A 56,797-nucleotide genomic window follows, 5' to 3' on the forward strand; every position below is an offset into this window, starting at 1 on the left:
TACACCGCTTTCGACCGAGTGGATCGAATCATTAATAGGGCCAAACAACACGACCTTATCAACTCCTTCTGGGCCTCGATGAACTGAAGCAACTCGCTGCCGAAAACTGCGTAACTCTTTGTTTACCAAGGAGTTTTCCGTTTCGACTGCGCCGGAAGTGGGGCGAATTATAGACTTCCAGGATCTGCCGTCAAGGACTAATTACACCTTTGTTGCAGAAGATGTCTTTTTAGCTGTTAACCGGGGGATTCGGCCCATGACAGGCGGGATACGCAACACTAATAGCAGCGCGCCTATAGAAGCATAGATCGCCCACTCCTTCAGATCCGCCCGAACGATCCAAAGCATATGCAACAGACCAAGACCCAGAATCACATAAGCCAGGCGATGCAACTTCTTCCAGCCAGCACCGAGGCGTCGCTGACTGTAACGATTGGACGTGACCGACAATGCCAGCAAACCCAGGAACCCAAGACTGCCGACTATGATGTAAGGCCGCTTGCGCAACTCGACCCCCAGCTGCGACCAATCAAGCCCCAGGATAAACACCAGGTAGGCCGCCAGATGCATGACCACATAAGCAAAGCACCACAGACCCAACTGTCGGCGCACGACAATCCACCCTGCCCAACCGGTAAGCCTTTGTAGAGGCGTCATGCTCAGAGTGATCAACAACAGGGTCAGCGTACCCAATCCCAGGAGATCAACCAGCACCTTCCCCGGATCCGGCCCCAGGGTGAAGACCCAGGCTTGATACAACCAGAGCAGCGGCCACACCGCCGCCACTATAAAGACGCCAATGCGCCACAACGGATAGCGCATCAATAGTTCTTCCGCAGATCCAGGCCGCTATATAAGGAAGCCACCTCATCGGAGTAGCCGTTGAACATCTGCGTCTCACGCACATTGGGACTGAACAGCCCGCTCGGCAGGCGCCGCTCGCGGGCCTGAGTCCAGCGTGGGTGATCTACCTCAGGATTGACGTTGGCGTAGAAGCCATACTCATCCGCCGCAATGCTCTGCCAGGTGGTTTTCGGCTGCTCGCTGACCAGGCTGATGCGCACGATGGATTTGACGCTCTTGAAGCCGTATTTCCACGGTACCACCAGACGCAACGGCGCACCGTTCTGATTAGGCAGCTCGCGGCCGTACATACCCACGGCGAGAATTGCCAAAGGGTTCATCGCCTCATCCAGACGCAACCCTTCTACATAAGGCCAGTCAATCAGGGCAAAACCGGAACGCTGACCCGGCATGCTCTGGGGATCGAGAAGGGTTTCGAATCGGATGAATCTGGCCCTGGAGGTCGGCTCGACCTGCTTGAGCAACGCCGAGACGGGAAAGCCGATCCAGGGGATCACCATCGACCAGGCCTCGACGCAGCGCAGACGGTAGATCCGCTCCTCCAGCTGATAAGGCTTCATGAAGTCTTCGAGGGCATAACGCCCGGGCTTGCCGACCTCACCATCTACCACCACGCTCCACGGCTCGGTTTTCAGGGTACCGGCGTTTTGTGCCGGGTCACCTTTATCCGTGCCGAACTCATAGAAGTTGTTGTAGTGGGTCGCGTCCTTGAATGGGGTGATCGCCTCATCCTTGACCGTGACAGCCTGCCATCGGGTTGTCGGCAGTTTCTCGGTGAACCAGGCCGGCGCCTTGCCCGGTTCGACATCGGCATAACGTGCGGCAGTATCGGCATTTGCCCAGCGCGGCAGACCGCTGACCGCCAGCGCAGTCATCGCGCCGCCCAGCACACTGCGACGAGAATAGTAGAGGGATTGCGGGGTGACATCCGACTCCAGGCAGTCGGACGACTTGGGCAACTTGATTAACATGACAACTCCGCAGCATTGGAGGACAGATGCACCCATAGACTGCGGAGTATGAGGGAAATCAGGCGTTCTTGTGCCGACGAAGTCGTAACAGATATTGCACCGGACCGGAGGCTGCATAGGCGAGGAAAACCAGCAGCAGAATGCGCGGTGGATCACTGAATACGACGGCAAACACCAGGACCACGGCGAGGATCGCCACGAAAGGCACACGCCCCTTCAGGTCAAGCTCCTTGAAGCTGTTGTACTTGATGTTGCTGACCATCAGCATGCCGGCAGCAGCCACCATCAGCGCCACCAGGAAGGACATCTTGGAACCCTGGATGCCGTAGTCGCTGAACGCCCAGACAATCCCGGCCACTACACCTGCCGCGGCCGGACTGGCCAGACCGATGAAATAACGCTTGTCTGCGGTCCCCACCTGAGTATTGAAACGCGCCAGACGCAACGCCGCGCCCGCCACATAGATGAAAGCCACCATCCAGCCTACTTTGCCCATATCCCCCAAGGCCCAGCCAAATGCCAGTAACGCGGGTGCGACCCCAAAGGCGACCATATCGGACAACGAGTCATATTCAGCGCCGAAGGCGCTCTGGGTGTTGGTCATCCGGGCAACGCGACCATCCAGCCCGTCAAGCACCATGGCGACAAAGATCGCGATCGCAGCAAAAGCAAAATACTTGCTCGCGCTGACCGCGTCACCGGCACTCAAGGCACTTTGAGCGCTCATGGAGCTGATGATGGAGTAGAACCCTGCGAACAGGTTCGCGGTGGTAAACAGATTCGGCAGAAGATAGATACCACGATGCCGGACTTTACGGCCTTCAGCGTCATGTCCTTCTTCGACATGCTCATCGATCGGTAGCAGGCTTTCGGCGTCAGAGGCCTTGTTTGGCTCTTCGGGACGTTCGCTCATGGACATTACCTTGCAACGGTGTGGAGAGTTTCGACAGGGGTCTGCGACGAGGGTTCGCGCGGAAACGATCCAGCTTTATACCAGAACCTGTCTGCCCAAACGAAAAAACGCGGCCTAAGCCGCGTTTTCTCTTCAAGGCCGGAACTTAGTTCTTGGCTTTGTCGACGATTTTGTTGGCACCGATCCACGGCATCATCGAGCGCAGTTGCTCGCCGATGATTTCGATACCGTGAGCGGCGTTGTTACGACGCTTGGCGGTCATCGATGGGTAGCCGGTAGCACCTTCGCTGATGAACATCTTGGCGTACTCACCGTCCTGAATGCGTTTCAGGGCGTTGCGCATGGCCTGACGGGATTCGGCGTTGATCACTTCCGGGCCCGTCACGTACTCGCCGTATTCAGCGTTGTTGGAGATCGAGTAGTTCATGTTGGCGATACCGCCTTCGTACATGAGGTCAACGATCAGTTTCAGTTCGTGCAGGCATTCGAAGTAGGCCATTTCTGGCGCGTAGCCAGCTTCAACCAGGGTTTCGAAACCGGCTTTGACCAGTTCAACGGTACCGCCGCACAGAACGGCTTGTTCGCCGAACAGGTCGGTTTCGGTCTCGTCCTTGAAGGTGGTTTCGATGATGCCGGTACGACCGCCACCAACGCCGGCAGCGTAGGACAGCGCAACGTTTTTGGCGTTGCCGGAAGCATCCTGGTAGATAGCGATCAGGTCAGGGATACCGCCGCCTTTGACGAACTCGGAACGCACGGTGTGACCTGGAGCTTTCGGCGCGATCATGATCACGTCGAGGTCAGCGCGCGGCACTACCTGGTTGTAGTGGATCGCGAAGCCATGGGAGAAGGCCAGGGTTGCGCCCTTCTTGATGTTCGGCTCGATTTCGTCTTTGTACAGCGCGGACTGGAACTCGTCCGGGGTCAGGATCATGACCAGGTCGGCAGCGGCAACAGCGCTGGCAACGTCGGTCACTTTCAGGCCGTGAGCTTCGGCCTTGGCAACGGTTGCCGAGCCTTTGCGCAGGCCGACAGTGACGTCAACGCCGGAATCTTTCAGGTTGCAAGCTTGTGCGTGACCTTGGGAGCCATAACCGATGATGGCTACTTTCTTGCCCTGGATGATCGACAGGTCGCAGTCTTTTTCGTAATAAACTTTCATGAAATTTCCCCTATATATCCAGGCCGTTCAGGCCATTCGCTAATTTGGTTTAGATGCTCAGCACTTTGTCGCCACGGGCAATCCCGGTGACGCCACTGCGTACGGTTTCCAGTATCGCGGCCGTGCCGATAGACTGAATGAAGCTGTCGAGTTTGTCGCTGGTACCGGTCAGTTGAACGGTATATACGCTGGCGCTGACATCGACGATCTGCCCACGATAAATATCGGTAGTGCGCTTGATCTCGGCGCGCTGGGCGCCGGTGGCCTTGACCTTGACCAGCATCAGTTCGCGCTCGATATGAGCACTTTCCGACAGGTCGACCAGCTTGACCACTTCGATCAGCTTGTTCAGGTTCTTGGTGATCTGTTCGATCACTTCATCGTGCCCCACGGTGGTCAGCGTCAGACGCGACAGGGTCGGGTCTTCGGTCGGCGCCACGGTCAGGCTTTCGATGTTGTAGTTACGCTGCGAAAACAGGCCAACAACGCGAGACAAGGCGCCCGGTTCGTTTTCCAGAAGCAAGGAGATAATGTGCCGCATGATTAAGTACGCTCCGTCTTGCTCAGCCACATATCGCGCATCGAGCCGTCTTTGATCTGCATCGGGTAGACGTGCTCGCTGGTGTCGACCGAAATATCGAGCACCACCAGGCGATCCTTCAGGGCAAACGCCTCCTCCATCTTCGACTTCAAGTCTTTCGAGTCGGTGATGCGCACGCCGACGTGACCATAGGCCTCTGCCAGCTTGACGAAGTCAGGCAGCGACTCCATGTAGGAGTGCGAGTGACGGCTGCCGTAACTCATGTCTTGCCACTGGCGAACCATACCCAGAACACCGTTGTTCAGGATGACGATTTTTACCGGCAAACCATATTGCAGACAGGTGGACAGTTCCTGAATGTTCATCTGGATACTGCCCTCGCCCGTCACGCAGACGACGTCGGCATCCGGGAAGCTCAACTTGATGCCCATGGCCGCCGGGAAACCGAAGCCCATCGTGCCCAGGCCACCGGAGTTGATCCAGCGGTTAGGCTTGTCGAACCGGTAGTACTGCGCCGCGAACATCTGGTGCTGACCCACGTCGGACGTGATGTAGGCATCGCCCTTGGTCACTTCGCTGAGGGTTTCGATCACGGTCTGCGGCTTGATGATGCTGCCGTCGCCCTTATCGTAAGGGAACAGGCCACGATCACCGCGCCACTCCTCGACCTGCTTCCACCAGCTGGCAACGGACTCCTTGTTCGGGGTCTCGCCGATTTCCTTGAGGGTCGCGACCATTTCGGTCAGGACACTCTCGACCGGACCCACGATAGGCACATCTGCCTTGATGGTCTTGGAGATCGAAGCGGGGTCGATGTCGATGTGAATGATCTTGGCATTCGGACAGAACTTGGCCGGGCCGTTGATCACCCGATCATCGAAACGCGCACCGACCGCCAGGATCACGTCGGCATGGTGCATGGCGAGGTTGGCGGTGTAGCTCCCGTGCATGCCGAGCATGCCGATGAACTGCCGATCAGTGCCAGGGTATGCACCCAGGCCCATCAACGTATTGGTCACTGGCAGGTTGAGCATTTGCGCCAATTCGGTCAGCGGTGCGGAACCGCCGCCCAGAATCACCCCACCGCCCGCATAAAGCACCGGACGCTTGGCCGCCAGCAGCATTTCTGCGGCTTTGCGGATTTGCCCGGAGTGCCCGCGAACGGCCGGGCTGTAGGAACGCAGCTTGGCTTTTTTCGGGAAGATGTATTCGAACTTCTCGGCCGGGTTGGTCATGTCTTTCGGGATATCGACCACGACCGGACCAGGACGACCGGATTGCGCCAGGTAGAACGCTTTCTTCATGACTTCCGGGATTTCCGACGCATGCTTGATCATGAAGCTGTGTTTCACGATCGGCCGGGAGATACCGATCATGTCGGTTTCCTGGAATGCATCGGTGCCCACCATGGTGCTAGGCACCTGGCCGGAAATGATCACCATCGGAATGGAGTCCATGTAGGCCGTGGCAATACCGGTGATGGCGTTGGTCGCGCCCGGGCCGGAGGTCACCAGTACCACACCGGCTTTACCGGTGGCACGAGCGTAGCCGTCAGCCATATGGGTCGCGGCCTGTTCGTGACGAACCAGGATGTGGGTCACTTCCGGTTCTTTGAACAGCGCATCGTAAACATGAAGAAGAGCACCACCCGGGTACCCGTAGATATATTTGACGCCTTCGTCACGCAAAAAGCGGACGAGCATCTCACCGCCAGATAAAAGCTCCACGTTGTTCACCTCTAAAACGCCAGAATACCGTCCACTGAAAAGGGAACGGGTCTTAATAGGTTTACTGCTTGGCAGAGCATGAGCGACGGTGGTCGCCGACTACGTCAGCACTGACTGAGCAAGTATTGGGAGCTCCCCAAGTGTTGCGGGGGTTTCCCACCCAGCGCGAGGTAACGCGTTGCGGGTGTAACAGGTCGGCGCGGATGTGCACCTCATGATCTACTGAGCGGGTCTGCTTCTGGCAGTCCCTCTACAGCGGACTTTGGATTCTTCTGTTTCGCCCCCTCCAAGTCAAGTCGTCAAATGCTTTATTCGAACTAAGCGCATGAGAAAGCAAGAAAAAACCTCTAAACAGCATCTGTGTTAGCTTCAATTGCGCAACCCATGACAAGGAAATGGCATGCGAACGTTTTTCTTCACTGCGAGCCTGCTGATTGGCCTGAGCCCTTTGTGCATGGCCGCTCAGATCTACAAATGGGTCGACGCTCAAGGCGTTACCCACTTTGATGCACAACCGCCCCAAGGCCAGGAAGCCACCACAGTGACGCCTTCCCCGCCCCCCGGCAAACCGACCGCAGCGCCGCGCAGCAGCGCCATCGGCGATCAACAAGCCATCGACAACAAAGTGAAAAAGCAGGTTGCCGAGCAGGAAGCCCGGTTAAAGGCGTTCTGTGAGCAGGCCCGAACCAATCTGGCTCAACTGCAGAACAATCCACGACTACGGGAGGAGGTCGACGGTGGGATGCGCCGCCTGACCGACGAACAACGTCAGGATCGCCTCACCGAGGCACAGAAACAGATTGCGGATAACTGCCAGTAGGTACCTGTAGGAGCCGAGCTTGCTCGCGATGACGGCCTGACATTCAAAAGATATGTTGAACGTTACACCGCTATCGCGAGCAAGCTCGGCTCCTACCAGGGTTCGGGGGTCAGCGGGAGGCGGTGATCAGCAGATCGAATTCCTTGAGCAGGATCTGCAACTGCCGATCCTTGCCCTGGACATTTCGGGCCGCGAAGACCATTTCGGCCATCTCCTGAATACCCGAAACGTTGGGCAGCGGTAGATCGTTTTGCAGAATCGCTTTCATCCGCGGCAGAAAGATCCATTGCAGCCATTGCTCGAAGTCCAGGGTATCGATCGAGAAGGGTTCGACGCTGTTTAGAGCTTCTGCCGATGGCGAGACTTCGTCCCACCAACCCTGCACCCGCAGTTCACGCTCGATCAACAGCAGCTGCTCGGCGATCTTCGGAAAGCGTGCATCCATCAGAGACTTACCTTGGCCTTCTGCCGGGCCAGAGCGGCACCCGCCGAATCACCCTGCTTCTCCCGCGCCTGAGCGATCAAGCCCCACAGGCTTGCCTGAAGGGCCGGGCGACCGTTGGCGAAGCTCAACCCGCGACGAGCGAACTGCTCGGCTTGCGCTGCATCGCCCTGGGCCATGCGCACCTGCGCCAAACGGTAGAGCACTTGGGGTTCGCGCGGGGCGACACGCTGGGCACGCTCCAGGCTGGAGGAAGCGCCGTTCAGGTCGCCGCTCGCCTGTTGTTGCTGCGCAGTGGTCAGCAAGGCCAGTACCGGACCGTCCAGTTGTTCGTCGGCCGACAGACCGCCGGAGCTCGCGGAAGGAATCCCGCTCGGTGTCGACGGCATGTTGTAGGTGCCCTGATTGATCGGCGCCGACTGAACCGGCGCAGTATTCATCGGCCCGGAAGTGATCGGCCCAGGGGTAATGGGTGCAGTGCTGATCGGTGCCGAAGCGGCTGCAGCGCCACCCGGAATCATCACCGTCACGCCTTCGCCTTGCGGGATGGCTTGAGTCTGGGCTTGTGTCGGACGCTGTACGGTCGTCTGACGGGAGCCACCATTGGCCTGGATCCGCTCACTGTTGGAAACGGCACTGCCGGAGTCCACCACCGGGATCGAACCGCGCTGCACGCTGGCGCAACCATTGAGCAAAGCCAGAGCTGTAATAGCTGGTATCCACCACTTGTTCACTTCAAAACCTCTTCGCTTAATTCATCCAGCCTTTGACCCAATCCATCACCGCATCGGCGGGTGCAGGGCTTTCGCCTGCACACGCGGCACCGGGAGGTGGTTCGCTGCCGCGAATATACGGCATCTGCACCGCGCCTGGACAACTCGCTTCAGAACCCTGGCCGGTACGGGAATCAACCCAGGCCTGCACCACATTATCCGGCTGCGGCATATCCAGTGGCAACGGATCTGCCTTGCGCATAAAGCTGGTCCAGACCTGCAGGGCGCCCGAGGCACCGGTGAACGGCGTCTTGCCATTGTCGTCGCGACCCATCCAGACCACTGCCAGCAGATCCTGGCTGAAACCGGCGAACCAACTGTCCCGCGAATCGTTACTGGTGCCGGTCTTGCCCGCCAGTGCCAGGGTTTTCGGCAGGGAGTTGTAGACCGAACTACCGGTGCCTTCACGCATCACCCGTTGCATCGCGCTCTGGATCAGGAAGATCGAACCCGGATCGAAACGCTGCTGGATCTGGAAGGGATAACGCTTGAGCGGTTCGCCTTCGGCGGTCAGCACGCTACGAATCCCGCGCATCGGCGTATTGAATCCACCGTTGGCCAGCGTCTGGTACATGGTCGCCACTTCCATCGGGCTCAAGCCGCCAGCTCCCAGCAACATCGACGGGAAGGCCGGGAATTCACGGTCAACGCCCAGCCGCGCGAGTGTCTTGAGGACATTCGGCACACCGACTGCCAGGCCAAGCCGGGCGGTCGACAGGTTGTAGGAGTGCGCCAACCCTTGATACAGGAACACGGTGCCGTGGGAGCGACGATCATAGTTTTGCGGTTTCCAGACCTGCCCATCGGCACCTTTCACCGAAAAAGACTCATCGGAGAGCCAGCTGGTCAAGGTGTACTGGCTCGGTTTCTCAAGCGCAGTCAGGTAAACCGCCGGCTTGATCAGGGAGCCGATCGGACGTACTGCATCCAGCGCCCGGTTGAAACCGGCAAAACCAGCCTGACGACTGCCAATCATGGCCTGGACTTCTCCGGTTTCCGGATTGGTCACCACCATCGCGGCTTCGACTTCATCCGAGCCCTTGCGCCCGGCCAGACGCTTGAAGGTATCGTTGACCGAGGCCTCGGCCTTCATCTGCAGGATCGGATCGAAACTGGTGAAAATCCGCAGCCCCTCTTCGGTCAAGTCTTCGTCGCGGTAATCTTCGCGCAGCTGGCGTTTGACCAGGTCAATGAAACCCGGGTACGAAGTGTCGGCCAGACTGCCGCGCTTGGTCACGCCCAGTGGCATTTTCTTGGCCGCCGCCACCTGCTCGGCGGTCGCGACACCCTGCTCTTGCAACACATCGAGCACCAGGTTACGCCGCTCGAGCGCGCGCTCCGGGTTACGCCGCGGGTTGTAGGAAGACGGCCCCTTGACCATGCCCACCAACAACGCCACCTGATGCAGCTTGAGTTCGGACAGCGGCTGGCTGAAGAAGAACTGGCTGGCCAAGCCGAAACCGTGCACCGCACGCTGACCGTCCTGACCGACGAAAACTTCGTTGAGGTAGGCCTCGAGGATCTCAGGCTTGTCGTAATGCAGTTCGAGCAGCAAGGCCATCATCGCCTCGGTCAACTTGCGGCTCAGGCTGCGTTCGTTGGTCAGGTAGAAGTTCTTGACCAACTGCTGGGTCAAGGTACTGCCGCCCTGGCGCATGTGTCCCGACGAGGTGTTGATCCATACGGCCCGGGCAATCGACTTGGGCGAAACGCCAAAGTGATGATAGAAATCCCGGTCTTCCACCGCGACCAGCGTCTCGAGCAAGTACGGCGGCACCTGATCGATCTTGATCAGGATGCGATCCTCGAGGTTTTTCGGGTAAAGACCGCCGATCAACAGCGGTTCGAGCCGCACCACCGCAACTTTCGAACCGTTGGCCCCCGAGAGCCCGGCCACGTAATCACCGGAGAAACGCACGCGCACCGGCTGAGCCTGCTCCATCCCTTCATAGAACTGGAAGCCGCGGGTGTTCAAGTCGACCGTATTGCCACTGACCGCGGCTGCACCAGGACCATTGGCGACACTTTCGCGCCGGTAACCGAGCGCATCGAGCTCGATAAGGAAATCTTCCTTGCTGAGCTTTTGTCCGACGAACAGCTCCAGCGGTCGGGCATAAACCTTGGCCGGAATGGTCCAGCGCTTGCCGGAGAACTTCTCCTGGACCACTGCGTCGAGATAAACCGCAAAGCCTGCGAGCACCACCAGGGCGACCAGACTGAGCTTCAGAGCCCAGCCTAACCACGGGCGCAGGCCGGCAGACGGGGGTTTGGAACGGGAACGGGGGGATCGGGTACGAGTCATGGCGGCGGATTATACGCACTTTATTCATACTCAACAGACGCTCTGCGAGGTTTGCACGACAGCCGCATGCGGCCATAATGACGCCCTTGAAATTTCCCGACTCTAAAGGATCGCCTGTGAGCCAGTCCCTGATCGCCGCCCTGCAAAACCCGGCCCTCTACCCCCATCCCGTAGACGGTTTCCAGGTCATCGAGACGCATATCTCCTGGGTGCTGCTGACTGGCCCCTACGCCTATAAAGTGAAGAAACCGGTCAATTTCGGCTTCCTCGACTTCACTGGCCTGGAGGCTCGCGAACACTTCTGCGGCGAAGAACTGCGCCTGAACCAACGCCTGACCCATGATCTGTATCTGGAAGTATTGCCGATCACCGGCAGCGCCGATGCACCGCAATTGGCTGGCAGTGGTCCGGTCATCGACTACGCGCTGAAAATGCGCCAGTTCCCGCAAAGCCAGCTGCTCAGCACCTTGCAAGCCAATGGCGAACTGACCACCGCGCACATCGACCAGATGGCCAGGCAGATCGCCCGTTTCCACCTCAGTGCGCCAGTGGTCCCGGCAGCCCACGAAGCCGGCACCCCGGACAGCGTCATGGCGCCGGTACGGCAGAACTTCGAACAAATCCGCCCGTTCCTCAGCGACAAGGCCGACCTGCTGCAACTCGAGGCTCTGCAAGCCTGGGCTGAAAGCAGCTTCGAGCGTCTCAAACCACTGTTTGCCCAGCGCAAGGCCGAGGGGTTTATCCGCGAGTGTCACGGTGACATCCACTTGGGCAATGCCACGGTGATCGACGGTGAAGTGGTGATCTTCGACTGCATCGAGTTCAACGAACCCTTCCGTTTCACTGACGTTTACGCCGATACCGGGTTCCTCGCGATGGACCTGGAAGATCGCGGCCTTAAAAGCCTGGCCCGACGCTTCATCAGTCAGTACCTGGAGCTGACCGGCGATTACCGCGGGCTTGAGCTGCTGAACTTCTACAAAGCCTATCGCGCGCTGGTTCGCGCCAAGGTCAGCCTGTTCAGCATGCCCGCCGATGCCGATCCGGTACTGCGTGCGACCACCCTGCGCCAGTACCGCAACTACGCGAATCTGGCAGAAAGCTACAGCACCATCCCATCGCGCTTTCTGGCGATCACCCACGGTGTTTCGGCCGTCGGCAAGAGTTATGTGGCCACGCGCCTGGTGGAGGCACTGGGTGCGATCCGCCTGCGCTCCGATGTCGAACGCAAACGCCTGTTCGGTGAGCAGCAGGTGCCGAATGATCCGCAAGTCGGGATCTACAGCGCCGAGTCGAGCGTTGCCACCTACGCCCACCTGCATGAGATTGCCGCTGTCATTCTGCGCGCCGGTTTCCCGGTGGTGATCGACGCCACCTACCTCAAGCGCGAACAGCGCGATGGCGCCGCGAAAATCGCCGAAGCCACCGGCGCGCCGTTCCTGATCCTCGACTGCAACGCACCGCAAGCGGTGATCGAGAGCTGGCTGGCGCGACGCCAGGCGGACAAGAACGATCCGTCCGACGCGACCATAGCGGTTATCGAAGCTCAGCAAGCCACTCGTGAGGCGCTGACGCCAGCAGAAATCCTCTGCAGCAAACGCGTCCAGACCAATGAAAGCGGCACCCTTGATACCGTAGTTGCACAAATTCGCCAGCGCATGCCCGGCCTGTAAGCAACTATTGAGGTCGTGGAGCCTTCAACGGTTTCGCGGCCTCAGGATAGTGGCACTATACTGGCGTCATAAATCCAACAGGTGACGTCCCATGAGCCAGCCAAGATTTCTGGACACCCCGCTTTTCGCGCTGCTGCACAAAGATGACGTTGTCGGCTTCAATAAGGAAAGGCCAATAGACGCGCCTGTCGATATGCGCGGCGGTGATTTCCGCAGCCTCGATCTGCGTGAACTGAATGCCGAAGGCATCGACTTCACGGATGCCTACTTCCGCTCGGCTGACCTGCGCGGCCTGGACTTGCGTAATACCTGCATGGAAGGCGCCAGCCTGGCACATGCGCAGATTTCGGGAGCGTACTTCCCGCCAGAACTGACGGCAGATGAAATTCTGATGTCGGTCAATTTCGGTACACGCTTGCGCTACCGTACAAAGTAGCAGCCTCGCGGGCCCTGAACCCCGGCGCCGCCACTGCGCGCCGGGCTGGGCGTCGTGTGCCTTGCAGTCTTCCAGCCCGCTTGCTGACTATCCTCCTCCTACCGCGCTTACAGCGCTTTCCAGAGCTCTCTGGGCTCACGGCTTAGAAGCTTTTTCGACGAAACCGACCAAACAATCACGCTTTTCCTACTGACCGCTACACTCCTTGAAACTCGCCCACGCTTGTTCGGCCGTCGCAAGGAGGCTTGATGAATGATGAACTGCAACACCTGAAAAACCTTGGCAAGACGTCGGCGCAATGGCTGCATGCCGTGGGCATCCATAGCGCCTCGGACTTGCGGCGCCTGGGGGCGGTGGATGCGTATCGCGCGGTGCGAACCAGAGGTTTTCGCGCATCGAAAGTGTTGTTATATGCCATTGAAGGGGCGCTGATGGACGTGCATTGGAACGACATACCGGCAGAGCGCAAAGATGCCTTGAACAAACAATTGGAAGCCATATCGTCACGCCATAAAACTGAGCGAATGTGATTGTCATGCATCGATTCGGGCCCGGAACCCCTGCTTACCGGGCGAGATCCGAAAGAATATCCAGCTCGATTCAGCAAAATAAGCAATCAGCTGTTGACTTAGAAATGAGAATCGTTATGATTAGCACATCTGATCGCGAGATCAGTCGATAACCTGGAAGACCAGTGGTTCGGACTCTCAGATTATCTCCTCATCAGGCTAATCACGGTTATTTGACCCGGCTCTTTGCCGGGTCTTTTTTTGCCTGTCGAAAAGTCGCTGAGCCTGTGCCAAGCGCCGGATCGACGCTATCAGGCAGGTCGTTGCCCCAGGCAGGCGAGCAATTCATCCAGCAAGCCCGAGGCACCTATGCGCATATGCCTGGCACTTACCCAGTCAGCCCCCATGCGCTGCCGGGCAAGCCCGATATACAGGCGGGCATCCGCCAGCGTACGAATCCCCCCGGAAACCTTGAGACCGACCTCGGCTCCCTGCTCGGCAATAGCCTCCAGCATAATTCGCGCGGATTGCTCTGTGGCATTGATCGCCACCTTGCCGGTGCTGGTCTTGATGAAATCCGCGCCTGCGGCAATTGCGTCCAGGCTGGCCCGGCGAATCAGCTGCGGATCGCGCAGTTCACCGGTTTCCAGAATTGCTTTGAGTAGCACCGGTCCTGAACAGACTTTCCGGCAGGCGGCCAGCAACTCCCGGCCGATGTCGAAATTCCCTGCCAGCACCTCATGAAAGGGGTAGACCACATCCACCTCATCCGCTCCCGCAGTTATCGCCTGCGCAACCTGGGTGACGGTTGAAGCGATGTTGCTACCGCCGTAAGGGAAGTTGGCAACGGTTGCCACCCGGACCGCCGCCCCTCCCAGGCTGTTCAGGGTGTTGCGTGCCAGGCCGACAAACCGCGGATAGACGCAGACCGCCGCCACCGGACCACAAGGAGTCAGCGCGCGCAGGCAAAGACTGACGATAGCCGCGTCATCATCATCGGCATTCAGCGAGGTCAGATCGAGCAAGCTGATTGCCAGCCGAGCCAGCTGTTTACCCGGTTGATCCATGGATTCACCTTCAATGGTCGGCACAATGGATAAACAATAAAGCAGTCAGTCGAACGAGTGCCTGACTTTGGACCCGTCAAGACGCTAACTACGCGATTATCAGAAGCTTCCGATGCAGGAGGTATGCCTTTGATCAATTCCTGCAGTTCCTTCGCCCCATCTGCACGCAGACAGGACGGCGAATGCCTCAACCGAGGTTTATGGACCAAGGACGGGCGTGAACGCAACGTGCCTGACTGTGAAAGCCCCTCGTTGGCGGGCCTGCCGCCACCCGGCAAGCCCAGGTATCTACACATTTTTTGATGCTTGACAGGGCGTAGCAGCTGTCGAGTAGAACGAGGCAGCGTCCGGCTGCGAAGCAGCCGTAAGACCCTGCACCTCGGTGTTGCCGATAAACCGCGAGCACAGCTTTTACGGGCGTTCTAGCTGTTAGAGATGTGTAGATACCTATGCCCAGCAAGCCCTGGACAAAACTGCCCGCCAGATCATCAGCCGCGAGCTGGGCCATGAGAAAGCCCAGATTACGCCGTGCACCCTGGGGCGACAGCACCGACATATCTGACAGCCCAATACCCCAAGCGTAGTAGGACGCCTCTCGATTGCCACGCCTCTATTGAGGCGTGAAATGACGTCTGCCTAGAGTGCGATACAAGTTGGCTGATTGACTGACGCCAACCCCCTGGCAAGGAGCGCTCATGCCCCGTCAAAGCGACTTACATTTCACCTTCGAACCCTTGCACGGGGACGCCTTCGAAGTGGTCTCGTTCACGCTCGAAGAAGGCCTGTCCCAGCCCTTCAAGCTGACCCTGGAATTGGCCAGCCACGATGCGGCCATCGACTTCAATCGAGTACTCGACCTGGCCGCGCTGTTCACCCTCTGGCGCGGCGAAACCCCGGTGCGCTATGTCCACGGCCTGGTCAGCCTGTTCAGCCAGGGCGACAGCGGATTTCGCCGCACCCGCTACAGCGCCGTGGTCGAACCGACCCTGGCCCGTGCTGGCCTGCGCTCCAACTGGCGGATTTTCCAGGGAAAGACCGTGCCCGAGATCATCACCAGCGTGCTCGAAGGCCAGCAGCTGACCGACGTCCAAACCTATCTCTGCTTCGACCACCAGCCCCGGGAATACTGCGTCCAGGCCGGGGAAACCGATCTGGACTTCATCGCCCGCCTGGCCGCCGAAGAGGGTCTGCTCTACACCTTCGAACACCGCGCCGACGGTCACACCCTGTTCCTCACCGACCGCGTCGGCGGCCTGGGCACCATCGGCACCCATGAGCACTGCCCGGTGCTGTACCAGCCCATGGGCGGCGGTGATTCCCCGGAACCTGCATTACACCGTTTCCACTACACCGAACAGGTCCGCACCGCCCGCCAGGTGCAGCGCGACTACACCTTCACCCACCCGCGCTACCACCAACAGCACAGCGCCGATGGCGGCCTGGACCTGAAGAACCAGCACAAGGACTATGAACGCTACGACTACCCCGGTCGCTACAAACGCGATGCCGCCGGCAAGCCCTTCACCAAGACCCGCCTGGCCGCCCTGCGCAGCGACGCGCGCATGGCCCACCTCGAAGGCGACGACGCGCGCCTGCAACCGGGCCTGGCCTTCGACCTGAGCGAGCACCCGCGCGAAGACTTCAACGACCGCTGGCGCACCATCGCCCTCCAGCACGAAGGCCAACAGCACAGCAGCTTGCTGGAAGAGGCCGTCGGCAGCGACAGCGGCACCTCCTATCATTTGGAAGCCAGCGCCATCCGCTGGGACGCCGAATGGAAAGCGCCGCTGCAGGACAAACCGCGCATCGACGGCCCGCAGATCGCCACCGTGGTGGGGCCGCCCGGAGAAGAGATCTATTGCGATAAATGGGGCCGGGTCAAAGTCAGCTTCCCTTGGGATCGCTCCGACCGAAAGGACGACCACCGCTCCTGCTGGATCCGCGTCGCCCAGGGCTGGGCCGGTGCGACCTGGGGCGCCATGGCCATCCCGCGTGTCGGCCAGGAACTGATCATCAGCTACCTCGACGGTGACCCCGACCAACCCATCGCCACCGGCCGCGCCTACCGCGAAACCAATCTGCCGCCCTATGAGCTGCCGAAACACAAGACGCGGATGACCCTCAAGAGCCGAACCCACAAGGGAGAGGGCTTCAATGAGCTGCGCTTTGAGGATGAGCTGGGGCAAGAGGAGGTTTATATCCATGCCGAGAAAGACAAGAACGTCCACATCAAGCACAACAACACCATCTTCGTCGGCAATGACCGTAGCGAGAAGGTCGAGCGCGACGAGCAGATCGAAATCGGCCATGACCGCAGCGAGCGGGTGGGCAACGATGAGCGGATTGCCGTGGTCCAGGATCAGCATCTGGAGGTGGGTCGCGATCGCATCCAGACAGTAGGCCGCAATCATCAAATCAGTGTCGGCAGGGATCGTACCGAGGAAGTTGCTAACAATCGGTACGACAAAATCGCCGCTGATCATGACATCCAGATCGGTGGGAATTTTCAACACTCGGTGAGGGGCCACTATTGGCTGTCCGCTCGACAGGGCATTGAGCAAAAAACCACCCTGTTCGAGGTTGCGGCGGGCCAGCGAATCGTTCTGAAAGCGCCTGGCGGCAGCATCACCATTGATGGCGATGGCATCACCCTTGATGGACTGACGATTCAGATCAAAGGGCAGGTCACCGCAGACACGATCGGAACGGGCAATCCGTTTGCAGATCCGCAGCCCGCCCCAGCACCGCTTGGCGCATTCCTCGGGCGCTATACGTTGCTGAAGAACGATCAGCGTGCCTTCGCTGGCTATCGGTATCGCATCACCGATGGTGCTGCCGTGCTTGCCGAAGGTCTGACCCGTTCTTCTGGCGAAACGGACTGGGCCAGCACCGAGGCGACTCAATCGGTGCGAGCTCATAAAGCAATCATGCGTGACGATCAGCGCATCACCGAGGCCTGGCAATCCCATGTAGCAGCCACCGGCGACCAGGTCTTGATCTGCACTTCTGACGAGCTTTTTCAGGATGACTTTCTCGATCAACACACCGGAGACCTTGACTGATGCCAGCCCCTGCCGCCGCACCACTTCTTGCGGGCGCGTACCGCGCCTATCGCGTGTATCAGGCTCACGAAGCCACCATGACCGCCGCCGATATGGCTCAGCTCGCACGGGAAATTGCCGAGCGCCAAAACCAGATCAGGCAAGTGCTGCGCGAGACCATCGAAGCGCTGACCCGTGAAATCGATATCAAGAGTTCGACCTTTGCCGTAGTGGATCGGGGCGGCAACAGCACCGTCGCCCGACGCGGCAATGAGAACGTGACCTTCAAGGAATACATCGAACGCAAAGTGCCGTTTCGCCCAGCCATCAGCCAGGTGTGCAACGTCGCCTTGCAGATGCCGATCAAGGTGCCAAGGCGCATCCGCAAGAAAATCGCCGGCGATATCGTGGAAACCACCATTGAGATCGCCCTCAAGCAAACCACCGCCTCGTTGCTGTTTGAAGCCGTGGACGAGGTGCTGGACTGGCGCAGCCCGCTCAAGGCCGAACCCAATTACAACGGCAACAGCAAAAAAGCGTTGCTGGGTGACCCTGAGACTCGTCCCAAGCGATTTGGCAAGGTATTCCCGTTTTGGCCGCGCCCCAGAGAAAGCCTGGCGCCGGATCTGGTGGTCGTCGAGTACCGGCAGGAGCCCTTTGAAACCGAGAACGTGTTTGCCGCGATCGAGATCAAGTTTCCGCGGGATTGGGTAAGGGATGAACAAATGAAAAATTACGTGAAGCTTATGAAGCCAAAAACAGGCGTCAACCCGGAGAAAATTGGCAAGGAGAAAGTGGCGCTGTTGCGGGTGCCTGAGGATTGCACCGGTTTTGCAACGGATGAAAAGAAATCAACGCCAAACGACCAGACAAGGAAGAAGAAATAATCATGAGTACCACTCATCAGATGTTTACCTCCGAAGAACGAGACCTATTTGTCAGGAGTGGCCTAACTCAGAATCAGGCACTGAGGAAGCCTCACACAGCGTCAGCCCGTTTATCAGTTTCTACTTCCCGGCGGGCCCAGAAAATCACCTCGAATCATCGCTGCTGCTGGTGGATATTCACGAAGCCTTCGAACAACTGGCTGGAAATCCTTACACCATTGCTATGCACCCAGCCGCCGCACGTCCCCATCGTTATCCCGCACGCTGGCCAGATCTCCGCGAGCAGGCCAGGAAAACCTCCCAATACAAGTACTTTGTTTTCTCTTTCACTGATGAAAAAAACCACGCCTCGTCACCCACGACGGCGGGCTATTTTTGGCGCAGTTGGATTGAAGATACAGGGTCGAAAACGGCCTATTCCTCGGTCGTGTTTTATTACCGCTGGCAGTGGTGGCAAGACAACCGTGAGGCATGGCGCCGCTTTGTGCTGAAAACGATTGACCTGCTCAAGGCGCATCAGGTCTACAGCGGTTTTGCCATGGCCAATCCTCTAGAGTTTGGCACGCGATCAGCAGTCACTACCTGGGAGCGGGCGCTAACACCCGCCTTCCATGGGCTGGATATCGACTATGCCTATGGCATGGACGATGAATTGCTCAACGGCATTCGTCCCCCCACCTGGGCCTTCCTGCTCGCCAATCACTGGCGCGACAAACTGGGCCTGACCCGTGAACAAGTGCGCAGCGCATTAGCGCACCCACGCATCAGCATCACCGAATTGCACAGCGGCCAGTGGATCGAACTGGGCGAACAACCGGAGCTCTATCCCGTCGAGCAAGGTGTGCCTGAGCTGCCCATGCTCCTGAACAAGCTGCTGAAGCCCATCCGTTACGACGACTTGGGGTTGCTGGGTTTCGGCCAATGGGACGGCGACCCCAACGAGCGTTTCACCGATGCCGACAGCCGCCGCTGGATGGCCCGTTTTGACGCCGACAGTGATTGGCCGACACCGGCATTGCGCTCTATCGCGCCGCCATCAACCTCAGGTCACGCTCGTCCCCAGCTGCCTGTCAGTGTCATTTCCGGCATGGCCTGCACTCAAACCGGGTGGTGGCTCGTCCCGGGTCAGGCTGATTCCCGGCGAGCATTCAAGCAGGGCGATAGGTTGCCTGCCCTCGCCAGCGAGTCAGGCGACGGATTGGTGCTCTGGCAGCGCGACCCTGATCAAACCCCGCCTGAGCCAGCCCGTCACGCCAGCAGCAATGAACCGGCCCCTCGCGCAGGGCGCTGGGAAATGGAGAAAGAGCGCTGGGTCGACTGCGATGTCCGGTTGAACGAACCTCTTCCACGCCATGAAGGCCAGATCGTTCGCTGGCACTGGACCGTCAGCGGCATGCGCGCGCGCAGTGGCGAACCCTGTCCGTATCCCGGCGCTTGGCTGTGCGAGTACAAACCGGGAAGCAGGCAAGTCATCGAATACGAAACGCCCATGCCGAAGGTCAATGGCGAAATCGTCGTCTGGCTCTGGATGGGGCTAGCGCCCACCTGAGCCCGATAATCGGCAGCCAAGGCCGCAGATATCCGGCCCTGCCTGCTACTGCCCTTCAATGACAGCCCGTAGCTGCACAATGAGCTCGCGCGAATTATTTGCCGATGCGCCAGGCGCTATTTACGCATTTGAGCGCAATAGTCCTGCTCCGGCCTGACCGCTGTGTACCAGACGTAATCCGCTGTGCCTGGCGCCACCTCGGCCCCCTGCTCAGCCAGCATCAGCACCCGTGTGCCGTCCGACGCCCCGAGATCAAACAGGTGCACCGGCACGCCGACATCCTTGCGCGCGTGATAAGCGCCGGCAAACAACAGTGAAGGAGAGGGTGCCGCCAACAGGCGCTCGGCCATCCGCCGATCACGTTGCTGCTGGACCGCGAGCATGGCGGGCATTTGCGATTCCGGTAGCAGGCCACAATGGGATTCGCGTACTTGCTCCAGCAATTCGAGCCTGACCGAATCCGAGTTCGAACGAGTGCCGCTCAACGCTGGCGCCCGGGTATAAATCTCGCGTATTTCAGCGCTGCTCAGGTTGGCCGCCAGCAATGGATAAGGCTGCGTCAGGGCAAAGCGCACGATAGGTCCATACAACTTCCAGTCCCAGCCGGATTGCCATGCCAAAGCTTCTGGCAAGTCATCAGGCCAACCCGTGATCTTCAGCTGAATGCGGACCTGGTCGACATGGGGTTGCTGGTCTGGCGTCAGCATCTCCAACAGCAGGCTGCCTTGGCCACGGCGCTCGGACAACGCCTGCAACAACCACAATTGCAGCCGGTGGTGGTCAGGGTTGTCGTGCCGCTCGCCGACGATGACCCGTGACGCCTTGGCCAGGCGCCCGACCAGTTGGTCAGCAGTCAGCAACTCCCCGCTGCCGAGCTCGCGAATCATTCCCGCGCCTTCTTTCGAGCTGCCTGGAGCCGGCGCGATCGGCAACTGCGTCGCGGTTTGGCAAGCGCCGAGCAGTATCAAAGCCAGTAGCAGAATCGCGCGCATGGGTTCATTCCAGAATTGCTTTTAACGGGCGATGATAAGGGGGTGCCCACGCTCCGGATGGGGCTGCACCAGCACCTCCAGGCCGAACACCGCTTTCAGCGGTTCCGGTTGCAGTACCCTCGCAGGACTGTCCAGCGCATAAGGGCGTCCGCCCTCAAGCAGCAACAGACGATCACAGTAGCGCGCTGCCAGGTTCAGATCATGCAGGATCACTAAAACTGCCGCACCCCGACCGGCAAACTCGCGGATCGCTTGCAAGGTGGTGTGCTGATGCAGCGGGTCGAGCATCGAAGTTGGCTCGTCGAGCAATAACGTCTGCCCGTCCTGTCCCGGCCATAGCTGCGCCAGGACCCGTGCCAGGTGCACTCGCTGCCGTTCGCCCCCGGACAATGCCAGATAACTGCGGCCGTTCAGATGCCCGGCGTCAGCGGCCTCCAGAGCCGCGGCGATAATTTCCTCGTCGCGGACCCGGCCGCTTTGATGGGGCAAGCGCCCCATACCGACCACTTCCTCGACCCGAAAGGCAAAGTCCAGGGTCGAAGTCTGTGGCAATACCGCCAGGCGTTGCGCCCTTTGCACACCTTCCCAGTGCCCCAATTCACGCTCATCCAGCCAGACTTTGCCCTGACTTGCAGGCAGTTCACCGCACAACGCGCCGAGCAAGGTGCTCTTGCCCGCACCGTTGGGGCCGAGTACGCCGAGCACTTCGCCCGGTATGAGTTGCAGATTGATATCCGTCAGCACCGTCTTTTTGCCACGGCGAACCTGCAGGTTTTCCGCTCGCAGCATCAGGCGCGTCCTCGCAACAGCAAATACAGAAAGAACGGTGCGCCGATAAACGCAGTGACTATGCCGATCGGTAACTCGGCAGGAGCCAGGGCCAAACGCGCCAGCAAATCGGCAAACAGCAGCAGGCTCGCTCCCGCCAGCACCGAGGCCGGCAACAAGACCCGATGATCCGGCCCGGCCAGCAGCCGCAACAGATGCGGCACCACCAAACCGACAAAACCGATCATGCCGGCCGCCGCAACCGCTGCCCCGACCCCGAGCGCTGTGCAGAACACCAATTCACGCTTGAGCCTTTCGACATCGATGCCCAGGTGATTGGCTTCCGACTCCCCCAACAACAGCGCATTCAGCGCATTGGCTCGCCGCGGCAACCACAGTGCTACCGCCGCACTCACCAGCAACAGCGGCCAGAGCCGGGAGTAACTGGCGCCATTCAGGCTGCCCAGGTTCCAGAAGGTCAGGGTACGCAAAGTTGCATCATCCGCCAGATAGGTGAACAGCCCGACTGCCGAACCGGCCAGCGCGGTCAAGGCAATGCCTGCCAGCAACATGGTCGCCACGCTGGTTTGGCCATTGCGCCGACCGAGGCGATAGACCAACGCCGTCACCCCCAACCCGCCGAGAAAGGCACAGAGTGAAAGCAAGTAAGGCCCGAGCGCCTCAGGCAGACCGCCAAACAGCGAGCCCCCAACAATGGCGATCGCCGCGCCCAATGCCGCGCCGCTAGAGACGCCGACCAGCCCCGGGTCGGCCAGTGGGTTGCGAAACAAGCCCTGCATCGCCACGCCGGACAACGCCAGGACACCCCCCACCGCCATGCCCAGCAAGGTCCGCGGCAGACGAATCTGTCCGAGAATCAACTCGGCCTGCTCCAACCCGTCCGCGGCTATTGGCAACCCCAGCAAACGCAACACCGCGCGCAGGGTGTCAAGCAGCGGCAGGCTGACCGGCCCCAGGGCCAATGACAGCCAGACCGCCAGCAAACACAGTAGGCTCAGCCCGATAAACAACGCGCGCGGTTTAACCAGAGTGGTCATGGGGCAGTGTTAGCCGTGGCCGATCCAGCAGGATAAAAACCGCTCGAGAGTTTTACCAGGCTCGCCGGCAAACGTGGCCCGAGTCCGCCCACCAGCAAGGTTGGATCGAGTTCGAACACCCGTCCCTCCTTGGCTGCACGGGTTGCAGCGAGGATCGGATTTTCCCTGAACAACGCAGCACGGGCCGCCTCGCCGGACAGACTGCGATCGGCGAAGACCAGCACGTCGGGATTGAGACTGGCCAGCGACTCCACCGAAAAGGGCTTGTAGCCGCTGTGGGTCGCCAGATTCCGGGCACCGGCCTGCTGCAGCAACCAGTCTGCCGCGGTGTCCTTGCCAGCCACCAAAGGTTTGCCGCCGGCATTCCCCACCAGCAACAACACGCTCGGTGCTGTTTGCCGGGTCTGCGCCTGGCTGACCCAGGCCTTGTGCTGCAAGAGTTGTTGCTGATAGTCCTGGAACAGTTGCGCGGCTTTGTCTTCGCTACCCAACAACTTGCCCAGATGCTGCAAGTTACCTTGCAAGGCCGACAACTGCGGCCGCGCCGAGAACAACTCGACCTGCACGCCAGCGCTGCGAATCAGCGTCAGCGTCGGCGGCGGGCCCATTTCTTCGGTTCCCACCAGAATCTGCGGGCGCAAACTCAAAATGCCCTCCGCCGACAACTGCCGCTGATAGCCGATATTGGGCAGCGCCTTGAGTGATTCCGGGTGCTGGCTTGTAGTATCCACACCGACCAGCTTCGACTCGCCGCCCAATGCACTGACCCATTCCGACAACGCGCCACCGGCACTGACCCAGCGTTGCGGCAAGTCGGCCGCAGCGGCCCCCTGGCTGACCAATAGTCCGACACAGAACGCAATAGCGCTGGTACTCAGGCGCATAAAAGGTTTTCCTTTGAGGGGCGGCACTCTGGATCTCGCGTCAATCTGGAATCCGCAAGATCCTCGACAGCCTAATCCGCAAGCACGTGGACAACGGGCGAAGCGGCCATTTGATAATTGTTTGCATTTGCACGTCAAGCACGGACATGTTTCGTCCCATGCACTGCGAGCACAGCATGAGCCTTGGCGCAGAGCCTGCGCCACCTGAGGATAGCCATGAAGTTTCTTTGCACCCACGCCGAACTGGTCGATGCCAGCAGTCGTGGTTTTGATATCGACGGCCAGAAGCTGTTTGCCGTGCGCCGCGAAGGCGAGGTCTACGTCTATGTCAATCGCTGCCCCCACCGTGGCGTTGCGCTGGAATGGCAGCCTGATCAGTTTCTCGACCGCAGCGCCAGCATGATCCAGTGCGCCACCCACGGCGCACTGTTCCTGATCGAAACCGGCGAATGCGTCGCCGGTCCCTGCGCCGGGCAGTCCTTGATCGCCCTCACCTGCAAGGAAGACGGCGAAGGTATCTGGGTCGAGCTTTAGCCGTTCAGAATGACTTCCAGGCGGCGGTCGATGCAGACCTCTTCAGCGGTCAAGCGCACGCCGTAAGCCAACACCTCGACCCCTGACGCAACCGCCTCGCGCAGCGCCGCGGCATAGACCGGGTCGATCTCCCGGGCCGGACGTACCGCCTCGATGCCGGTCAGATTGACGCAGTACAGCTGCACCGCGCGAATGCCGTCTCGCGCCAGGCAAGCCAGCTCGCGCAGGTGCTTGGCTCCGCGCTGGGTCACCGCGTCAGGAAAGGCGGCTATCGCCAGGCTATCAAAGCCCAGGGTGACACTTTTGACTTCGACAAAAGCCGGGCCGCCTGGGTAATCCAGGCGGAAATCGATCCGGCTATTCTCCTGCCCGTAAGCGACTTCGCGCTTGAGCCCGGTAAAGCCATTGAGCTCAGTGATCAAACCAGCGTGCAATGCCTCCTCAATCAAGCCATTGGCGCGTGCCGTGTTCACGCACGCCAGGCGTCCCTGCGGGGTTTCGCTGATCTCCCAGGTGCCGGGCAATTTGCGCTTGGGGTCGTTGGAACGACTGAACCAGACCTGACCGCCTTCGACCATGCAGTTGAACATCGATCCGGTATTTGGGCAGTGAATGGTGAGCAACTCGCCGTCAACGGTTTCGATATCCGCCAAAAACCTCTTGTAGCGACGAAGCAATCGACCTTCTTCAAGTGGTGGATGAAAGCGCATCAGCCCTGCCAGCTCCGCAAACCGCGGGCAATCCGCTCGACAGCTTCCTGCAAACGATCCAGGTTTTGAGTGTAGGCAAACCGCACGTGATGGCCGGCCTGATACCGACCGAAATCCAGCCCCGGGGTAATCGCCACGTGCTCGGTTTCCAGGAAGTGCCGGCAGAAAGCGAAGGCATCTCCGCCAAATGCGCTGATATCCGCGTAAAGATAGAAAGCGCCTTCCGGTTCCACGGCAATGCCGAACCCCAGTTCGCGCAAAGCCGGTAACAGGAAGTCACGCCGGCGGCCGAATTCGGCGCGACGCTCTTCGAGAATGCTCAGGGTATCGGGCTCGAAGCAGGCCAGCGCGGCGTGCTGGGCCATGCTTGGGGCGCTGATATAGAGATTTTGCGCGAGTTTTTCCAACTCACCGACCGCGGCAGGCGGCGCCACCAGCCAACCCAGGCGCCAGCCAGTCATGCCGAAGTATTTCGAAAAACTGTTGAGGACAAATGCCTCGTTATCGACTTCCAGCACGCTGGCCGCATCAGTGCCATAGGTCAGGCCGTGATAGATCTCGTCCACCACCAGGTGACCGTGGCGCGCCTTGATTGCGGCGGACAACCCGGCCAGTTCGTCGCGAGTCAGAATGGTCCCGGTCGGATTGGCCGGAGAAGCCACCAGCGCGCCGACACTGTCCTGATCCCAATGGCGTGCAACCAGCTCTGGAGTCAGCTGATAACGCACATCCGGACCAACCGGCACCAACTGTGCCGCGCCTTCTACCAGGCGCAGGAAGTGCCGGTTGCACGGGTAACCCGGATCCGCCAGCAACCAGTGCTTGCCCGGGTCGACCAGCAAACTGCTGGCCAGCAGCAATGCCCCCGAACCACCGGGGGTGATCAGAATTCGCTCGGGATCGATATCCAGGCCATAACGCTGCTGATAGAAACCCGAGATGGCTGTGCGCAACTCCGGGATTCCACGGGCGGCGGTGTAACGGGTCTTCCCCGCGGTCAGCGCGGCCTGGCCGGCCTTGATGATCGGCTCGGCCGTGGTGAAGTCGGGCTCGCCGATTTCCAGGTGAATCACATCGTGTCCGGCCGCCTGCAACTCGTTGGCACGCGCCAGCAACGCCATGACGTGGAAAGGTTCGATAGCGCGGCTGCGCGCACTGTAGGGCTGAGCCATTAGCCTTCCTTCAAGGGTGAGCAAAAAAATGATTCTACCCAATGGAGGGAACGAGCGAGAGCCTGAAACGGTCGGATTTATCAGATAACCGGAACAACCCATGCGTTTGGCTCCGGATTGACTAAAATCAATATTTGATCAGGCCTCCAGACCCACCAGACAAGGCTTTGCAAGCTTTTGCAAGCACCTCGGACCGCTGGCTCGTCAACAGAGAGTAGCGCGGTCCGATTTGATCTGGTAAGTTCGCCCGCTTGCAGCCGCAGGGCCGGCAGGTGCCGGTGATGGAGCAATCCTGCGCAATGGATTACAAGAGTAGAGGCGGTCCACATGCCCACCCAAGCAAAGCAACAGAGCAGCCAACTGATTAGCGGCTTCGAACCCTACGTTCCGACCAAGGGTGAGGAATACATGGGCGAGCCCATGCGCAAGCACTTCACCAAAATCCTGAACAAGTGGAAACAGGACTTGATGCAGGAAGTCGACCGCACTGTTGATCATATGAAAGACGAAGCGGCCAACTTCCCTGACCCGGCCGACCGTGCCAGCCAGGAAGAAGAGTTCAGCCTGGAACTGCGCGCCCGTGATCGCGAGCGCAAGCTGATCAAGAAAATCGACAAGACCCTGCAGCTGATCGAAGATGAAGAATATGGCTGGTGCGAGTCCTGTGGCGTAGAGATCGGTATTCGCCGACTGGAAGCGCGCCCTACCGCCGACATGTGCGTCGACTGCAAAACCCTGGCGGAAATCAAGGAAAAACAGGTCGGCAAGTAACCGCCGGACTGAACGAAAAACGGAGCGTGCGAACGCTCCGTTTTTGTTTCTGGCTTTTGATCTCCAACAATCTCCGGATTTCCCGGTAGCATCCGCCCCATGACTGCCATCACCTCATCCGCGTATATCGGGCGCTTCGCCCCTACTCCCAGTGGTTACCTGCACTTCGGTTCGCTGGTCGCCGCCCTGGCCTCGTACCTTGACGCCCGTTCCGTCGGCGGACGCTGGCTGATGCGCATGGAGGACCTCGACCCACCACGGGAAGAGCCCGGAGCCCAGGCCGCGATCCTCAACACCCTGGAAGGTTACGGTTTCGAATGGGACGGTGAGCTGGTCCGCCAGAGTGATCGCCACGATGCCTATGCCCAGGTGCTCGATCGCCTGTTCAATCAAGGCCTGGCTTACGCCTGCACCTGCTCGCGCAAAACGCTTGCGCCCTGGCACGGCATTTATCCCGGATTCTGTCGCAACGCTGGCCACGCCCGCGAAGGCGCCGCCATCCGCCTGCGGGTACCGGAACTGGAATACCACTTCGAGGACCGGGTACAGGGTGAATTCCGTCAGCACCTGGGTCGCGACGTGGGTGATTTCGTCATCCGTCGCCGCGACGGGCTGTACGCCTATCAACTGGCAGTGGTACTCGACGACGCCTGGCAAGGCATCACCGATATCGTTCGCGGCGCCGATCTGCTGGACTCCACGCCACGTCAGCTCTACCTGCAAGAGTTGCTTGGCTTTGCACAACCGCGCTATCTGCACGTGCCGCTGATCACCCAACCGAACGGTCACAAGCTGGGCAAGTCCTACCGTTCGCCGCCGCTGATCGACCATCAGGCCACGCCGTTGTTGCTGCGCGCACTGCGTGCCCTGGGCCAGAACCCCGAGAGCGAACTGGACGATGCGAGCCCCCGGGAAGTGCTGAACTGGGGCATCCGGCACTGGGATGCGCAACGGATCCCGCGCACACTGACGCTGCCCGAAGCGCAAATACGCTGACGCTACTTGCAGCTTGGCGCCCATCCGTTACCATCGCCGCACGTTTTCGGGCACGCGCACAATAAAGAGAGGCCAGGATGTACATCTATCGTTTGGTCCTGCTCCTGGTAGTCGGGATCTATCTGTTCTCCCCGGCCATCATGGATTGGTGGATCGACGCCACTGGCGCCTGGTACCGCCCTTATCTGCTCTGGCTGATTCTGATCGTCGTGACCTTCATCCTGCAGAGCCAAAAAGATGCCGATGAGCTTTAGCCTGACCCAGATGATCCTGATCAGCGCCGCCTACCTGGCGGTGCTGTTCGGCGTGGCCTGGATCAGCGAACGAGGAATGATCCCGCGTTCAATCATTCGCCACCCGCTGACCTACACCCTGTCGCTGGGCGTGTATGCCAGCGCCTGGGCGTTTTACGGTACGGTCGGCCTGGCCTATCAGTACGGTTACGGCTTTCTCTCCAGCTACCTTGGGGTTTCCGGCGCGTTTCTGCTGGCGCCGGTGCTGCTCTATCCGATCCTGAAAATCACCCGCACCTACCAGCTATCGTCCCTGGCCGACCTGTTCGCGTTCCGTTTCCGCAGTACCTGGGCCGGTGCGCTGACGACGATTTTCATGCTGATCGGGGTCTTGCCGCTGCTGGCGCTGCAGATTCAGGCAGTCGCCGACTCCATAGGTATCCTCACCCGCGAACCGGTACAGCATCGCGTGGCCCTGAGCTTCTGTGGGTTGATTACCCTGTTCACCATCTTCTTCGGCTCCCGACACATCGCCACCCGGGAAAAGCACGAAGGGCTGGTGTTCGCGATTGCCTTTGAGTCGGTGATCAAACTGATCGCCATTGGTGGCGTCGGCCTGTATGCCTTGTACGGCGTGTTCGACGGTCCGCAACAGCTCGAGCTGTGGCTGCTGCAGAACCAGACAGCCCTCGCTGCCCTGCACACTCCGCTGCAAGAAGGCCCATGGCGCACGCTGCTGCTGGTGTTCTTCGCTTCGGCGATCGTCATGCCGCACATGTATCACATGACCTTCACCGAAAACCTCAATCCGCGCTCCCTGGTGAGTGCCAGCTGGGGCTTGCCACTGTTCCTGCTATTGATGAGCCTGGCGGTGCCGCTGATCCTCTGGGCCGGCTTGAAACTGGGCGCCACCACCAACCCGGAATACTTCACCCTGGGTATCGGCATCGCCGCCAACAGCAAGCCACTGGCACTTCTGGCCTATATCGGCGGGCTGTCGGCCGCCAGCGGGCTGATCATCGTGACCACCCTGGCGCTGTCCGGGATGGCCTTGAACCATCTGGTGCTGCCGCTCTATCAGCCGCCGGCCGAAGGCAACATCTACCGCTGGCTGAAGTGGACTCGCCGGGCGCTGATCGTCGCGATCATCATGGCCGGCTACGGTTTTTACCTGTTGCTGGGCGCAGAGCAGGATCTGGCTAACCTCGGTATCGTCGCTTTCGTCGCCACGTTGCAATTCCTCCCAGGCGTGTTGTCAGTGCTGTACTGGCCAACGGCCAACCGCCGCGGCTTCATCGCTGGGTTGCTGGCGGGGATCCTGGTGTGGCTGGTGACCATGTTGTTGCCGCTGGTCGGCAACCTGCAGGGCTTCTATATTCCACTGCTGAATATGATTTACGTGCTGGATGACACCAGCTGGCATATGGCGGCCATCGCCTCGCTCGCCGCCAACGTACTGATGTTCACCCTGATCTCGCTGTTTACCAATGCCAGCCCCGAAGAGGCCAGCGCCGCTGAAGCCTGCGCGGTGGATAACGTCCGCCGCCCGCAACGCCGGGAACTGCACGCTGCCTCGCCTCAGGAGTTCGCCACGCAACTGGCCAAGCCCTTGGGCGCCAAGGCTGCGCAGAAAGAAGTCGAACAGGCCTTGCGCGATCTTTATCTACCCTTCGATGAGCGCCGGCCCTATGCCTTGCGCCGGCTGCGCGATCGCATCGAGGCCAACCTCTCGGGCCTGATGGGACCGAGCGTGGCTCAAGACATGGTCGAAACCTTCCTGCCATACAAACCCGGCGGCGAGAACTATGTCACTGAAGATATTCACTTCATCGAGAGCCGGCTCGAAGACTACCACTCGCGCCTGACCGGTCTGGCCGCCGAACTCGACGCGCTGCGCCGTTATCACCGGCAAACCCTGCAGGAACTGCCCATGGGCGTCTGCTCGCTGGCCAAGGACCAGGAAATCCTCATGTGGAACAAAGCCATGGAGGAGCTGACCGGTATCGCCGCCCAGCGCGTGGTCGGTTCGCGCCTGAGCACCCTTGGCGATCCGTGGAGAGAGTTGCTACAAGGTTTCATCAACCTTCCGGACGAGCACCTGCACAAACAACACCTGGCCCTCGACGGCCAGACCCGCTGGCTGAACCTGCACAAAGCCGCCATCGACGAACCATTGGCGCCTGGCAACAGCGGCCTGGTGCTGCTGGTGGAAGATTTGACCGAAACCCAGATGCTCGAGGACAAACTGGTGCACTCCGAGCGATTGGCCAGTATTGGCCGACTGGCGGCCGGGGTAGCCCATGAAATCGGCAACCCGATCACCGGCATCGCCTGCCTCGCGCAAAACCTGCGTGAAGAGCGCGAAGAAGACAGCGAACTGACGGAAATCAGCGGGCAGATCCTCGAACAGACCAAGCGCATCTCGCGCATCGTCCAGTCACTGATGAGCTTCGCCCACGCCGGGAGCCATCAAAACAGTGACGAACCGGTGTGCCTGGCCGAAGTGGCGCAGGATGCCATTGGTTTGCTGGCATTGAACCGACGCAACTTCGAAGTGCAGTTCTACAATCTGTGCGACCCGGACCACTGGGTCGACGGCGATCCGCAGCGGCTCGCCCAGGTCCTGATCAACCTACTGTCCAATGCCCGCGATGCCTCACCGCCCGGCAGTGCAGTACGAGTCAAGAGCGAAGCCGGCGAACACACGGTCGATCTGATCGTCGAAGACGAAGGCAGCGGTATCCCACAGAACATCATGGACCGATTGTTCGAACCTTTCTTCACCACCAAGGATCCTGGCGAAGGCACCGGTCTGGGCCTTGCACTGGTCTATTCCATCGTTGAAGAGCATTATGGACAAATCACCATCGACAGCCCGGCTGACACACAAAGCCAGCGCGGCACCCGTATCCGGGTGACCTTACCGCGTCATGTCGAAGCGACGTCCGCTGTGAACTGAGACCGTCGAGAGTATCGAATCTATGCCGCACATTTTGATCGTCGAAGACGAAACAATTATCCGCTCCGCCTTGCGCCGTCTGCTGGAACGTAACCAGTACCAGGTCAGCGAAGCCGGTTCCGTGCAGGAAGCACAAGAGCGTTTCAGCATTCCCACGTTCGACCTGATCGTCAGTGACCTGCGCCTGCCCGGCGCCCCGGGTACCGAGCTGATCAAGCTCGGCCAGGGCACCCCGGTGCTGATCATGACCAGCTACGCCAGCCTGCGCTCGGCCGTCGACTCGATGAAGATGGGCGCGGTGGATTACATCGCCAAGCCTTTCGATCACGACGAAATGCTGCAGGCCGTTGCACGCATCCTGCGTGACCGGCAAGTGGCGCAGAGCACACCGAGTGAACCTGCTGTCGGCAAGGCCAATGGCGCCGCGAAAAACGCTGTCGACAACAGCAACGGCGAGATTGGCATCATCGGCTCCTGCCCGCCGATGCTGGATATGTACAGCAAGATCCGCAAAGTCGCGCCAACCGATTCCAATGTGCTGATCCAGGGCGAGTCCGGGACCGGCAAGGAACTGGTGGCCCGCGCCCTGCACAACCTGTCGAAACGCGCCAAGGCACCGATGATTTCGGTGAACTGCGCGGCCATCCCGGAAAGCCTGATCGAGTCCGAACTCTTCGGCCACGAAAAAGGCGCCTTCACCGGTGCCAGCGCCGGTCGCGCCGGCCTGGTCGAAGCCGCTGATGGCGGCACCTTGTTCCTCGATGAAATCGGCGAGCTGCCACTGGAAGCCCAGGCCCGCTTGCTGCGCGTGCTGCAGGAAGGGGAAATCCGCCGCGTCGGCTCGGTGCAATCGCAGAAGGTCGATGTGCGCCTGATTGCCGCGACCCACCGTGATCTCAAGAGTCTGGCCAAGATCGGCCAGTTTCGCGAAGACCTGTATTACCGCCTTCATGTGATCGCCCTGAAGCTGCCGGCCTTGCGTGAGCGGGGCGCCGACGTCAACGAAATCGCCACTGCCTTCCTCGCCCGTCAAAGTGCCCGGGTTAACCGCACAGACCTGAGGTTCGCCGCGGATGCCGAGCAGGCGATTCGTCATTACTCCTGGCCGGGTAACGTTCGCGAACTGGAAAATGCGGTGGAGCGCGCGGTCATTCTGTGCGAAAGCCCGGAAATTTCCGCCGAACTGCTGGGGATCGATATCGAGCTGAGCGATCTGGAAGACGACGACTTCATCGGCCTGGCACCACAACAGGGCAGCGCCAACAACACCAGCCACGAGCCTACCGAAGACTTGTCCCTGGAAGACTACTTCCAGCATTTCGTTCTCGAGCACCAGGACCACATGACCGAGACCGAGCTGGCCCGCAAACTCGGGGTCAGCCGCAAATGCCTGTGGGAACGGCGTCAGCGCCTGGGCATTCCACGACGCAAGACCGGGGTTGCCAGCGAAAGCTGATGCGCGCGGGTAACACCCGCACAGGTGAAGAAACTGTTACCTCAGATTTTTCACGTAACAGAAGCCGGGGTTTACGGTAACGACGCCCCGGCTTTTTTATGCCCGAAAAAACCTCCTTCTCCCGCCAAACCCCCGGCTTTACTGGCTTTCACAAAAGTTGGCACGACACCTGCTATATGCTTAGTACAAAAACAATAACAAGCAATGCAACAAACAATAAAAATAAGACGAAACGGCTCACGCACAATAAAAACAACACGGCGGAGGCGCAGCTAACTGATTCTTTTGGAGAGGCGTTGTATTTGGGGCTTGCCCCGCAACCAGGCCGAGAACAACAAAAAACTGTCCTAAGACAGAGCCTGAACTGGTTGGATCAATGGATCATGCAACACAGCGACCAAAGCAATCCGTTTGCTCTTGGCTCCCGATTGGGAGGGTCACGAAGGTAAGAACTCGTGGCGAGGGCACTCAACAAAAACAAAAAGCCCGACACCAATAATAAAAATAGAGCATGCAACTACTTCTTGGGGAGCTTCGGCTCCCCTTGTGGTTTCTGGCGTTTGAGACCGAGTTCATAGCCTTTGCGCACGCTTCCTACACCATCCCCCGACTAAATGCTAGAATCCCCGCCCATCATGCGGTCATTCTTCGTTATGGCCGAACATTCCTTCAAACAGTGCATCCCATGCTGAAGAAGCTGTTCCAGTCATTCCGTTCTCCCTTGCGTCGTACGCAACACATCCGCAGCACGCCTGAAGTGCTGAACAGCAGCCAGCATTCGCTGCAGCGCGCTCAATTCAGCCGTTATGCGGTCAACATCGTCGAACGCTTGCAGAACGCCGGTTACCAGGCTTACCTGGTTGGTGGCTGCGTGCGCGACATGCTGCTCAACATCACACCCAAAGACTTCGACGTCGCCACCAGCGCCACGCCGGAACAGGTACGCGCCGAATTTCGCAATGCGCGGATCATCGGCCGCCGGTTCAAGCTGGTGCATATCCACTTCGGTCGCGAAATCATCGAAGTCGCAACCTTCCGCGCCAATCACCCGCAAAACGACGAAGAGGAAGACAGCAACCAGTCCTCACGCAACGAAAGCGGGCGGATTCTGCGGGACAACGTCTATGGCACGCTGGAAGAAGACGCCCAGCGTCGCGACTTCACCATCAATGCCCTGTATTACGATCCGGTCAGTGAGCGCATTCTCGACTACGCCAATGGCGTACACGACATCCGCAACCGCCTGATCCGCCTGATCGGCGATCCACAGCAGCGTTACCAGGAAGACCCGGTACGGATGCTGCGGGCCGTGCGTTTCGCCGCCAAGCTGGATTTCGGCATCGAGAAGCACAGCGCTACGCCGATTCGCGACCTGGCGCCGATGCTGCGCGAGATCCCTTCGGCACGACTGTTCGAGGAAGTGCTCAAACTGTTCCTCTCCGGTCATGCCGCAGACACCTTCGAAATGCTGGTGGACCTGCAGTTGTTCGATCCGTTGTTCCCGGCCAGCGCCGAAGCACTGGAGCACAACCCGACCTACACCCACACCCTGATCAGCGAAGCCTTGGCCAACACTGACCTGCGCATCAAGCAGAACAAACCGGTGACCCCGGCGTTCCTCTTCGCTGCCCTGCTCTGGCCTGCCCTGCCGGCTCGCGTGCTGCGTTTGCAGAACCGCGGCATGCCGCCGATTCCAGCCATGCAGGAAGCGGCTCACGAGCTGATCAGCGAGCAGTGCCAGCGCATCGCGATTCCGAAACGCTTCACCCTGCCGATCCGCGAGATCTGGGACATGCAGGAACGCCTGCCGCGGCGTAGCGGCAAACGTGCCGATCTGCTGCTGGACAACCCGCGTTTCCGTGCCGGTTACGATTTCTTGCTGCTGCGCGAAAGTGCTGGCGAACAGACCGATGGCCTAGGCGAGTGGTGGACCGATTATCAGGACGCTAACGACAGTGAGCGTCGCGACATGATCCGCGACCTCAGTGGCAAGGACGACGGAACCAGCGGAGCCCCGCGCAAGCGTCGCCGCAGCGCCGGCAGCAAGCGTAAACGCACGACCGCGGTCGGCACTCCGAGCGCTTCGGGCGAGTAAACGGATGGAACGTATCTACATCGGCATGGGCAGCAATCTGGCGGCCCCGGCGGACCAATTGGGTCATGCAGTCGAGGCATTGGCGCAGTTACCGCAGACCGCGCTGATTGGCGTATCGGCTTTCTATCAAAGCGACTCCCTGCTGCCCGGCCAACCGCGCTACACCAACGCCGTGGCCGCGCTGGACAGCGGTCTCGCGCCCCTGGCACTGCTCGACGCGCTGCAAGCCATCGAAAACGATCAAGGCCGAGAGCGCAATGAACGCTGGGGGCCGCGCACGCTGGATCTGGATATCCTGCTGTTCGGCGACCGATTGATTGACGAACCGCGCCTCAAAGTCCCTCATTACCACATGCAGGCCCGAGCCTTTGTGCTCTATCCCTTGGCCGAACTGGCCCCGGCAGACCTGCAACTGGCCGACGGCCGCCTGCTCAGGGCATTGCTCGCCGACTGTCCGTTTGTCGGGCTGGAACGCTTGTCACCGATTTAATGTGGGAGCGGCGGCGATCCGACTTGCTCGCGATAGCATCGGCGCGGTGCATCAGGCCCACCGCGCCGTCACGCGGGCAAGTCGGATCGCCGCACCGCCGCTCCCACAGGTAACACCGTTCACGTAACAACGCAGTAACACACACAATTGACTTCCAGAGTTCTCCTCACGACTATAGGCGTCCCGCTGCCGCCAATCCGGCATTAAAGGGCGCCATCCAGGCCTTATAAGCACGACAAAAGACCGTGCGCCTGTATAAACGAAACATCACGCGCGTTACTCGCAGTAGTTTTCACAGCGCCTGAATGAGGACACTTTTCATGCCAGACATTACCCTGACCACCTTGCAGAGCCTCAAGCTCAAAGGTCAAAAGATCGCCATGCTGACCTGCTATGACGCGACCTTTGCTCACGCCTGCTGCGAGGCGGGTGTCGACGTGCTGCTGGTGGGCGACTCCCTCGGCATGGTGCTGCAAGGACATGACAGCACACTGCCCGTTTCCACCGCTGACATGGCTTACCACGTTGCCGCAGTCAAACGCGGTAACGCCGGAGCGCTGATCCTCGCCGACCTGCCATTCATGGCCTACGCAACCACCGAACAGACAATGATCAACAGCGCCCTGCTGATGCAGGCTGGCGCGCATATGGTCAAAGTCGAAGGCGCACTGTGGCTGGCGGATTCGATCCGGCTGCTGGCCGAACGTGGCGTGCCGGTCTGCGCGCACATGGGGCTGACGCCGCAGTCGGTGAACATCCTCGGCGGCTATAAAGTCCAGGGTCGCAATGAAAACCAGGCGCGACAGATGCGCGCTGACGCCATCGCCCTGGAACAGGCAGGCGCCGCCATGTTGTTGCTCGAGTGCGTACCGAGCGAGCTGGCAGCTGAAATCACCCAGGCGGTGAGCATTCCGGTGATCGGGATTGGCGCCGGTAGCGCCACCGACGGTCAGGTGCTGGTGCTGCACGACATGCTCGGTCTGTCACTGACCGGTCGCGCGCCTAAGTTCGTGAAGAACTTCATGGCCGGACAGGACAGTATTCAAACAGCCCTGAGCGCTTACGTCGCTGAAGTCAAAGCGGTAACTTTCCCTGGCCCTGAACACGGATTCTCTGCATGAACACTGTCAAGACCGTGCGCGAATTGCGCGCCGCCGTAGCTCGCGCCCGCAGTGAAGGCAAACGGATCGGCTTCGTGCCGACCATGGGTAACCTGCACAGTGGCCATGCGGCGCTGGTGACCAAGGCGGCCCAGCGGGTGGACTTCGTGGTGGCGAGCATTTTCGTCAATCCGCTGCAATTCGGTGCTGGCGAAGACCTCGACACCTACCCACGGACCCTCGCGGCCGACCAGGAGACATTGCTCCAGGCCGGCTGCCACCTGCTATTTGCCCCGAGTGTCGATGAAATGTACCCGGACGGCATGGCCGGCCAGACTCGCGTCAGCGTTCCGCAATTGTCCGCGGGTCTGTGCGGCGCCAGCCGTCCCGGTCATTTCGAAGGTGTGGCGACGGTGGTCACCAAGCTGTTCAACATGGTCCAGCCAGACCTGGCGATCTTCGGCCAGAAAGACTTCCAGCAACTGGCGGTCATTCGCGCCCTGGTCCATGACCTGAACCTGCCGATCCAGATCATTGGCGAGCCGACCGTACGCGCGGCTGATGGCCTGGCGCTGTCCTCGCGCAATGGCTACCTGACCGAAGAGCAACGTACCATCGCCCCGGCGCTGTATCGCAACCTGAACCAGATTGCCGAAGCCATCAAACAGGGTGAGCGCGATTACCCCAAACTGTTGTCAATCCATAACCAGCAGCTCGCAGCCCTTGGTTTGCGGCCCGATTATCTGGAAATTCGCCAGGCACTGAGCCTGCGCCCGGCAACCCCGGACGACCGCGACCTGGTGATCCTCGTTGCGGCCTATTTGGGGGCCACCCGGTTGATTGACAACCTGCATCTGAACCTCGACGCTACGGTTCAAACGGTAAAATCAAAAGATTAAACAGTAAAATCAAAAAATAACGGCAAGATCAAAAGATCGCAGCCTGCGGCAGCTCCTACGCGCCTGTGGGCGCTGCCCGACGTTCGATTCCAACCTGGGAAAACACTCATGCACGCCATCATGCTCAAAGCCAAGTTGCATCGCGCCGAAGTCACCCACGCTGTGCTCGACTACGAAGGCTCTTGCGCCATCGATGGCGAATGGCTGGACTTGTCCGGCATCCGCGAGTACGAACAGATTCAGATCTACAACGTCGACAACGGCGAACGCTTCACCACCTACGCGATCCGTGGCGAAGAAGGCTCGCGGATGATCTCGGTCAATGGCGCGGCCGCGCACAAGGCCAAGGTCGGTGACCGGGTGATCATTTGCGCCTACGCCCACTACAACGAAGCCGAATTGCTCAACTTCAAGCCGCGCATGCTCTACATGGCACCGGGCAATGAGCTGAGCCATACCAGCAATGCCATCCCGGTGCAGGTCGCCTGATCGACCGCACATCTGCACAGACTGAAAGCCCGGTTGGCCTGCCAGCCGGTCGCGATGTTATAAAAAAGTACCAGTCGCAGGGCAGACAAAGCCAAGACAGATCAAGACGCGGGGGTTACTGTATTCGCCCTGCGCTTATTGATTAGTGTTAACGCAGGTGACTGGACATCGTCCTGTGATCGAGCAGGACTTACCAGGTTTCTTAGTGTCCGAAAGGCAGTTCTAGTAAAAGGAAAATCGCAGCGATGGCGTACTACCGCACCCCACACGACGTTACCGCTCTGCCCGCCTGGCAAGCGTTGAATGAACACCGCGAAGCCATGCAAGATTTCAGCATGCGTGAAGCCTTCAATGCCGACCCTCAGCGCTTCAATGAATTCACCTTGAGTAGCTGTGGGCTTTTTCTCGATTATTCGAAAAACCTGATCAACAAAGAAACCCGCGACCTTTTGGTTGGCCTGGGCAAAGAAGCTGGCCTGCAGGAGGCGATCAACGCACTGTTCGCCGGCGAACTGGTCAACTCCTCGGAGGGTCGCCCGGCCCTGCACACCGCACTGCGCCGCCCGGTAGGCGACAAGCTGTCGGTAAACGGCGTCAACGTGATGCCGGAAGTGCACAAGGTGCTGAACCAGATCACCGAGCTGGTCGGCCGTATCCACGACGGTCTGTGGCGCGGTTACACCGAGAAGCCGATCACTGACGTGGTCAACATCGGTATCGGTGGCTCGTTCCTCGGTCCCGAGCTGGTTTCCGAAGCGCTGTTGTCCTACGCCCAGAAAGGCGTGCGCTGCCATTACCTGGCGAACATCGATGGCAGTGAGTTCCACGAACTGTCGATGAAGATTCGCGCCGAGACCACGTTGTTCATCGTCTCGTCGAAATCCTTCAACACCCTGGAAACCCTGAAAAACGCTCAGGCCGCTCGCGCCTGGTACCTGGCCCAGGGCGGCTCCGAAGCCGAGCTGTATCGCCACTTCATCGCGGTCTCGAGCAACAATGCCGCCGCCGTGGCGTTCGGTATCCGCGAAGAGAACATCTTCCCGATGTGGGACTGGGTCGGCGGGCGTTACTCGCTGTGGTCGGCCATCGGCTTGCCGATCGCCCTGGCCATCGGCATGTCGAACTTCAAGGAACTGCTGTCCGGTGCCTACACCATGGACCAGCATTTCCAGAGCGCGCCATTCGAACAGAATATGCCGGTACTGCTGGCATTGCTCGGCGTCTGGTACGGCAACTTCTGGGGCGCGCAAAGCCACGCGATCCTGCCGTACGACCACTACCTGCGCAACATCACCAAGCACTTGCAGCAGCTGGACATGGAATCCAACGGCAAGAGCGTGCGCCAGGACGGTACGCCGGTGACCACCGACACTGGCCCGGTGATCTGGGGCGGCGTCGGTTGCAACGGCCAGCACGCCTACCACCAGTTGCTGCACCAGGGCACCCAACTGATTCCGGCCGACTTCATCGTGCCGATCGTCAGCTACAACCCGGTAGCCGACCATCACCAATGGCTGTACGCCAACTGTCTGTCGCAAAGCCAGGCGCTGATGCTCGGCAAGACCCGCGCCGAAGCCGAAGCCGAACTGCGTGACAAAGGCCTGGCCGAAGACGAAGTGCAGAAACTTGCACCGCACAAGGTGATCCCCGGCAACCGTCCGAGCAACACCTTGGTGGTCGAACGCATCAGCCCACGTCGCCTCGGCGCGCTGGTGGCGATGTACGAACACAAAGTCTTCGTGCAGAGCGTGATCTGGGGCATCAACGCCTTCGATCAGTGGGGTGTGGAGTTGGGCAAGGAACTCGGCAAAGGCGTCTACAACCGCCTGACCGGCAGCGAGGAAACACCGGCTGACGATGCGTCCACCCAAGGCCTGATCAACTACTTCCGTGGTCGTCACCGCGGGTGATACGCTGAAGGGGCGGTTTGCCCGCCCTTGCAGCTTGAAAGCTTCTGACTGTTCCTACGGCACCGGGTTAACTGCAAAATCGGTGGCGTGCCCGGCTCCCTGTAGGAGCTGCCGAAGGCTGCGATCTTTTGATCTTCAACGTCAAAAGATCACAGGCTTCGCCAGCTCCTACGAGGGTTGCGTAGCTCCCCTCTTGTCGCAGAAACAAGAATAAGGAACCGTCATGATCGATATCAGCCAATTTCCTCAAGCCGATGCCGTCCGCCGGGCTGCACAACTGAGTCAGGACGACTACCAGCGGCTGTACCGCCAATCCATCGAGCAACCCGATATCTTCTGGGCCGAACAGGCCAAGCGCTTTCTCGACTGGTCGACACCGTGGCAAAGCGTGCACCAGGCGGACCTGAAAACCGGTGCGGCGAGCTGGTTTGCCGGCGGTCAGTTGAACGTCAGTTACAACTGCATCGACCGTCATCTGGAAACGCGCGGCGATCAGATCGCGATCATCTGGGAAGGCGACGACCCCGTCGAATCGGCGCAAATCACCTACAAAAAACTCCATCACAACGTCTGCCGGCTGGCCAATGTGCTGAAAAGTCGCGGCGTGAAAAAAGGCGACCGGGTCTGCATCTACATGCCGATGATCCCCGAAGCCGCTTACGCCATGCTCGCCTGCACACGGATTGGGGCGGTGCACTCGGTGGTCTTCGGCGGCTTTTCCCCGGACTCGCTGCGCGACCGGATCCTCGACGCCGACTGCCGCACGGTGATCACCGCCGATGAAGGCGTACGCGGTGGCAAATTCATCCCGCTCAAGCAGAACGTCGATAAAGCATTGCTCAGTTGCCCGGGCGTCAGCACCGTGCTGGTGGTCGAACGCACCCAGGGTGAGGTGGATTGGGTCGAAGGCCGTGACCTCTGGTATCACCAGGCTCTGCGCGACGTAAGCGATGACTGCCCGCCCGAGCCGATGGACGCCGAAGACCCGTTGTTCATCCTCTATACCTCCGGCAGCACCGGCAAACCCAAAGGCGTGCTGCACAGCACTGGCGGCTACTTGCTGCAAGCGGCGATGACCTTCAAGTACGTGCTCGACTACCGGGACGGCGAAGTCTTCTGGTGCACCGCCGATGTCGGCTGGGTCACGGGCCACAGCTACATCGTCTACGGCCCGCTGGCCAATGGCGCGACCACGCTGATCTTCGAGGGGGTACCGAGCTACCCAAGCAGCTCACGGTTCTGGGAAGTGATCGACAAGCACCACGTCAACATCTTCTACACCGCCCCGACCGCCTTGCGCGCCCTGATGCGCGAAGGCCTGGAGCCGTTGAAAGAAACCTCGCGCAGCAGCCTGCGCTTGCTGGGTACGGTGGGCGAACCGATCAACCCGGAAGCCTGGGAATGGTATTTCAATGCCGTCGGCGAACAACGCTGCCCGATCGTCGATACCTGGTGGCAGACCGAGACCGGCGGCATCATGCTCAGCCCGCTGGTCAGCGCCAGCCGGGTCAAACCCGGCTGCGCCAGCCAACCGATGTTCGGCATACAGCCAGTGCTGCTGGACGAACAAGGCAAGGAAATCAGCGGTGCCGGCAGCGGCATACTGGCGATCAAGGCCAGCTGGCCAGCGCAGATCCGTAGTGTTTACGGCGACCCGAAACGCATGCTCGAAACCTATTTCAAGCCCTACCCCGGTTACTACTTCACCGGCGACGGCGCCCGCCGCGATGAAGACGGCGACTACTGGATCACCGGGCGCATCGATGACGTGATCAACGTATCCGGACACCGCATCGGTACCGCCGAGGTCGAAAGCGCGCTGGTACTCCACGACAGCATTGCCGAGGCAGCAGTGGTCGGTTACCCCCACGACGTGAAAGGCCAGGGGATCTATGCCTTTGTCACGCCAATGAATGGCACCGAGCCGAACGAGGCCCTGAAGAAAGAACTGCTGGACCATGTCAGCAAGGAAATCGGCAGTTTTGCCAAACCCGACCTGATCCAGTGGGCCCCGGCCTTGCCGAAAACCCGTTCGGGCAAGATCATGCGGCGGATTCTGCGCAAGATCGCCTGCAATGAACTGGACAGCCTGGGCGATACCTCGACCCTGGCCGACCCGAGCGTGGTCGAGGGTCTGATCGACAAACGCCTGAACCAATAACCCTGCGCGGCCGAGGCCGCGCCTTCGCCTGAGCGGTCATGGAATTCATTCGTCGTCGTATCGAAACGCAGGTCATGAGCCTGACCGGCTTGTCCCTGGGCAAGCTCGATCTGGAAAACCCCAAGGGCGACCCTGGCCTGTTCGGCCCGGATTCAGTCAGCTGGCAGGTGCATGGCGACTTCAGCAGTATGTTGATCGGAGGCATCAGCGCCTTGATGTTGCAGGCCCTGCATCCGCTGGCACTGGCTGGCGTCTGGGATCACTCGAACTTCCGCGAAGACATGCTCGGTCGCCTGCGCCGCACCGGGCAGTTCATTTCCGGCACCACCTTCGGCTCGCGGCGGGACGCCGAGTGGCTGATAGACAAGGTTCGCACCATCCACCTGCAAGTGGTCGGCACCGCGCCCGACGGCCGGTCGTATGCCGCCAGCGATCCGGATCTGCTGACTTGGGTGCATGTGGCCGAGGTCAGCAATTTTCTGGCCGCGCACCTGCGTTACCGCAACCCGAATCTGTCACTGGCCGATCAGGATCGCTATTACGCGGAAATCGCCCTGGTCGCCGAACGCCTTGGCGCCCGGAACGTGCCGCGTTCTCGAGAGGAGATCGCCGACTACCTTGAACGAATCCGCCCACAGCTGTTGTGTGACCAGCGCAGCCGCGAAGTGCTGCGCCTGCTGCTGGATGCCCCTTCACCCAGCCAATTGGCCAGACCCTTCGGCGCGCTGATGATGCAGGCCGGCATCGACCTGTTGCCGGACTGGGCCAGCGCCATGCTGGGTGTCAGCCAGGGGCCGATGCAACGCAAGCTGATCCGCGCCGGTGTCCAGCGCAGTGCGCCGCTGCTGCGCTGGGCGGTGCGCAACGGCTCGGTGCATCGCGCCAGACGACGCATGGGGTTGCTGACCTGAGACCGGTTCTGTGACCGACTCATAACCTGCGGGAGGCGGGCTTGCCCCAATGCCCGTAGCAGCTGCCGAGCCTGCGAGGCTGCGTTCGGCTGCGCAGCAGACGCAAAACCTGCGTCCACGGTTTGTCTGGAATACCGCGGTGCCTGATTTTACGACTGCTTCGCAGCCGAACGCAGCCTCGCAGGCTCGGCAGCTGCTACGAGGAATGTGCGAAGCCAGAGTTTCCATTGCTCTTAGCTGTTAAACTCTCGCGCCAAATTCCCCTGCAAGGCGCCCAGCATGTCTTCTTTGAATCAGGCGCTGCGCGCCGCCCTCGATCATCGCCAAGACCTGCTGGCCGAGCTACATCAGCAAGGCACTGACTGCTATCGGCTGTTCCATGGCAGCCAGGAAGGCGCCGCGGGCCTGACCATCGACCGTTACGGCCCGCAACTGCTGGTGCAAAGCTTTCATCAGTCGCTGGAGCGCGACGCCCTGCTGCAATTGCACGAAACCATCAGTCAACACCTCGGTTTGCACAGCCTGCTGGTCTACAACGACCGCTCCAAGGGCAACTCGCGCATCGATCGCGACGACCCGGTCTACCGTGTCGAAGACGCTGCGCTGGAGGATCTGGTCGGCCACGAATGGGGCCTGAACTACCGGGTCCGTGGCCGCCACGCCGGGCAGGACCCGCTGCTGTTTCTCGACCTGCGCAATGCCCGTGGCTGGGTCAAGCAGCACAGTGCTGGCAAAAGCGTGCTGAACCTGTTTGCCTACACCTGTGGCGTTGGCTTGAGTGCCGCTGCTGGGGGTGCCAGCGAGGTGTGCAACCTGGACTTTGCCGAAGGCAATCTGGCGGTTGGCCGTGAAAACGGGCAACTCAATCCACAATTGCCGAAGATGCAGTTCATCCAGTCCGACTATTTTGCGGCAATTCGTCAACTGGCCGGTTTGCCGATCATTCAGCGCCGCCACAAATTGCCGAGCTACCCACGCCTGGAACAGCGTCAATACGATCTGGTCCTGCTCGACCCGCCCGCCTGGGCAAAAAGCGCGTTCGGCACCGTTGACCTGTTGCGCGACTATCAAAGCCTGCTCAAACCGGCCCTGCTGACCACCGCCGAAAATGGCGTGCTGATCTGCTGTAACAACCTGGCAAAGGTCACCATGGACGACTGGCGTGAACAGGTTTTGCGCTGTGCCGAAAAAGCCGGACGACCGGTGCGCGACTGGCAGGTATTGTCCCCAGGCAGCGATTTCCCGTCCCTGGATCAGCAACCGCCGCTGAAAACCTTGATCCTGCAACTCTGATTCAGACAAGTCCTGCACGAATAAAGGCAGTCACTTCGGAACCGGAATCGCGTGCCATACTCCAACGCACCTCCGATCCAGATAGATGACGCCTCACATGCCCAAAGGATTGTTCCGCGCCATTGGCGCCTTGTTGACCGCTCTCGCCCTTTATAGCTTGCTGGGGTTTCTGATTTTGCCGGGCATTGCCTTGCGGATTGCCAATCAACAATTAGCCAACTACGCCACGGTACCGGCACGCATCGAGCGGATCGAGCTCAACCCGTTCAGCCTTGAACTGAACCTGTGGGGGCTGAAAATCGGCGAGCCAGGCAAGGAGCAAGTGGCCTTCGAGCGCCTTTACGCCAACCTGCAGCTCGACAGCCTGTGGACCCGCGCCCTGCATCTGGCCGATGTCGAGTTGATCAATCCCAAGAGCGAAATCCTCTTCGCCAAGGACGGCAAGCTCAATCTGGTCCAGCTGTTCAAGCTGCCAGCCAGCGAGCCGACCCCGCCCGACCCGGACAGCAAGCCGTTTCCACTGCGCATCGAACGGATCAAGCTAGCCGGCGGCTATGTGCATTTTCAGGATGTACGTCCCAGCGAGCCGATCGAGTTTCTCTACGACAAGCTCGACTTCGAGCTGAAAAACCTCAGCACTTTGCCCGACGATAGCGCCGACATGACCCTGGTCGCCGTCGGCCCCAACGGTGGGCAGCTTGACTGGACCGGTAACTTCAGTCTGGTGCCGATTGCCTCCGAAGGTAAGCTCAAAGTCACCAATGGCCAGATGAAAGCCTTTTGGCCCTATGTGCGTGATGCCGTGCCGCTGGTCCTGGAAAACGGCGTTTTGAACCTGAACACCGATTACAAATTCAATCTCTCCAAAGAAACCGAACTGCTCCTGAGCAACGCCTCGTTGAGCGTCGCGCCCTTCGCCATCAAGGCCCCGGACGGTCGGCCGCTGGCGCGCCTGGCACGGCTGGACATCAGCGAGACCACGGTCGATCTGGCCAAACAGCAGGTGGTGGTCGGCAAGATCCGCAGCCAGAAACTGGAAACCTGGGCTGCTCGCGAAGCCGATGGTCAGCTCGACTGGCAGAAGCTGTTCGCCAGCCAACCGGCCAAACCCGCGGCGCCACCTGCACCCGCCACTGCCTCGCCCAAGCCCGAGCCGACGGCACCGAGCAAGCCATGGCAGGTGCTGCTCAAGGATGTGCAACTGCGTGACTACCAGGTTCATTTGGCCGACCGCCAGGCACAACCCGCGGTGGAGCTGGAACTTGGCCCGCTGAACCTGGACCTGCAAAATTTCGACAGCCTCAATCAGTCACCCTTCACCCTCAAGCTCGATAGCGGGCTGGGCAAGCAAGGCAAACTCCAGGCCAGTGGCGAAGTCAACCTGAACCCGGTCAGCGCCAAGCTGCAGGTGCAGACCAAAGACATCGACCTGCGCGTCGCCCAGTCCTATATCAGTCCGTTCATTCGCCTGGAACTGCGCAGCGGCATGCTTGGCAGTGATCTGGCGGTCGATCTGAAAAGCACCGAACCGCTGGCGTTCAACGTCACCGGCCGGGCCCAGGTCGATCAACTGCACACCCTGGACACCTTGAAGACCCGCGACTTCCTCAAGTGGCAGCAACTGGTGCTCGAAGGACTGAATTATCAACATGGCGACAGTCTCTCGATCACCAAGGTCAACCTGTTCCAGCCCTACGTGCGCTTCATGATCAACGAGGATCGCACCACCAACATCGATGACCTGCTGATCCCGCAGCCAGCGGACAGCGGTGCCAAAAGCGCCGCCAAACCCGCCGCCAGCAAGGAAAAACCGCTGGGCATCCACGTCGGTGCAATTGCCATCAACGACGGCTCGGCCAACTTCGCCGACTTCAGCCTGACACCCAACTTTGCCACCGCCGTCCAACAGCTCAACGGCCAGATCGGCACCATCGACAGCCGCCAGGCAAAACCGGCCAACGTCGATATCAAGGGCAAGGTCGACCGCTACGCCCCGGTCACCATCAAAGGCAGCGTGAACCCGTTCGACCCGATGGCGGCGCTGGATATCGCCACCAGTTTCAAACGCGTCGAACTGACCACCCTGACGCCCTACTCCGGCAAGTTCGCCGGTTACCGCATTCGCAAGGGCCGGCTCAATCTCGACCTGCATTACCAGATCATCAAGGGCCAGTTGAAAGCCGAGAACAAAGTGGTGGTCGAGCAACTGCAACTGGGTGAAAAAGTCGACAGCCCGGATGCGGTGAGCCTGCCGCTGAAGCTGGCCATCGCCTTGCTCAAGGACTCTGATGGCAAGATTTCCATCGAGCTGCCCGTCAGCGGGGACCTGAACAACCCACAGTTCAGCGTAATGCCGATCATCTGGCAGACCCTGCGCAATCTGCTCGTGCGTGCCGCTCAAGCGCCGTTCAAATTCATTGGTGGTCTGGCCGGTGGCGGCGGTTCCGAGGACCTCGGCACAGTGGCGTTCGCCCCGGGCTCGAGTGACCTGAGCAAGGAGTCCGAAGCAGCACTGATTAAACTGTCCAGCGCGCTCAAGGAACGTCCGGCACTGCGTCTGGAAATCGAAGGCACCGCCGCGCAAAGCAGCGATGGCCCATTGCTCGCCGAACAACGCCTGGAACGCGAATACCAGTACAACTACTACAAGATGCTCCAGCGACGCGGAGATAAAGTCCCGGCCCAGGCTTCGTTGCTGGAAGTACCGGACGCTGAAAAAGGCCCGCTGCTCGAAGGCATCTACCGCACCCGCCTGAAGACCCAGCCGCCAGCCGAGTGGGTGCAACTGGACAAAGAAGAACGCACCGCCAAACTGCGCCAAGGGGTGATCAAGTTCTGGAGCGAAAGTGACGTTCTCCTGCGACAACTGGGCCAGGATCGCGCCAGCAGCATCAAGGATTACCTGGTGGATAAAGGTCAGCTGGCCGATGACCGCGTGTACTTCATCGACGCCAGCCTGGGTCAGGCGCAAAGCGATGGCCGGGTGATCACACCGATGCACCTGGACGCGGAGTGATCATGGGCGCTCGATTGCTGATCGGCCTGGCATTGGCGCTGACCGCCAGCCAGGCGCTGGCGGCCGATACCCTGCGCTGTGGCAGGCAATTGATCAGCGTCGGAGACCGTTCCAGCGAGGTGCTGCAGAAATGTGGCGAGCCGGCTTCCCGCGATGTTCTGGGCTACAAGCGCAGCGCCAACAGGCGCGAGGAGTTTCAGGTCGAGGAGTGGGTATACGGGCCCAACAGCGGCATGTATCAGTACCTGCGCTTTGAGGGCAATCGACTGGTGCGCATTGATAGCAACCGCGGCAACTGACACCTCACCGGCAACTTTGCTGCCCCCGGAATAGAACAGGCCCCGACACGAAGTGCCGGGGCCTGTAATGACCACATCCTTGTGACCTTCGCATGAACTCTTTGAAGGGAGGACCGGCGTATTACTGGATCGCCTGCCGTCCCTCTTCTCCCGGTCCAGGCGAGAAACTTGAAGCTTATTCGGATTTCAGGCCGTCAGCCGAAACCGCTTGAACACCTTTGATTTTCTTGGCGATGGCGACTGCCATTTCTTTCTGTGCGTCAGTGACCGCTACAGTTGAGGACAGCGATACCACACCTTTGTTGGTCTCGACTTTGATGTCGGTACCAGGAATGCCTTTTTCGGTGACCAGGTCAGCTTTCACTTTGGTAGTGATCCAGGTGTCGGAAGTAGCTTCCTTGGCCTTGGTGACTTCACCTGCCGCGAGAACCATTGGCGCCTGAGTGGCTTGGGTCTGGGCGAACGCAACGTTGGCCAGGGTCAGGGTCAGAGCGGTTGCAGTTGCGGCAGCGATTGCGAACTTCTTCATACGAGTCACTCCTGTTCATCTAGAAATTCTGCACCGTGTCACTGGGCAGGGTTACTGGATATGTAGCAGGCGCTGTGCCAACTTCCGCACACAAAATAAATACTTATAAATCAATACGTTATGAAAAACGTGAAAATCCGGAATCGTGCAGTTTGCATGACTCGCTCGTAATCTGCATGCAAGTTGCGGGTTTTCAGGGAACCCTAACATCCTGAATTACTGACATTTTTCCTGGGAATCCTGTGGATCGGAAGGCCATCTCGATAAAAAACAGCTCCAACTGCCCATTAATAGGTAAAAAAAACCTTACGCCCTTGTGGTACAACCTTTCGGCGCGTATTCAGAAGTTACCGTGGTAAAGCAACTCCAGACGGCTGCGCTGCTACGTTCAAGGGTGATCGTGCCAGTCACTCCAGGCGGAGCATTCTGAAATGTGCAGCTGATACTCCCCACCCCATCAGCCGGTGTCCCTCCCACTACGACAATGCAATTGGCTGAAGGCGTTATAGCGCCAACCGATGCCAACGTCGGTGCAGTGCCTTCATTCAGACTGCCCTCAAACCCGTCTTTAAGTGCAGAAATCTCTGCCAAACCGGCGGTAACCTTGGCTTTGGCCTGGAACCTGGCGAAAGACGCTATGGCAAACGTGGCTAAAATCCCAATGATCGCGACCACGATCAAAAGCTCGATCAAGGTAAAACCTTTTTGACTATTAATAGACAAGCTCCTCGCACCAAGTGAAGTCGTACGGCCTTATACAGGCTAAAGCGTAGCGAATGCCAAACCCTTTGGCCCCTTCCTATAGGCGCACGAAGCTGCTGGCGTAATCGCCCTCATCGCAAAATCGCACAAACTGACATTTTTTAGTCACCCTACCTCCCCCGATTAGGCTCCTTCGGCGGACTAGGCTATAAGTCTTCGACTGTTTGCGTTTGGTACCTGTATGAATGACATCGCCCTTTCCGGTCTGGCCAAGCAATTGGTGCTGGCCGAGCTGCTCACCGACAAAGGCGCGCAACAAGCGTCCCAGCAGGCCCTGCGCAATCAAATGTCGCTGGTGACCTACCTGGTGCAGAACAAGCTGGTCAAAAGCCGGCTGGTGGCACAAATCGCCTCTGAACATTTTGGTATGCCCTTCCTTGACCTGAGTTCTCTCGATAAGGAATCCCAGCCTTGCGGACTAATCAGCGAGAAGCTGGTGCGGCAACACCAAGCCCTGCCCCTGTGGCGTCGCGGCAATAAATTGTTTATCGGTGTTTCCGATCCGAGCAATCATCAAGCCATCAACGATATCCAGTTCAGCACCGGGCTGACCATCGAAGCCATCCTCGTCGAAGACGACAAGCTCAGCGACGCCATCGACAAGTTCTTCGATACCCAGTCCAGCGGCATGGAGGATCTGGCCGATGTCGATCTGGGTGGCGTGGACATCGAGTCGATCGACGACAAACACGACGCCATTGCCGGGCAAGACGCTGACGATGCGCCCGTGGTGCGCTTCGTCCACAAGATGCTGCTGGACGCCATCAAGGGCGGCTCTTCGGATTTGCATTTCGAACCCTACGAAAAGCTCTACCGTGTCCGTCTGCGCACCGATGGCATTCTGCGCGAGGTCGCCAGACCGCCGATCCACCTCGCTGGGAGGATCGCCGCGCGCCTGAAGGTCATGGCCAGCCTGGATATCTCCGAACGCCGCAAGCCCCAGGACGGGCGGATCAAGATGCGTATCTCGAAGACCAAGTCCATCGACTTCCGGGTCAACACCCTGCCGACACTCTGGGGGGAGAAGGTCGTGATGCGAATTCTCGACCCGTCGAATGCGCAGATGGGCATTGATGCCCTTGGCTATGAACCCGACCAGAAAGACCTGTACATGGCCGCGCTCAAGCAGCCTCAGGGGTTGATTCTGGTGACCGGACCCACGGGGTCAGGCAAAACCATTTCGCTGTACACCGGCCTGAATATCCTCAATACCGTGGACATCAATATCTCCACCGTCGAAGACCCGGTGGAAATCAACATGGAAGGCATCAACCAGGTCAACGTCAATCCCCGGCAGGGGCTGGATTTCGCCCAGGCCTTGCGCTCGTTCCTGCGCCAGGACCCGGACGTGATCATGGTCGGCGAAATCCGCGACCTGGAGACCGCCGAAATCGCCATCAAGGCCGCGCAGACCGGGCACATGGTGCTGTCGACCCTGCACACCAACAGCGCCGCGGAAACCCTGACCCGCCTGCACAACATGGGCATTCCCGGGTTCAACATCGCCACCTCGGTCAATCTGATCATCGCCCAGCGCCTGGCGCGCAAGCTGTGCGGTCAGTGCAAAAAGGAAATCGTGGTTCCCCACGAGACTCAGCTCAAGGAAGGCTTCGCCGAGGAACATATCGGCACATTCAAGATCTATGAACCGGTCGGCTGTGACCTCTGTAACAGCGGTTACAAGGGCCGAGTCGGAATCTATGAAGTGGTGAAGAACACGCGGGAGCTGCAAAGCCTGATCATGGCTGAAGGCAACTCAATGGAGATCGACGCGCAGATGCGCAAGGACGGTTTCAACGACTTGCGCACTTCCGGCCTGCTCAAGGTCATGCAGGGCATCACTAGCCTTGAGGAAATCAACCGGGTCACCAAGGACTAATCGATGGCGGTCAAAGCAGTAAAAATCAGTGTTTACACTTGGGAAGGCACCGACCGGAAAGGCAACAAAATGACCGGCGAATTGACCGGTCTTAACCCGGCGCTGATCAAGGCGCAGTTGCGCAAGCAAGGTATTAATCCGGGCAAGGTTCGGAAAAAAACCTCCTCGATCTTTAGCGCCGGCAAGCGCATCAAGCCCCTCGACATCGCCCTGTTCACCCGGCAGATGGCGACCATGATGAAAGCCGGGGTGCCGTTGCTGCAGTCCTTCGACATCATCGGCGAGGGCTTCGATAACCCGAACATGCGCAAACTGGTGGACGAGGTGAAACAGGAAGTGGCAGCCGGTACCAGCTTTGCCTCGGCGCTGCGCAAAAAACCCCAGTATTTCGATGACCTGTACTGCAACCTGGTGGACGCCGGTGAACAGGCCGGCGCCCTGGACACTTTGCTGGAGCGGGTCGCGACCTACAAGGAAAAGAGTGAAAGCCTCAAGGCCAAGGTCAAGAAGGCCATGACCTACCCCCTGGCGGTGATCTTCGTTGCGTTCATCGTGACCGGGATTCTGCTGATCAAGGTGGTCCCACAATTCAAAGCGGTATTTTCCGGTTTTGGCGCAGAGCTCCCGGGTTTCACCCTGATGGTCATTGCCATTTCCGAACTTTTGCAGGAGTGGTGGTGGCTGGTGCTGCTCGGGTTCGCCGCTGTCGTGTTCGGATTCCGCCATGCCCGCAAACGTTCTCAAGGCTTTCGAAACTGGCTGGACGTCAGCCTGTTGAAACTGCCGCTGGTAGGCGCGCTGATGTACAAATCAGCGGTGGCGCGTTATGCCCGCACGCTGTCCACTACCTTTGCTGCCGGTGTACCCCTGGTGGAAGCCCTGGGCTCGGTGGCTGGCGCCACGGGTAACATCGTGTTCAAGAACGCGGTCAACCGCATCAGGCAGGATGTCTCGACCGGCATGCAGCTGAATTTTTCCATGCGCGCCTCCGGGATCTTCCCGACCATGGCGATCCAGATGACCGCCATCGGCGAAGAATCCGGTGCGCTGGACGATATGCTGGAAAAAGTCGCGACTTACTATGAGGGTGAAGTCGACAATATGGTCGACAACCTGACCAGCCTGATGGAGCCATTCATCATGGCGGTTCTGGGCGTCGTCGTCGGCGGGCTGGTGGTTGCCATGTACCTGCCTATCTTCCAACTTGGTTCTGCGATCTGAACATGCCTTTGAGTGATTTTCTGGCCAGCTATCCGCTGGCCTTTGTTCTATCGGCGCTGGCCCTCGGCCTGATGGTCGGCAGCTTCCTCAATGTGCTGGTCTGGCGCCTGCCAAGGATGCTCGAGCGCGAATGGCGGGACCAGGCACTGGATGTGCTGGGTTTACCGGCAGATCCCCCCGGCCCGACCTACAACCTGCTGCTGCCGCACTCCCAGTGCCCGCACTGCGCGCACCCGATCCGGGCCTGGGAAAACATCCCGGTCCTCAGCTATCTGCTGCTGCGGGGCAGCTGTGCGAAGTGCAAGGCACCGATCAGCAAACGCTACCCGTTCACCGAACTGGCCTGCGGCCTGCTGACGGCCTTTGTCGCCTGGCATTTCGGCTTTGGCTGGCAGGCGGGGCTGGTGGTGATCTTGAGTTGGGGCTTGTTGGCGATGAGTCTGATCGATGCCGATCATCAGGTGCTGCCGGATGTGTTGGTGCTGCCGTTGCTCTGGCTGGGGTTGATCGTCAACAGCGCCGGTCTGTTCGTGCCCTTGCAGGACGCCCTGTGGGGCACTGTGGCCGGCTACATGAGCCTGTGGTCGGTGTATTGGCTGTTCAAGCTACTGACGGGCAAGGAGGGTATGGGCCATGGCGACTTCAAGCTGCTGGCGATGCTCGGCGCTTGGGGTGGCTGGCAGATTCTGCCGCTGACAATTTTGCTGTCATCGCTGGTCGGTGCCGTACTGGGGCTGATTTTACTGCGTCTGCGTGACGCGAAAACCTCGACGCCCATCCCTTTCGGCCCCTATCTGGCCATTGCCGGCTGGATTGCATTGCTCTGGGGTGGTCAAATAACCGACTCCTATTGGCAGTTGGTCGGTTTCAAATGACTACCTCTGTTGTCAAACCCTGGATTCTTGGCCTGACCGGCGGCATCGGCAGCGGTAAAAGTGCCGCGGCCCAGCACTTCATCGATCTGGGCGTGCATCTGGTGGACGCCGATCATGCGGCCCGCTGGGTGGTCGAACCAGGGCGTGCAGCGCTGGCACAGATCGCCGGGCACTTCGGTGCCGGCGTGCTCCAGGCGGACGGTCAACTGGATCGTGCGGCGTTGCGTAAACTGATTTTTGAAGTACCTGAAGAACGGCGCTGGCTCGAATCCCTGCTGCACCCACTGATCGCAGAGGAAATCGCCAATTATCTGGCGCGCGCCGAGTCACCTTACGCGATTCTGGTTTCACCGTTGCTGATCGAGTCCGGACAGTACGCGCAGGCTCAACGTATTCTGGTGATCGATGCGCCGGTACAGTTGCAGATCGAGCGAACGCTGCAGCGCGACCAGACCAGCGAGCAGCAGGTCCAGGCGATTCTCAAGGCCCAGGCCAGCCGAGAGGATCGCTTGCGCCATGCCAACGATGTGCTGGTCAATGATCGCGATCTAAACTGGTTGCATAGCGAGGTCGAACGCCTGCATCACTTTTATCTTACTTTGCGTGGAGGCCAGTCATGAGCCAAACCCTGACCGTCGAATGTCCAACCTGTGGCGCCCCAGTGGAATGGAGCGCAACCAATCCCGATCGGCCGTTCTGTTCGCAGCGCTGCAAACTGATCGACCTGGGCGCCTGGGCGTCTGAAGAGCATAAGATCCCGGTCAGCCCGGATGCCGAAGACGAGATGTTCTCCGAGGATTTCGACCCCCGTAGGCACTAATTATAAAATCACGGGCGCATAAACCCGTAATTTTTGCCTTCATCGAGGTTTTCGGCAAGAAACTGCAACTCATCCGCCAGATCTTCGAAACTGCGCACGCCCTTGCTCTGCTGCACCACCGCACTGAGCAAGGCGCGCAGGCTCAACCCCGGGTCAAAACCCACTTCCTGCGCCGAATCCAGACTTCTGTTCAATTCCTGTCTTGCCCACTCATAGACACTCATGTTCATACTCCTGAAGATTTTCCAGAGCATGCAGGGCTAGAGGAGTTGAGGCCTTGATGTGGATCAAGGTCCTCACCGCCCTGGCTGGTCGTCCTTCCAGGGTGCCGACAGGTAGCGCGTTCGATTGAAGGTCTCCAGCCACTCGGGGCAGAACACCACCAACGCGCTGACCACCATGCCGTTGATAAAGGCTTCAGGGAAAATGATCAGCCACAGATAACCGACAAAGTCCTCCAGCCATTCCGGCATGGCGAAACGTCCGTCGAACCACAGCAAACCAAGTGCCAGCAGCAGGCACAGTAACGCCGAGAGGGCCGCGGCAAAAAAGCCCGAGCAAAAGATATACACAAAGGGATTGCGCGGTTGCGCCCGCTCCACCAGGATCGCGCAGCACTCGGTGACCAGCACCGGCAGCAGGATCAGCAAAGCGCCATTGACCCCGACTGCCGCCAGATCCTGACGGCCCAGGGCCACCAGCCCAAGTTGCGCGACCAGGCCGCCGACTATTGCCAATGGCCAGTCCAGCAGCAAGGTCACCGCGGTCATGCCGATAAAGTGATAGGACACGCCGGTATCGAAGTCCCGGCGCACCAGCCACAGTACAAACAGCGTGAACACCGTACCAAACAGCAGATGCTGACGCCGCCTGTCAGTGAACAGTTCGACCCAGGGCGCACGCAGCATCGCCCAGGCCAGCACCGGCGCATAAATCAGCCAGCCGACCGCGAGGGTTTCCGGCGCCAGCACCCGTGCACTGATCATGGCCGGGGTTGCTCCGGTGCCGCGCCCATTTCCAGCGCCTGGGCCCACAACAGCACAAGGCTCGGTAACACCACCGGGCAAAACTTCACTTCAGACTCCTCGCCGCACAGGAACAAGTCGTCAGTCTACACCGCCCTTCCCGCCCCCTTCGATCGAGTCTGAAGCTTCAGGCCCAGTGCCGTGGATCGTCCATGACCGCTTCGTGTTCGGCAAACAGCCTGGGCAACTCGGCCTTGAGAAAATCCACCCAGGTCCGGACCTTGGCATCAAGAAAACTGCGCGACGGATAGACCGCGTAGACATTGCGCTCACGCGGGCGGTAAGCCGGCAGCAGGCGCACCAACCGGCCTTCGCTCACCGGCTGCGTCGCGCTATAGAACGGCAGCAGACTGATGCCCATGCCGGCTTCCGAAGCCTTGACCATCGACTCGGCAACATTGCACTGGAAGGTCTTGCCGGGAATGACGCAATGCTCACCCTGCTCGTCATGGAACAGCCACTGATCGCTGTACAGCGGGTCAAGCATGCGTAAACAGCGATGCTCATTCAGCGCCGCCGGGTTGCTCGGGACCCCGTGGCGTTGCAGGTACTCCCGCGAGGCGCAGGGCACGCTGTAAATCTGCCCGATGGCCTGGGCGACAAATTGTGAATCGGCCAATTCCTCGGCAATCGAGATGACCACGTCATGCCCTTCTTCCAGCAGGTCGGGGTTGCGTTGCGAGAGGGTCAACTCGAACACCACGTCAGGGTAGAGCTCTGAGTATCGAGCGATCAGCGGGGTAATCAACACGCCCAGGGCGTTCATGCTGTGGACTCGCAAGCGACCGCTGGGTTTGAGATGGGCGCCGCGGGCTTCGGCAGTGGCCAGGTCCATTTCCTCGAGTATCTGCCGGCCACGCAACAGAAATCGTTCGCCGGCGTCGGTCAAGCCCAGACGCCGTGTGGTGCGTTGCAGCAGGCGCGCTTGCACATGCTGCTCCAGATCGGAGACCAACCGCGAAACCTGCGCGGTGGATAAGTCGAGCGCCTGCGCTGCCGCGGTAAAACTGCTGCTGTCCACCACACGGACGAACACCCGCAGGCTATTGAGCAGATCCATTATTTCTCCAAATGCTTTGACTGTTGCGCTTCATGTAAGGCTGATTCAAGCAAAACGCTCTTTTTCCAGAACAGGCGAGGAATAGACTTTAACCATCGGAATCACCAGGGAGAAAACAAAATGAAAACCTTGATCAGTGTGTTGCTGGCAGTCATGGCCACCTCGGTTGTGGCGGCCGACAACGAGCAAATCCCGGCCACTGTCTACAACCCCGCGCAGCCGCCGGATATCGCCAAGGTAATCTCGGTAACGCCCACTTCCAACGCTTGCGAAGTGGTGCCAGCGACCATGGTATATGTCGATCACCAGGGGCAGACCCATCGCCTGGATTATCAGGTCATGGGCGGCTGCTCGGGCACCTCTTAAGCACCTCTTAAGCAAATCAGGGCAGCGGGCGGCACACCTCGGACTCTACACGCCTATTAGCCTCCATGCCCATCAGAGCAGCGTCCAGGTGTAACTGAGGATCAACCGGTTCTCGTCGATATCGCTGCGGTAGTTGGAGCGCGCCATCGCGTTGCGCACGCGCATCCCGAGCCCCTTCAGGGTTCCGCTCTGCACCACGTAGCCGATATCCAGATCGCGCTCGCGATCCTTGCCTTCGAAGCCCTTGCCGGTGTCGACGTTATTGCCGGTGATGTAGCGCAGGGTGCTGGTCAGGCCAGGCACGCCCAAAGCCGCAAAATCGAAGTCATAACGCGCCTGCCAGGAACGCTCATCGGCGAAGGCAAACTCGTAGGTCGGCACCTCGTTACCCAGCGGCGAGATGTTGGCGAATACCCGCGGGAAGGCGCTATCGCCATACATGCCCTGATAACCGACATAGAAGGTATGGCCGCCGCGTTTGGCCGAGAGCAAGGAGAAAAACGCCTGGTTATCAATGTTGCCCAGCAGCTTTTTCCCGTCCTCTCTGGAGTCGAAGTAACCCAGGTTGGCACCCAGGGTCCAGTCACCGAGGGGCTCGCTGTGCTTGAGGCCGAGGAAGCGCTGGTTGTAGATGTCCTCCAGCTGCCCATACCAGGCACTGACCGAGGTGCGCTTGTCATTGAAGGCGTAATCGCCGCCGGCAAAGTTGAAGCCGTCACTGCTGACCTGGCGTTGCGGCACATGACCGAGCATCGCCTGCATTTTTTCGTCGCCAGCTTCGTTGCGCAGGCTGGTTGAATTCAAATGACCGCCCTGCAAGGTCAGGCCATTGATCTCGGCGGAGCTGATGCTCGCCCCTTGGTAACTCGGGGGCAGCAGGCGAATATCGCTGAAGGCCAGCACCGGCAGATTGGGCTGCAACTCGCCGACGCGCAGCTCGGTCTTCGAGTAACGCAGCTTCAGCGCGCCCTCCAGGCGGCTGTATTCATTCGCCGCGCGACCATCGCCCTGCACCGGCAACAACCCGGTATTGACCCGGTCCGGGCTGCTGTCGAGCTTGATCCCCAACAGGCCGATGACATCCATACCGACGCCGATCGGCCCCTGGGTGTAGCCCGATTTGACGTTGAGGATAAAACCTTGCGCCCACTCCTCGGCCTTCGACTGCCGGTTGGCCCCGACGATGTCGGAAAAGTCCCGGCTGAAGTAATAGTTGCGGGCCTGCAAGGTGGCGCTGGCATCCTCGATGAAGCCGCTCTCGGCGGCCACCAGGCTGCTGGAAAAACCCAAGGCGAGCGCCAGGGACAACACTGAACGAGTTGCTGGAAAAGTCTGTTTCATCGTTTTGCTCTTATTGTTATTGATCGACAAATTGCAGTGTTCCACC

Annotated in this window: 53 protein-coding genes; 31 read left to right on the forward strand and 22 right to left on the reverse strand. The window is 59.7% G+C overall.

What is annotated here, in order from left to right; genetic code table 11:
• Window positions 1-201: 201 nt before the first annotated feature.
• From msrQ to F8N21_RS17415, 6 genes are all read right to left on the reverse strand, one after another.
• Window positions 202-822 (reverse strand): protein-methionine-sulfoxide reductase heme-binding subunit MsrQ, encoded by a 621-nt coding sequence (gene msrQ / locus F8N21_RS17390; protein ID WP_150643294.1) that lies wholly within the window; start codon window positions 820-822, stop codon window positions 202-204.
• On the reverse strand, window positions 822-1,835 hold the full coding sequence (msrP, locus tag F8N21_RS17395; protein WP_150643295.1) for a protein-methionine-sulfoxide reductase catalytic subunit MsrP: 1,014 nt from the start codon (window positions 1,833-1,835) through the stop codon (window positions 822-824). The genes msrQ and msrP overlap by 1 nt, the downstream gene beginning before the upstream one ends.
• A 58-nt stretch (window positions 1,836-1,893) precedes the next feature.
• Entirely contained in the window at window positions 1,894-2,748 is an 855-nt protein-coding gene (gene pssA, locus F8N21_RS17400) for a CDP-diacylglycerol--serine O-phosphatidyltransferase (protein WP_150643296.1), read from the reverse strand.
• A gap of 145 nt (window positions 2,749-2,893) precedes the next feature.
• Complete coding sequence (ilvC, locus tag F8N21_RS17405; protein ID WP_150643297.1) at window positions 2,894-3,910, reverse strand: ketol-acid reductoisomerase; 1,017 nt, start codon at window positions 3,908-3,910, stop codon at window positions 2,894-2,896.
• Between the two features lie 49 nt (window positions 3,911-3,959).
• The gene (gene ilvN / locus F8N21_RS17410) at window positions 3,960-4,451 is read right to left on the reverse strand and encodes an acetolactate synthase small subunit (RefSeq protein WP_150643298.1); all 492 of its coding nucleotides are present in this window, start codon (window positions 4,449-4,451) and stop codon (window positions 3,960-3,962) included.
• A 2-nt stretch (window positions 4,452-4,453) separates the two neighbouring features.
• Window positions 4,454-6,178, reverse strand: a complete 1,725-nt coding sequence (locus tag F8N21_RS17415) for an acetolactate synthase 3 large subunit (protein ID WP_150643299.1) — start codon at window positions 6,176-6,178, stop codon at window positions 4,454-4,456.
• A gap of 400 nt (window positions 6,179-6,578) precedes the next feature.
• Here F8N21_RS17415 and F8N21_RS17420 point away from each other — a divergent pair, with 400 nt between their 5' ends.
• Entirely contained in the window at window positions 6,579-6,998 is a 420-nt protein-coding gene (locus F8N21_RS17420; protein ID WP_150643300.1) for a DUF4124 domain-containing protein, read from the forward strand.
• Window positions 6,999-7,107: 109 nt separating this feature from the next.
• On the opposite strand, the gene F8N21_RS17425 is transcribed toward F8N21_RS17420, so the two are convergent.
• The 3 genes from F8N21_RS17425 to mrcB are packed head-to-tail and all read right to left on the reverse strand — an operon-like array spanning window position 7,108 to window position 10,515.
• Entirely contained in the window at window positions 7,108-7,443 is a 336-nt protein-coding gene (locus F8N21_RS17425) for a YqcC family protein (protein WP_150643301.1), read from the reverse strand.
• Entirely contained in the window at window positions 7,443-8,174 is a 732-nt protein-coding gene (locus F8N21_RS17430; protein WP_150643302.1) for a tetratricopeptide repeat protein, read from the reverse strand. Before F8N21_RS17430 ends, F8N21_RS17425 begins: the two co-directional genes overlap by 1 nt.
• 16 nt (window positions 8,175-8,190) lie before the next feature.
• Window positions 8,191-10,515 (reverse strand): penicillin-binding protein 1B, encoded by a 2,325-nt coding sequence (gene mrcB, locus F8N21_RS17435; protein ID WP_150643303.1) that lies wholly within the window; start codon window positions 10,513-10,515, stop codon window positions 8,191-8,193.
• A 116-nt stretch (window positions 10,516-10,631) separates the two neighbouring features.
• On the opposite strand from mrcB, the gene F8N21_RS17440 reads away from it, so the two are divergent.
• From F8N21_RS17440 to F8N21_RS17450, 3 genes are all read left to right on the forward strand, one after another.
• Window positions 10,632-12,188: an AAA family ATPase gene (locus F8N21_RS17440; protein WP_150643304.1), complete on the forward strand. Its 1,557-nt coding sequence runs from the start codon at window positions 10,632-10,634 to the stop codon at window positions 12,186-12,188.
• 91 nt (window positions 12,189-12,279) lie between these two features.
• Window positions 12,280-12,624, forward strand: a complete 345-nt coding sequence (locus F8N21_RS17445; RefSeq protein ID WP_150643305.1) for a pentapeptide repeat-containing protein — start codon at window positions 12,280-12,282, stop codon at window positions 12,622-12,624.
• Window positions 12,625-12,872: 248 nt separating this feature from the next.
• Window positions 12,873-13,154 carry a TfoX/Sxy family protein gene (locus F8N21_RS17450; RefSeq protein ID WP_150643306.1) on the forward strand — a complete coding sequence of 94 codons (282 nt, stop codon included), beginning with the start codon at window positions 12,873-12,875 and terminating at the stop codon, window positions 13,152-13,154.
• Between the two features lie 290 nt (window positions 13,155-13,444).
• Here the strand turns inward: F8N21_RS17450 and deoC are convergent, their stop codons facing one another.
• A complete protein-coding gene (gene deoC / locus F8N21_RS17455) occupies window positions 13,445-14,200 on the reverse strand; it encodes a deoxyribose-phosphate aldolase (RefSeq protein WP_150643307.1) in 756 nt (251 codons plus the stop codon).
• Window positions 14,201-14,895: 695 nt separating this feature from the next.
• Between deoC and F8N21_RS17460 the strand changes: the two genes are divergently transcribed.
• The 3 genes from F8N21_RS17460 to F8N21_RS17470 are packed head-to-tail and all read left to right on the forward strand — an operon-like array spanning window position 14,896 to window position 19,677.
• Window positions 14,896-17,262, forward strand: a complete 2,367-nt coding sequence (locus tag F8N21_RS17460) for a type VI secretion system Vgr family protein (protein ID WP_150643308.1) — start codon at window positions 14,896-14,898, stop codon at window positions 17,260-17,262.
• Window positions 17,262-18,128: a VRR-NUC domain-containing protein gene (locus F8N21_RS17465; protein WP_150643309.1), complete on the forward strand. Its 867-nt coding sequence runs from the start codon at window positions 17,262-17,264 to the stop codon at window positions 18,126-18,128. Before F8N21_RS17460 ends, F8N21_RS17465 begins: the two co-directional genes overlap by 1 nt.
• Window positions 18,082-19,677 carry a type VI immunity family protein gene (locus F8N21_RS17470; protein WP_224788244.1) on the forward strand — a complete coding sequence of 532 codons (1,596 nt, stop codon included), beginning with the start codon at window positions 18,082-18,084 and terminating at the stop codon, window positions 19,675-19,677. The genes F8N21_RS17465 and F8N21_RS17470 overlap by 47 nt, the downstream gene beginning before the upstream one ends.
• A gap of 116 nt (window positions 19,678-19,793) precedes the next feature.
• Here F8N21_RS17470 and F8N21_RS17475 read toward each other — a convergent pair whose 3' ends face one another.
• Genes F8N21_RS17475 through F8N21_RS17490 form a run of 4 tightly spaced genes read right to left on the reverse strand, consistent with a single transcriptional unit; the run spans window position 19,794 to window position 23,379 of the window.
• Window positions 19,794-20,669 (reverse strand): ChaN family lipoprotein, encoded by an 876-nt coding sequence (locus tag F8N21_RS17475; RefSeq protein ID WP_150643310.1) that lies wholly within the window; start codon window positions 20,667-20,669, stop codon window positions 19,794-19,796.
• Window positions 20,670-20,690: 21 nt separating this feature from the next.
• Window positions 20,691-21,458: a heme ABC transporter ATP-binding protein gene (locus F8N21_RS17480; protein WP_150643311.1), complete on the reverse strand. Its 768-nt coding sequence runs from the start codon at window positions 21,456-21,458 to the stop codon at window positions 20,691-20,693.
• Window positions 21,458-22,441, reverse strand: a complete 984-nt coding sequence (locus F8N21_RS17485; protein ID WP_191624346.1) for a FecCD family ABC transporter permease — start codon at window positions 22,439-22,441, stop codon at window positions 21,458-21,460. The genes F8N21_RS17480 and F8N21_RS17485 overlap by 1 nt, the downstream gene beginning before the upstream one ends.
• A 50-nt stretch (window positions 22,442-22,491) precedes the next feature.
• The gene (locus tag F8N21_RS17490; RefSeq protein ID WP_150643313.1) at window positions 22,492-23,379 is read right to left on the reverse strand and encodes a heme/hemin ABC transporter substrate-binding protein; all 888 of its coding nucleotides are present in this window, start codon (window positions 23,377-23,379) and stop codon (window positions 22,492-22,494) included.
• Window positions 23,380-23,595: 216 nt separating this feature from the next.
• On the opposite strand from F8N21_RS17490, the gene F8N21_RS17495 reads away from it, so the two are divergent.
• Window positions 23,596-23,913: a Rieske (2Fe-2S) protein gene (locus F8N21_RS17495; protein WP_150643314.1), complete on the forward strand. Its 318-nt coding sequence runs from the start codon at window positions 23,596-23,598 to the stop codon at window positions 23,911-23,913.
• Here F8N21_RS17495 and sfsA read toward each other — a convergent pair.
• A complete protein-coding gene (gene sfsA, locus F8N21_RS17500; RefSeq protein ID WP_150643315.1) occupies window positions 23,910-24,623 on the reverse strand; it encodes a DNA/RNA nuclease SfsA in 714 nt (237 codons plus the stop codon). The genes F8N21_RS17495 and sfsA overlap by 4 nt on opposite strands.
• On the reverse strand, window positions 24,623-25,795 hold the full coding sequence (locus tag F8N21_RS17505) for a pyridoxal phosphate-dependent aminotransferase (RefSeq protein WP_150643316.1): 1,173 nt from the start codon (window positions 25,793-25,795) through the stop codon (window positions 24,623-24,625). The genes sfsA and F8N21_RS17505 overlap by 1 nt, the downstream gene beginning before the upstream one ends.
• Before the next feature lie 327 nt (window positions 25,796-26,122).
• Here F8N21_RS17505 and dksA point away from each other — a divergent pair, with 327 nt between their 5' ends.
• The 17 genes from dksA to F8N21_RS17590 all read left to right on the forward strand — a co-directional run bounded on the left by dksA (window position 26,123) and on the right by F8N21_RS17590 (window position 46,873).
• The gene (gene dksA / locus F8N21_RS17510; RefSeq protein WP_150643317.1) at window positions 26,123-26,566 is read left to right on the forward strand and encodes an RNA polymerase-binding protein DksA; all 444 of its coding nucleotides are present in this window, start codon (window positions 26,123-26,125) and stop codon (window positions 26,564-26,566) included.
• A 99-nt stretch (window positions 26,567-26,665) separates the two neighbouring features.
• Window positions 26,666-27,562 (forward strand): tRNA glutamyl-Q(34) synthetase GluQRS, encoded by an 897-nt coding sequence (gene gluQRS / locus F8N21_RS17515; RefSeq protein ID WP_150643318.1) that lies wholly within the window; start codon window positions 26,666-26,668, stop codon window positions 27,560-27,562.
• Window positions 27,563-27,639: 77 nt separating this feature from the next.
• The gene (locus F8N21_RS17520; protein ID WP_003176118.1) at window positions 27,640-27,816 is read left to right on the forward strand and encodes a hypothetical protein; all 177 of its coding nucleotides are present in this window, start codon (window positions 27,640-27,642) and stop codon (window positions 27,814-27,816) included.
• Complete coding sequence (locus F8N21_RS17525) at window positions 27,800-30,754, forward strand: sensor histidine kinase (protein ID WP_191624344.1); 2,955 nt, start codon at window positions 27,800-27,802, stop codon at window positions 30,752-30,754. Before F8N21_RS17520 ends, F8N21_RS17525 begins: the two co-directional genes overlap by 17 nt.
• A 22-nt stretch (window positions 30,755-30,776) precedes the next feature.
• The gene (locus tag F8N21_RS17530) at window positions 30,777-32,210 is read left to right on the forward strand and encodes a sigma-54-dependent transcriptional regulator (protein WP_150643320.1); all 1,434 of its coding nucleotides are present in this window, start codon (window positions 30,777-30,779) and stop codon (window positions 32,208-32,210) included.
• A gap of 98 nt (window positions 32,211-32,308) precedes the next feature.
• Window positions 32,309-32,659, forward strand: coding sequence for a hypothetical protein (locus F8N21_RS17535; RefSeq protein WP_150643321.1), 351 nt, complete (start codon window positions 32,309-32,311; stop codon window positions 32,657-32,659).
• Window positions 32,660-32,895: 236 nt separating this feature from the next.
• A complete protein-coding gene (locus F8N21_RS17540) occupies window positions 32,896-34,305 on the forward strand; it encodes a polynucleotide adenylyltransferase PcnB (protein ID WP_150643322.1) in 1,410 nt (469 codons plus the stop codon).
• A 4-nt stretch (window positions 34,306-34,309) separates the two neighbouring features.
• Window positions 34,310-34,795, forward strand: coding sequence for a 2-amino-4-hydroxy-6-hydroxymethyldihydropteridine diphosphokinase (gene folK / locus F8N21_RS17545; RefSeq protein ID WP_150643323.1), 486 nt, complete (start codon window positions 34,310-34,312; stop codon window positions 34,793-34,795).
• 320 nt (window positions 34,796-35,115) lie between these two features.
• Window positions 35,116-35,916 carry a 3-methyl-2-oxobutanoate hydroxymethyltransferase gene (gene panB, locus F8N21_RS17550; RefSeq protein WP_150643324.1) on the forward strand — a complete coding sequence of 267 codons (801 nt, stop codon included), beginning with the start codon at window positions 35,116-35,118 and terminating at the stop codon, window positions 35,914-35,916.
• Complete coding sequence (gene panC / locus F8N21_RS17555) at window positions 35,913-36,794, forward strand: pantoate--beta-alanine ligase (protein ID WP_150643325.1); 882 nt, start codon at window positions 35,913-35,915, stop codon at window positions 36,792-36,794. The genes panB and panC overlap by 4 nt, the downstream gene beginning before the upstream one ends.
• A gap of 108 nt (window positions 36,795-36,902) precedes the next feature.
• A complete protein-coding gene (panD, locus tag F8N21_RS17560) occupies window positions 36,903-37,283 on the forward strand; it encodes an aspartate 1-decarboxylase (RefSeq protein WP_123497181.1) in 381 nt (126 codons plus the stop codon).
• Window positions 37,284-37,528: 245 nt separating this feature from the next.
• The gene (pgi, locus tag F8N21_RS17565) at window positions 37,529-39,193 is read left to right on the forward strand and encodes a glucose-6-phosphate isomerase (RefSeq protein ID WP_150643326.1); all 1,665 of its coding nucleotides are present in this window, start codon (window positions 37,529-37,531) and stop codon (window positions 39,191-39,193) included.
• A 223-nt stretch (window positions 39,194-39,416) separates the two neighbouring features.
• Complete coding sequence (gene acs, locus F8N21_RS17570) at window positions 39,417-41,354, forward strand: acetate--CoA ligase (RefSeq protein ID WP_150643327.1); 1,938 nt, start codon at window positions 39,417-39,419, stop codon at window positions 41,352-41,354.
• A 38-nt stretch (window positions 41,355-41,392) separates the two neighbouring features.
• Complete coding sequence (locus F8N21_RS17575) at window positions 41,393-42,265, forward strand: oxygenase MpaB family protein (RefSeq protein WP_150643328.1); 873 nt, start codon at window positions 41,393-41,395, stop codon at window positions 42,263-42,265.
• 279 nt (window positions 42,266-42,544) lie between these two features.
• Entirely contained in the window at window positions 42,545-43,558 is a 1,014-nt protein-coding gene (locus F8N21_RS17580) for a class I SAM-dependent rRNA methyltransferase (protein WP_150643329.1), read from the forward strand.
• 97 nt (window positions 43,559-43,655) lie between these two features.
• A complete protein-coding gene (locus tag F8N21_RS17585; protein ID WP_150643330.1) occupies window positions 43,656-46,574 on the forward strand; it encodes a DUF748 domain-containing protein in 2,919 nt (972 codons plus the stop codon).
• A 2-nt stretch (window positions 46,575-46,576) separates the two neighbouring features.
• Complete coding sequence (locus F8N21_RS17590; RefSeq protein ID WP_150643331.1) at window positions 46,577-46,873, forward strand: DUF2845 domain-containing protein; 297 nt, start codon at window positions 46,577-46,579, stop codon at window positions 46,871-46,873.
• A 175-nt stretch (window positions 46,874-47,048) separates the two neighbouring features.
• On the opposite strand, the gene F8N21_RS17595 is transcribed toward F8N21_RS17590, so the two are convergent.
• Both F8N21_RS17595 and F8N21_RS17600 read right to left on the reverse strand, forming a co-directional pair.
• Window positions 47,049-47,402, reverse strand: coding sequence for a BON domain-containing protein (locus tag F8N21_RS17595; protein WP_150643332.1), 354 nt, complete (start codon window positions 47,400-47,402; stop codon window positions 47,049-47,051).
• Between the two features lie 306 nt (window positions 47,403-47,708).
• A complete protein-coding gene (locus F8N21_RS17600; RefSeq protein ID WP_150643350.1) occupies window positions 47,709-48,119 on the reverse strand; it encodes a pilin in 411 nt (136 codons plus the stop codon).
• A 226-nt stretch (window positions 48,120-48,345) separates the two neighbouring features.
• On the opposite strand from F8N21_RS17600, the gene pilB reads away from it, so the two are divergent.
• From pilB to yacG, 5 genes are read left to right on the forward strand one after another with little or no spacing between them, the layout of a single operon-like run.
• A complete protein-coding gene (gene pilB, locus F8N21_RS17605; protein WP_150643333.1) occupies window positions 48,346-50,043 on the forward strand; it encodes a type IV-A pilus assembly ATPase PilB in 1,698 nt (565 codons plus the stop codon).
• A gap of 3 nt (window positions 50,044-50,046) precedes the next feature.
• On the forward strand, window positions 50,047-51,264 hold the full coding sequence (locus tag F8N21_RS17610; RefSeq protein ID WP_150643334.1) for a type II secretion system F family protein: 1,218 nt from the start codon (window positions 50,047-50,049) through the stop codon (window positions 51,262-51,264).
• Window positions 51,265-51,266: 2 nt separating this feature from the next.
• On the forward strand, window positions 51,267-52,139 hold the full coding sequence (locus F8N21_RS17615) for a prepilin peptidase (protein ID WP_150643335.1): 873 nt from the start codon (window positions 51,267-51,269) through the stop codon (window positions 52,137-52,139).
• Entirely contained in the window at window positions 52,136-52,759 is a 624-nt protein-coding gene (coaE, locus tag F8N21_RS17620) for a dephospho-CoA kinase (protein ID WP_150643336.1), read from the forward strand. The genes F8N21_RS17615 and coaE overlap by 4 nt, the downstream gene beginning before the upstream one ends.
• Window positions 52,756-52,959, forward strand: a complete 204-nt coding sequence (yacG, locus tag F8N21_RS17625; RefSeq protein WP_150643337.1) for a DNA gyrase inhibitor YacG — start codon at window positions 52,756-52,758, stop codon at window positions 52,957-52,959. Before coaE ends, yacG begins: the two co-directional genes overlap by 4 nt.
• Before the next feature lie 8 nt (window positions 52,960-52,967).
• Here yacG and F8N21_RS17630 read toward each other — a convergent pair whose 3' ends face one another.
• The 3 genes from F8N21_RS17630 to F8N21_RS17640 all read right to left on the reverse strand — a co-directional run bounded on the left by F8N21_RS17630 (window position 52,968) and on the right by F8N21_RS17640 (window position 55,044).
• The gene (locus F8N21_RS17630; RefSeq protein ID WP_150643338.1) at window positions 52,968-53,183 is read right to left on the reverse strand and encodes a hypothetical protein; all 216 of its coding nucleotides are present in this window, start codon (window positions 53,181-53,183) and stop codon (window positions 52,968-52,970) included.
• A 72-nt stretch (window positions 53,184-53,255) separates the two neighbouring features.
• Window positions 53,256-53,945, reverse strand: a complete 690-nt coding sequence (locus F8N21_RS17635; RefSeq protein ID WP_150643339.1) for an energy-coupling factor ABC transporter permease — start codon at window positions 53,943-53,945, stop codon at window positions 53,256-53,258.
• A gap of 166 nt (window positions 53,946-54,111) precedes the next feature.
• Complete coding sequence (locus tag F8N21_RS17640; RefSeq protein ID WP_150643340.1) at window positions 54,112-55,044, reverse strand: LysR family transcriptional regulator; 933 nt, start codon at window positions 55,042-55,044, stop codon at window positions 54,112-54,114.
• Between the two features lie 120 nt (window positions 55,045-55,164).
• On the opposite strand from F8N21_RS17640, the gene F8N21_RS17645 reads away from it, so the two are divergent.
• A complete protein-coding gene (locus tag F8N21_RS17645; RefSeq protein WP_150643341.1) occupies window positions 55,165-55,410 on the forward strand; it encodes a DUF2790 domain-containing protein in 246 nt (81 codons plus the stop codon).
• 72 nt (window positions 55,411-55,482) lie between these two features.
• Here the strand turns inward: F8N21_RS17645 and F8N21_RS17650 are convergent, their stop codons facing one another.
• On the reverse strand, window positions 55,483-56,751 hold the full coding sequence (locus F8N21_RS17650; protein ID WP_150643342.1) for an OprD family porin: 1,269 nt from the start codon (window positions 56,749-56,751) through the stop codon (window positions 55,483-55,485).
• Window positions 56,752-56,797 lie beyond the last annotated feature (46 nt).

The sequence above is a fragment of the Pseudomonas fluorescens genome, assembly GCF_902497895.1.
Classification (GTDB): domain Bacteria; phylum Pseudomonadota; class Gammaproteobacteria; order Pseudomonadales; family Pseudomonadaceae; genus Aquipseudomonas; species Aquipseudomonas fluorescens_BP.

Excerpts from the sequence above, each read along its gene's own strand:
- msrQ (WP_150643294.1), bottom strand. The coding sequence starts at position 822 with ATGCGCTATCCGTTGTGGCGCATTGGCGTCTTTATAGTGGCGGCGGTG.
- msrP (WP_150643295.1), bottom strand. The coding sequence starts at position 1,835 with ATGTTAATCAAGTTGCCCAAGTCGTCCGACTGCCTGGAGTCGGATGTC.
- pssA (WP_150643296.1), bottom strand. The coding sequence starts at position 2,748 with ATGAGCGAACGTCCCGAAGAGCCAAACAAGGCCTCTGACGCCGAAAGC.
- ilvC (WP_150643297.1), bottom strand. The coding sequence starts at position 3,910 with ATGAAAGTTTATTACGAAAAAGACTGCGACCTGTCGATCATCCAGGGC.
- ilvN (WP_150643298.1), bottom strand. The coding sequence starts at position 4,451 with ATGCGGCACATTATCTCCTTGCTTCTGGAAAACGAACCGGGCGCCTTG.
- F8N21_RS17420 (WP_150643300.1), top strand. The coding sequence starts at position 6,579 with ATGCGAACGTTTTTCTTCACTGCGAGCCTGCTGATTGGCCTGAGCCCT.
- F8N21_RS17425 (WP_150643301.1), bottom strand. The coding sequence starts at position 7,443 with ATGGATGCACGCTTTCCGAAGATCGCCGAGCAGCTGCTGTTGATCGAG.
- mrcB (WP_150643303.1), bottom strand. The coding sequence starts at position 10,515 with ATGACTCGTACCCGATCCCCCCGTTCCCGTTCCAAACCCCCGTCTGCC.
- F8N21_RS17445 (WP_150643305.1), top strand. The coding sequence starts at position 12,280 with ATGAGCCAGCCAAGATTTCTGGACACCCCGCTTTTCGCGCTGCTGCAC.
- F8N21_RS17450 (WP_150643306.1), top strand. The coding sequence starts at position 12,873 with ATGAATGATGAACTGCAACACCTGAAAAACCTTGGCAAGACGTCGGCG.
- deoC (WP_150643307.1), bottom strand. The coding sequence starts at position 14,200 with ATGGATCAACCGGGTAAACAGCTGGCTCGGCTGGCAATCAGCTTGCTC.
- F8N21_RS17460 (WP_150643308.1), top strand. The coding sequence starts at position 14,896 with ATGCCCCGTCAAAGCGACTTACATTTCACCTTCGAACCCTTGCACGGG.
- F8N21_RS17465 (WP_150643309.1), top strand. The coding sequence starts at position 17,262 with ATGCCAGCCCCTGCCGCCGCACCACTTCTTGCGGGCGCGTACCGCGCC.
- F8N21_RS17470 (WP_224788244.1), top strand. The coding sequence starts at position 18,082 with ATGAAAAGAAATCAACGCCAAACGACCAGACAAGGAAGAAGAAATAAT.
- F8N21_RS17475 (WP_150643310.1), bottom strand. The coding sequence starts at position 20,669 with ATGCGCGCGATTCTGCTACTGGCTTTGATACTGCTCGGCGCTTGCCAA.
- F8N21_RS17480 (WP_150643311.1), bottom strand. The coding sequence starts at position 21,458 with ATGCTGCGAGCGGAAAACCTGCAGGTTCGCCGTGGCAAAAAGACGGTG.
- F8N21_RS17490 (WP_150643313.1), bottom strand. The coding sequence starts at position 23,379 with ATGCGCCTGAGTACCAGCGCTATTGCGTTCTGTGTCGGACTATTGGTC.
- F8N21_RS17495 (WP_150643314.1), top strand. The coding sequence starts at position 23,596 with ATGAAGTTTCTTTGCACCCACGCCGAACTGGTCGATGCCAGCAGTCGT.
- sfsA (WP_150643315.1), bottom strand. The coding sequence starts at position 24,623 with ATGCGCTTTCATCCACCACTTGAAGAAGGTCGATTGCTTCGTCGCTAC.
- F8N21_RS17505 (WP_150643316.1), bottom strand. The coding sequence starts at position 25,795 with ATGGCTCAGCCCTACAGTGCGCGCAGCCGCGCTATCGAACCTTTCCAC.
- dksA (WP_150643317.1), top strand. The coding sequence starts at position 26,123 with ATGCCCACCCAAGCAAAGCAACAGAGCAGCCAACTGATTAGCGGCTTC.
- gluQRS (WP_150643318.1), top strand. The coding sequence starts at position 26,666 with ATGACTGCCATCACCTCATCCGCGTATATCGGGCGCTTCGCCCCTACT.
- F8N21_RS17520 (WP_003176118.1), top strand. The coding sequence starts at position 27,640 with ATGTACATCTATCGTTTGGTCCTGCTCCTGGTAGTCGGGATCTATCTG.
- F8N21_RS17525 (WP_191624344.1), top strand. The coding sequence starts at position 27,800 with ATGCCGATGAGCTTTAGCCTGACCCAGATGATCCTGATCAGCGCCGCC.
- F8N21_RS17530 (WP_150643320.1), top strand. The coding sequence starts at position 30,777 with ATGCCGCACATTTTGATCGTCGAAGACGAAACAATTATCCGCTCCGCC.
- F8N21_RS17535 (WP_150643321.1), top strand. The coding sequence starts at position 32,309 with ATGCCCGAAAAAACCTCCTTCTCCCGCCAAACCCCCGGCTTTACTGGC.
- F8N21_RS17540 (WP_150643322.1), top strand. The coding sequence starts at position 32,896 with ATGCTGAAGAAGCTGTTCCAGTCATTCCGTTCTCCCTTGCGTCGTACG.
- folK (WP_150643323.1), top strand. The coding sequence starts at position 34,310 with ATGGAACGTATCTACATCGGCATGGGCAGCAATCTGGCGGCCCCGGCG.
- panB (WP_150643324.1), top strand. The coding sequence starts at position 35,116 with ATGCCAGACATTACCCTGACCACCTTGCAGAGCCTCAAGCTCAAAGGT.
- panC (WP_150643325.1), top strand. The coding sequence starts at position 35,913 with ATGAACACTGTCAAGACCGTGCGCGAATTGCGCGCCGCCGTAGCTCGC.
- panD (WP_123497181.1), top strand. The coding sequence starts at position 36,903 with ATGCACGCCATCATGCTCAAAGCCAAGTTGCATCGCGCCGAAGTCACC.
- pgi (WP_150643326.1), top strand. The coding sequence starts at position 37,529 with ATGGCGTACTACCGCACCCCACACGACGTTACCGCTCTGCCCGCCTGG.
- acs (WP_150643327.1), top strand. The coding sequence starts at position 39,417 with ATGATCGATATCAGCCAATTTCCTCAAGCCGATGCCGTCCGCCGGGCT.
- F8N21_RS17575 (WP_150643328.1), top strand. The coding sequence starts at position 41,393 with ATGGAATTCATTCGTCGTCGTATCGAAACGCAGGTCATGAGCCTGACC.
- F8N21_RS17580 (WP_150643329.1), top strand. The coding sequence starts at position 42,545 with ATGTCTTCTTTGAATCAGGCGCTGCGCGCCGCCCTCGATCATCGCCAA.
- F8N21_RS17585 (WP_150643330.1), top strand. The coding sequence starts at position 43,656 with ATGCCCAAAGGATTGTTCCGCGCCATTGGCGCCTTGTTGACCGCTCTC.
- F8N21_RS17590 (WP_150643331.1), top strand. The coding sequence starts at position 46,577 with ATGGGCGCTCGATTGCTGATCGGCCTGGCATTGGCGCTGACCGCCAGC.
- F8N21_RS17595 (WP_150643332.1), bottom strand. The coding sequence starts at position 47,402 with ATGAAGAAGTTCGCAATCGCTGCCGCAACTGCAACCGCTCTGACCCTG.
- pilB (WP_150643333.1), top strand. The coding sequence starts at position 48,346 with ATGAATGACATCGCCCTTTCCGGTCTGGCCAAGCAATTGGTGCTGGCC.
- F8N21_RS17610 (WP_150643334.1), top strand. The coding sequence starts at position 50,047 with ATGGCGGTCAAAGCAGTAAAAATCAGTGTTTACACTTGGGAAGGCACC.
- F8N21_RS17615 (WP_150643335.1), top strand. The coding sequence starts at position 51,267 with ATGCCTTTGAGTGATTTTCTGGCCAGCTATCCGCTGGCCTTTGTTCTA.
- coaE (WP_150643336.1), top strand. The coding sequence starts at position 52,136 with ATGACTACCTCTGTTGTCAAACCCTGGATTCTTGGCCTGACCGGCGGC.
- yacG (WP_150643337.1), top strand. The coding sequence starts at position 52,756 with ATGAGCCAAACCCTGACCGTCGAATGTCCAACCTGTGGCGCCCCAGTG.
- F8N21_RS17630 (WP_150643338.1), bottom strand. The coding sequence starts at position 53,183 with ATGAGTGTCTATGAGTGGGCAAGACAGGAATTGAACAGAAGTCTGGAT.
- F8N21_RS17635 (WP_150643339.1), bottom strand. The coding sequence starts at position 53,945 with ATGATCAGTGCACGGGTGCTGGCGCCGGAAACCCTCGCGGTCGGCTGG.
- F8N21_RS17640 (WP_150643340.1), bottom strand. The coding sequence starts at position 55,044 with ATGGATCTGCTCAATAGCCTGCGGGTGTTCGTCCGTGTGGTGGACAGC.
- F8N21_RS17645 (WP_150643341.1), top strand. The coding sequence starts at position 55,165 with ATGAAAACCTTGATCAGTGTGTTGCTGGCAGTCATGGCCACCTCGGTT.
- F8N21_RS17650 (WP_150643342.1), bottom strand. The coding sequence starts at position 56,751 with ATGAAACAGACTTTTCCAGCAACTCGTTCAGTGTTGTCCCTGGCGCTC.